Genomic DNA, 57,671 nt, shown 5'->3' on the forward strand with positions numbered 1-57,671 from the left:
CATCTGTTAGGTACGCTGAGACTATTTAAACTGCCACCTAGAAGAGAAGATAGGCGATACCCAAGAGCGATAAAGCCTAAGCCATCAAAGTACCCACATAAAAAAAGAAATGCCAGTCAGCTTAACTGACTGGCATTGGCCTAACGGCCCTTTGCAAGTTAAATAATAAAGGAATCTAAAGGGAGTTTAGAACTTGTACTCTGCACCTACGTAGTAGTACGCACCGTTAAAACCAAATGGTGCTGAACGACGTGAGTAAGTGAATACACCTGGGCTTGAAACAATTGTGTTGCCGCTAGCGTCAACAATCGTACCCGAGCGTGAATTACCAATGGTGTTCTTATCTGGGTAAACATCAAATAAGTTATTTGCACCAATGTTAAATGACAGGTTTTCGTTAAAGAAGTAGTTAACTTTAACATCAGTTAAGATTTCAGCACCGTATGTTTGACGACCACCATCTTCAACTGTGTATTCGCCGTAACGGTTTAGAGATAGGTTTACAGTCCAATCTTCTAAACGGTAAAGCGCACTTAAGTTAATGCGGTCTTCTGGTTGCCATTCTTCGATAATTGATGTTTCTTGGGCAGAAAACACATCTTCTACTGGAATAGTCTCAAGACCACTGCCTGATGGCGTGAATAAATCAACCACATCAGTTTTAGTGAAGTTAGCAGCAAAGGTGAAATCTAGCGTACCGCCAAGACCTTCTGTGTTCCATGTGGCAACTAAATCAACACCTTCTGTTTCTGTGTCTGCTCCGTTTAAGAAGAACTGACCCGCACCTGCGCCTGAGCTTTCAAGTGCAGCATCTAGCGTATCTGATAAACCTTTACCTAAACGGTTTGAAATAACGATACGGTCGTCGATATCAATCGAGTAGTAGTCAATGGTTAAATTGATATTGTCGGTAACGTTATACACAATACCTAAACTACGGTTTTGTGATTTTTCTTCTTTTAGCTTAGGAATACCAATTGATTGCGCTAAAGTACTGTCGTTTCTGAACGTACCTACTTGCTCAGCCACTAAGCTGCCATCATCACCTACAACAAACTGAGTACTTACGTTATTAAAGTAAAGTTGTTGCATAGAAGGTGCTCTAAAACCAGTGCTTAATGCACCACGTAAAGACACATCTTCAGTGACAGACCAGTTACCCGCTAACTTAAAGTTAACTGTGTCACCAAAACCTTTGTAGTTATCGTAACGTACCGCACCTGAAATAATTACATCATCGATAACATAGGTTTCTGCATCCATATAGAATGAGATTACATCGCGCGACTCATCAACTGATGATGCCGGATCTGAACCACCAAAACCTTGCGTGCCGCTTGCAGCGTCAACACTACCAACCCCGCCATTCAAGCCAGAATAGATGCTCATACCATCAACAGTGTCGTAATCACGGTATGCGTATTCGCTACCTTCAAGAATACGGAACTCATCGGTACGAAGCTCAGCACCTAGTGCTAATGAGAAGTTGTCGTAATCTTTAGTGTAATCAAGGTTTAAAGTTTGCAGTGATAATTCAAGACCATATGCATATGCTGAACGCGGAATAGTGGCACGAATTTCATCAGCCGTTAAACCTTGGTCATAGCGAAGGTAGTTAGCGTAAGAGCCATTGATAGTGTCACTGGTTGTGTAATCAATGCTGTTTTCACCGTAGGTGTACGATAAATCAATGCTTGAGTCATTATCGAACGATTTTTTATAACCAAAGTTATAAGACACATCATCAATGACAGTATTAATTTTTGGTAAGAAACCCATAGGAATGGTTGCATCACCATCTTGTAATACAGGGTTACCATTAGCATTAGCGTTGTGACGGAAAAACGCTGCTGATTCGTTTTCACGATTTGAATAAGTGATAAAGCCATATAGCTCACCACCAGCAAGCTCATAGCCAGTATTAACGGTTAGAGCAAATTGCTGTGAATCTGCATCACCAATTCTAAACGTATCACGAGGTGCTGTTAACTCACGTGGGTCGCCTGCTAATAGCGTACCATCATCAAGTTCAGTACAGCCGTAAAATTGACATGAACCATGAAGACCTGCACGGTTTGTCGGTGCACGGTCACGGTAGTTGATTGTGGTATTTAAATAACCTTCGTCACCTAAAGCAAAACCTTTGTTGAAATCAACAGTCACAGTTTCGCCATCGCCTTCTGAATACTCACCGTAATTAATTGCCGCTTTACCGCCCTCTTCAGCATCTTTTAATACGATATTAATAACACCTGCAATGGCATCTGAACCATATTGCGCAGCAGCACCATCACGTAATACTTCAATACGTTTGATTGCAGCAGCAGGAATAGCATTCATGTCGGTACCCGCCGTACCACGACCTACTGACGTATTAATATGAATAAGGCTCGCTTGGTGACGGCGTTTACCATTGATAAGAACTAAGGTTTGATCTGGCCCTAAGCCACGTAATGTTGCAGGGCGAAGTGCATCAGTACCATCACTGATAGACGAGCTTGAAAAGTTAAAAGACGGTGCAATGGCCTGAAGCATACGGCCTACTTCTGTTTGACCTGTATTCTCGAGTGCTTCGGCACTTAAAATATCAACCGGAACCGGTAAATCTTCAACCGAGCGTCCTGCTACACGGCTACCGACAACGGCAATTTTTTCGATGTTTTGTTCTGCTGATTGATCTTCTGCTAACGCTTGCGTATTGGCGGCAAGCAGTAATGGCACGACTGCAGCGCTGACCCCTGATACTTTGATCATGTTATTATCTATCCTATCTACTTGTTTGAGTTTTATACTCAGCAAGCCTTGTTGATCAACAACCGCATCGAGCTCAGTGCCTTCTAGCATCGCATTCAGTGCATCAAGTTTGGTGTAAAAACCAAATACAGATTGCGCTTGATATTGCTTTGCTAATTCGAAAGAAAAAATGACTGTTTGTTCGGTTTGCTTTGCAAATTCGATTAACGCCAAATCAGCTCGTTGCGCTTTGATGTCAAATTGCAGCATATGTTTTTCAGCCGCTATTGCTACTTGGCCTGCTGTGAGGCCATAAATAACAAAAGTGGCAGGTAACAACGGCAATTGCTTACTGCGCAATTTAAACAAACAAGTGAGGAAGAAAAATCCGCTATGTAAATTTAACTTTTTTTTAATTAATTTTTTGTGACGAGAAGGTGGCGCACAATTAACATCATTACATTGGCGTATTCTCATGGGCAGAACTAACCTTTTGCAGCGATAGTTAAGCTAACACGATGTTCACCTAAACGTTGATGTTCTACACCTAAGTTGGCCTGTAAAGAATCAAGCAAACCTTTAATGTCGCCAGTTTTAAATACACCAGCCACTTTTAATGAGGCAAGTTCTGGATCATTTAATTCAAAACGTGTGGCAGTATAACGACTTACTTCTTGCAGTGCTTCGCCTAAAGACTCGCCATTAAAAATCAGCATTTCTTGTTGCCATGCCAAATCACGTTGTACGTCATCAACCGATAACTGCTTAATTGGCTCAGTTTTACTTTGTTTTATCAGTGCTTTCTCACCAGATACAACAACATTAGCGCGAAGTGCTTTAATATCTGCACTGTTATCTGAGGCATCTTTTAAACGATTAAAGTCGCTAGCATCAACGTGAGTACTCGGATCAGCAATCATCACCTTGCCCTCAGTCACCACTAGCTCTAAGTCTGAAGCGGTATTTCGCTGAACATTAAACACTGTACCAAGTGCAGTAAATGATTTATCACCAGCAATAACCGTAAAAGGACGGCTCGGATCTTTGGCAACATTGAAGCGCCCTTCACCGCGGCTCAAAATCAACTGCCGGCGATCGCCTGAATAGGCAACTTCGAGTTTAGTATTGGTATTAAGCTGAACAATAGTGCTGTCTGGTAACACAAATTCAGCTTGCTCACCCACTTTGGTTCGGTAAATTTTGCTAAATTTGGCGTAATCGTTTTCTTCACTTTGCCAATAGCTTGAATAAATAAGCATGATAGAACCAAGCAGCATTGCCACTAAAAAGCTGGCAGCGGTTGCCATACCAAACACTGCTGGTTGTTTTTGCGGTGCTTTATAAGGAAACAAACTACTTAACTCATTAAGTACACTAATTTCATCCCATAAGGTCGCAAGTTCAAACAATGCCTCTTGATGAGCTGCACTTTGATGAGCCCACAAATGTAATTGGCTTACTTCATCTTTAGATAGGCCACGATCAATTGCACTGATCCATTGACTCGCCTGCTCTTGAATCATGTCTTTTGATGAAAATGGATGAACATTACTCATTTGTTCACCTCTTTTGCAGTGAACTCTGTGGTTGGGGTAAATGCCTGTGGTTGTACGTCGTGTGATTTCATTGCTCGGTGAACATGTAATAAGCCTTTGGCTATATGTTTTTCAACAGTACTTTCGCTAAGACTCATTTTAGCTGCAATTTCCTTTTGGCTTAAGCCATAGACTTTTTTTAAGATAAAACATTTTTTAACCTGAGGGCTTAATTCGTTAGTCACTCGGCAAAAAAACAAAAAACGCTCTTTAGAAGTCACTTCATCTTCAAGTGCCATTGAACGCATGTGATGCTCAACCTGCTGTTGTTCATCTAACGATTCTTTGTATTTATTGTCCCATTTAGCGATATGATTAAGCGCCAAATGCTTAGCCGTTTTCAGCATGTAACTGTGAGTATATTCGATATTTTGCTTAAGATCAGCTTCATAACTTTTTATAAACGTCTCTTGCACAATATCTTCTACATCATCAGGGCTGACGATACGTGATACAAAGCGCCTAAGCTTGCTCGATATCTCGGTAAAAGCGGTGATAACCCCAGTTTGATCTGTCATCCTTAACTCACCTTTATTATATTTTTATTGCTTTAGGGTACGAGATTTCAGTTTAATTACAAGCCATTTGTTAAGTTTTTGTACCTTAGGTAAACAAAGATTTCATAAACTCATAAAAAACCTCTGTTTTGCGCGTCACTAGGCTGTTTTGTGGTTTTAAAAACCACACTGGCGCGTCAGCATCTACGAGGCTATTAGGGAGTATTTCGATTAACCGCCCTTCGGCTAAGTCATCTTTAATTGCAATATAAGATTTAATCGCTATGCCATGGCCTGCAATCGCCGCCTGTGTCATGTTATCTGAGTTAGATACAGTAAAACGCGTTCTCGCATTATAATTAACTATTTGCCCGCCTTCGTTAAATTTAAGCTGTCGCTGCCATGGCAAACACACCCAGTAATGGTCTTTAAGATCAGCCACCGATTTAGGTTGCCCATATTTTTCAATATAACTCGGTGCTGCGCACAAAATACGAGAGTTACTAACAAGCTTACGAGAAAGCAGGTTTGAATCTGCCAACTGACCTACCCGAATAGCCACATCTTGGGCATCATCCACAATATTCACAAATTGATCTGTAATCATAAAATCGAGTTTTAAGTCGGGAAATTGCTGTTCAAAGTGGCCAAGATCAGGCATCACAAATTTCGAAAAGACCCAAGGCGGCATAGTGACTCGTAAAAGCCCTGACACTGCTGAACCCCTTGCGCCAATTTGATGCTCAGCATCATATAAAGCTTCTAAAATGGCACCAGCTCGTTGATAAAACAACTCCCCTGCAGGCGATAAGCGTATTCGCCGACTGTCACGAAACAACAATACAGTACTTAATGCTTTTTCTAACTTACTTAAGCGATGACTTACCGTCGCAGGTGAGAGGCCCTGAGCTTTAGCAGCGGCAACCACACCTTGGTTTTCAACTATGGCAATAAAGGTTTCTAAATCACATAAACTGTACATGGCTTTGATTCAACATTTTCGAATTTAGGTTTCAGTTTTGTATTGTATATATAAAAATTTAAAACTCTATACTTGCTACAAATTGTAAAAAATGATTGGAGTATGTATGTCTTTAAAAACCCAAATCGACGCATTTGAAGTGCAAAAGAAAGCCAATGTCCCAGCTGATATCTTAAATTTGATGGATGTCACGACTGAAAAACTGATTGCAGAACAGTTAAGTAAACATGCTTTAAACGTCGGTGATAAGTTTCCAGCATTTGAATTACCCGACAGCAAGGGCAAACAAATCAGCTCATTAGAATTGCTAGCGAAAGGCCCGCTTGTACTGAGTTTTTACCGTGGTGGTTGGTGCCCGTATTGTAATTTAGAGCTTCGCGCGCTTAACAATATGCAACAAGCATTTGCTGATCAAAATGCACAGTTAGTTGCTGTTTCGCCGCAGTTACCTGATGAATCACTGTCTACTCAACAGCAAAACGAGCTGGCTTATACGGTGCTTTCTGATGTGTCTAACTCTTTGGCTAAAAAGTGTGGCTTGGTATTCACCTTAGATGAACGCTTAATCCCTGTTTACCATCAACTTGGTTTAGATATTCCAAAAGCCAATGGTGACGAAAGCTACGAATTACCACTACCAGCAACCTATGTTATTGATAGCCAAGGAGTGATTCAATTTGCATTTGCTCAAGAAGATTACACACTTAGAGCAGAGCCTTTAGATGTTCTTAACGCTGTTAAGGCACTAAACCATGTTTAAAAAAGCATTTTTTAGTCTAGTTTTATTGGTAACCCTAACTTACTCAGGAGGCACAATGGCAGAGTCTCAACACCAAGCAAAACCAAAAGTAATTGTGTTTGATGTCAACGAAACCTTGCTTGATCTTGAACAAATGCAAAACTCAGTCGCTAAAGCGCTTGATGGCAATACCCAGCTATTACCGCTTTGGTTTTCGACCATGCTGCATCATTCCTTAGTGAGTACGGTGTCGAATGATTATCATGACTTTGGTGAAATTGGCGTTGCTGCACTGATGATGGTGGCAAGTAATAATCAAATTTCGTTAACTAAAGAGCAAGCAAAGCAAGCGATTGTGCCACCGCTTTTATCTTTACCTGCCCATACTGATGTTAAACCAGCGTTGGCGCAATTAAAGCAAGACTATAAACTGGTCAGCTTCACAAATTCGTCAAATAACGGTGTAAAAGCGCAGTTCCAACATGCTGGTTTAACAGATTACTTTACTCACCGTTACAGTGTTGAAGATATTAAAGTGTATAAACCCGATCTGCGCGCTTACAAGTGGTTGCTTGAACAATTAAATGTAGCGCCTCACGAAGCCTTGATGGTTGCGGCGCACGGCTGGGATGTTGCAGGCGCTAAACAAGCGGGTATGCAAACAGCGTTTATCGCAAGGCCCGGTAAAGCGCTTTACCCATTGGCAAAGCAACCAGACTACATTGTTAAAAACCTTGAAGAGTTAGCCTTATTACTGGCTCAAAAGTAAAAAACGATTTAAACCGTTATATCAACGCAAAGCGAAAATGTTTTGCGTTTTTTTGCGCCTAACAAAAAAGTAAACTACAGGGTGTACCTTTCTCTTTTTTGGGTATAAACTAAACGCTAAATGAATATGCATAGTGACGTCTTTCATGCTAATAGACTATTTTTTATGCATACCTACTTAACAATTGGACTGTGGAGTAAACATGCGTCTGCCTTTCGCACCTGCCAAATTATCATTATCTGCGTTGTTATTAGTTTCTGCTCCTTTGCTACTGCAAGGTTGTTCTGAAGCGCCACAGCAACAACAGGGTCAAATGCACCCCGCTGCTGTCGCGACTATGACAATGGAAACACACGATGCCCCTTTCACTATTGAGCTGCCAGCGACGTTGTCTGGTTCAAAAGAAGTTGAAGTTCGTGCCCGTGTTACCGGTATTCTTGAATCACGCAACTTTGAAGAAGGTCAGCGTGTAGAGCAAGGCCAATCACTGTTTACAATTGACCTTGAACCTTATCAACTTGCGGTTGATCGTGCGCAAGCAGCACTTGATGGTGCAAAAGCAGCGCTTGTTCAAGCCGATCGTGACGTTAAACGATTAGCTAAACTACGTGCCGAAAAGTCTGTTTCACAACGTGATTACGATAACGCAAGCTCAGCCAATGATATTGCTAAAACTGATTTAGCCGCTGCAAAAGTTGCCTTAAAAGAAGCGCAACTAAACCTTGAATATGCGCAAGTAAAAGCCCCTGTCGCAGGTGTAATGGGACGTGAGTTTGTTTCTGAAGGAACCTATGTTTCTGGACCAGATTTATTACTGACTCAAATGACTCAGTTCGACCCTATTCGTATTCGCTTTGGCTTATCTGAGCGTGAACAACTGCAAATGCGTCAAGATGTTAAAAATGGCTCACTGACTTTACCTGAGCAAGGCCACTGGAAAACACAAATTAAACTTCAAGACGGCTCTTTATACGGACAAACCGGTGAAGTTAACTTCTCTGATGTGCGTATTAATCCAAACACAGGTACCAGTGAGTTTCAGGCAATTATTCCTAACCCTGATTTTCAACTTCGCCCGGGCCAATTCGTGCGCGTTGAGTTAAGTGGTGCAGTACGCAAAAACGCTTTCATCGTTCCGCAACGTGCAGTACTTGATAACGGCACTGGTAAGTTTGTTTATGTAGTAAGTAAAAACGAGCAAGGTATGGATGTCGCTTTACCTGCCCCTGTTACTGTAGGTGAATGGATCAAAAAACCAGAAAACGAGCAATACCAAAACTTTTGGTTAATTCGCAGTGGTTTAAAAGAAGGCGACCAAGTTATTGTTGATGGCATGGCACGTATTTTCTTCCCGGGTATGCCAGTCAATGTTGGCCAACCTGCCGCTAACCCAAGCCACGCAGAATAAGCACAGGGAGTCTTATGTTTTCTCGTTACTTTATAGACAGACCCATTTTTGCGTTTGTTATATCTATTGTTATTGTGCTTGCCGGCCTTGCTGCGATGCGCAGCTTACCTGTGGCGCAATATCCTGAAATAGCACCACCGGTTGTACAAGTAACCGCAGCCTACCCAGGTGCATCTGCCGATGTACTTGAGCAAACGGTTGCCACACCGATTGAAAATGCCATTACCGGTGTTGAAGGCATGATGTATATGTCTTCAACGTCAACCAGTGCAGGTTCAACCACCATCGAAGTTACTTTTGAAATTGGCACTGATGTTGACCAAGCAGCTGTAAACGTAAACAACCGTGTTAAGCAGGTTGAAGCCCGTTTACCTGAAGAAACACGCCGCCAAGGTGTGGTAGTTCAAAAAGGTTCTTCTAGCTTTTTACAAGTTCATGCCTTCTACTCACCAGATGGAACACGTTCGAGTTTATGGACATCAAACTATGTCACTATGAACGTACTTGACCGTGTTAAACGCATTCCTGGCACTACCAGTGTACAAATTTTTGGTGCCAAAGATTACGCAATGCGCATTTGGTTGCGCCCTGATGTAATGAGCCAATTAGGTGTTACTGTTGAAGAAATTGCAGGGGCAATTCGCGTACAAAACTCACAATATGCGGCAGGTAAAATTGGTGCGACGCCTACTACACAATCTCCACAAGAGCTGGTTTATAGTGTCACTGCACAAGGGCGTTTGTCTGAGCCTGAGCAATTTGAAAATATCATTATTCGTTCAAACACAGACGGTAGTAGCTTACGCTTAAAAGACGTAGCCCGCGTTGAGCTCGGCTCAAAAGACTATAACTTCAAAGGAACGATTAACGGTAAAGAAGCGGTACTGTTAGGTATCTTCTTGCAACCAGGAGCAAATGCTCTTGATGTAGCTGAAGAAGTAAACAGTGTTATTGAAGAAATGAAAAGCCAGTTCCCGACCGGACTTGCACATTTAACGTCATACGATACAACCCGCTTTGTTGAAGTATCAATCCGTGAAGTTGTAAAAACACTACTTGAAGCCATGGTATTGGTATTCTTAGTGGTGTATTTATTCTTACAAAACTGGCGCGCAACGCTTATTCCAACCCTTGCAGTGCCTGTATCACTACTGGGCACATTTGCCGGCATGTATATGCTGGGTTACTCAATTAACTCTCTCACCTTATTCGGTATGGTGCTGTCGATTGGTATTGTTGTTGATGATGCCATCGTGGTACTTGAAAACGTTGAGCGTATCATGCACGAAGAAGGCCTAGGTGCCAGAGACGCCGCCGTTAAAGCGATGGGCGAAGTAAGCGGCCCGGTGGTGGCAATTGTTTTAGTACTTTGTTCAGTGTTTGTGCCAATTGCGTTTTTAGGTGGCTTAACTGGTGAGCTATTCCGCCAGTTCGCTATTACTATTTCAATTGCTGTAAGTTTATCCGGTGTCGTTGCATTAACCATGACGCCAGCGCTTTGTGTACTTATTTTAAAACAAGAACACAAGCAAACTGCCCGCTTCTTCTTATGGTTTAACGACATGTTTACCAAGATCACCAGCCGTTACGTAGGTGCTGTTGGATTTATGGTGCGCCGTGGTCTGTTAGGGCTGATCTTAATGACAGGTATGATTGCAGCAACGATTGGCCTTTGGCAAAACACCCCTGGTTCACTTGTGCCAGATGAAGACCAAGGTTATTACATCTCTGCAATCTTCTTACCTGACGGTTCGTCACTTGAACGCACAGAGCAAGTCACACAGCAAGTTGTTGAGGCCGTGCAATCAAACCCTGCGAACGAAAACGTAGTGGCGTTTACCGGTTTTGACTTTATTGGCGGTGGTTACAAAAACAGCGCTGCAACCTTATTCGTGACACAAAAGCATTGGGATGAGCGTGAAGTTGATACCAAGGCACTGGTGCAAGAGCTCTTCATGAAAACAGCAGGTATTAAAGAGGCGCTCGTTCTTGCCTTTAACCCTCCGGCTATTTTTGGTTTAGGTAACACAGGTGGCTTTGAGTTTTATATTCAAAACAAAGGTGATAGCGACCCAGACAAACTTCAACATGCAATGCAGTTGATGACAGCTGAAGCTCAAAAGAGCCCTATCATCAGTGGTCTGCAAACACTTTGGCGCCCTGATGCACCTCAGCTACGTGTTGATGTTGACCGTGAACAAGCACGTGCAATGGGTGTAGAGATTGATGATGCGTTCACTGCCCTTGCAGGTAACTTAGGTACTTATTACGTTAACGACTTCAATAAATTTGGTCGCGCATGGCAAGTACTAATGTCTGCAGAGGCTGAATTTAGAATGAAGCCTGATGACATTGGCCGTATCTATGTTAAAAACAATCAAGGTACTATGGTGCCGCTTTCAGCCTTTACCACTATCGAGTATAGCCGTGGCCCAGAAAACCTAAATCGTTATAACAACTTACCTGCTGTTAAACTGATGGGTAATGCAGCGCCGGGTTACAGCTCAGGTCAAGCTATTGCTGAAGTTGAACGTATTGCACAAGCAGTATTACCACCTAATATGACCTACGAGTGGACAGGCTCTGCATTCCAAGAGAAACGCAGTTCAGGCACCACTGGGATTGCCTTAGGCCTTGCTGTGATCATGGTATTTTTGATTCTAGCAGCGCTATATGAGCGTTGGTCACTACCACTGTCTGTGATGCTTGCCCTGCCATTTGGTACCTTTGGTGCGCTTATAGCGGTTTGGGTTGTTGGCATGACAAACGATGTGTACTTCCAAATTGGTCTGGTAACACTACTTGGTCTTGCCAGTAAGAACGCGATTCTTATTGTTGAATACGCCTTGATGAAACATCAACAAGGCTGGAGCGCAAGTACGGCTGCACTTGAGGCTGCACGTTTACGTTTTCGACCAATCATTATGACTTCGCTTGCATTCATTTTAGGCGTAGTACCTTTAGTACTTAGCTCTGGCGCAGGTGCAGGTGCCCGTCACAGTGTTGGTACCGGTGTAATGGGCGGTATGATGGCAGCGACATTCCTTGCTGTATTCTTTGTGCCGCTATTCTTCTATTGGTTAACGGCGCGTAAGTTAACTGAAAAACGTTCAAGACAAGAGCTTGCTGATGAAATAGCAGAACATCATCAACAAGAACATGTCAAAACCCAAGAGGGTAACCTGTAAAAAATGAAGGGCAAACAATGAGTTTGCCCTTTTTTTTGATTATTTGATTACTAGCAATTTACTGCTTCGAACGCTAGTATTAAGGAAAGATGTGTGGAGTACAGCATGAATAATCAAAAATTAGCCGAATTTGAACAGTATTTTCAAATCAACGAGAGCAACCGTGTCAATTTATATGCGGTTGAACCAAGTGCTGTGCCAAAAACCAATGCTGAACTCGAAGCGGATATCCCTGCCCTATTTAAACTTGCCAACGAAGTGAACGAACTTGAACAAACAAGCTTAAGACCACTGCGTAATCTGGGTGATGTTGCACAAGAACTCGCGGCCTTTTTACAGGCGCAGTCTCGTAAAATTGATTTAATCATGAGTCACATCTTAGCCTCAGAGCAGCCTGACGATAACGCAAACTATTGCGATAGTTATGGCGGTGGTGGTGTAAAACTTACCTCAGCTGATGTGTATGAATTAGGGCAAACATTTCGTACTAAGTTGTTCTTGCAGCACGAAGCATCTGCCATTTATTGCTATACCGAATTAGTGGCTATTGAAAAATGTGATGATGATAAATACCAATACACATTATTGTTTACTGCCATTCGCGATGCTGACCAAGATTTAGTCGTAAGAGCAGCCCTGCACGCACAAACACGCCAACTTAAAAAACGTCAGCAAGAAAACAATCAGCAAGACAGTTAAAAATCACGCTTTATCGCGCACAAAAAGCTGACATCTATGGCTAAAATGCTAAACTAGCCCCACCTTAGTTTGTTTAATACCTTCATGAAATTTAGACTTTTACCTGAATGGGCTGAGCAAGATGCCGTTATGCTCACTTGGCCTCATCAAGACACAGATTGGGCAGCAAATTTAACCGCTGTTGAGCCTGTGTATGTAGCACTTTGCCAAGCAATAAGCCAACAACAAGATGTTGTGATTGTGGCCCATGATAATGCTCTCAAAGCACATATTGCAGCTTTACTTGCAAATGCAGAGGTTGATGCTAATCGCATTCACTTTGTGGTGACACCGTGTAACGATACTTGGGCACGTGACCATGGCCCATTGACCTGTGCAAATATTGATGACGCAACTCAATTGAAAGTAATGGATTTTATTTTTAATGGTTGGGGCAATAAGTTTGCAAGTGATCTTGATAATCAAATTAATCAAGTACTTGTAAATCAAGTCGCGAGCCCTAAAAATGGTTATCAGCAAAGTGATCTGGTTCTTGAAGGCGGTGGCGTCGAGATCAATGAACACGGCGTGCTACTTACAACCAGCGAGTGCTTATTAAACCCAAATCGTAACCCAGAACTCACAAAGGCAGATATAGAACAAACGCTGGTTGAGCAACTGGGCGCTACGTCGTTTCTTTGGGTTGATCACGGTTACCTTGCAGGTGATGATACCGACAGCCATATTGATACGCTGGTACGTTTTGCCCCGAACAATACGCTTGTTTATGTTAAGTGCGACGATAAAGATGATGAGCACTTTGCAGCCCTTGATGCAATGGAAAAGCAACTGCAATCATTTAAAACAGCAGAGGGTGAAAACTACACGCTGATTGCCTTACCTTGGCCAAAAGCTGTGTTCGATGAAGATGGTGACAGATTACCTGCCACATACGCTAATTATTTAATTATCAATAAAACCGTTTTAGTGCCAATTTATGGTGACGAAAACGACCAACTGGCGCTTGGTCAGGTTGCCAAAGCATACCCAGATCACACTGTTGTGGGTATTAATTGTGTGCCAATTATTCACCAATTTGGCAGCTTACACTGTATTACAATGCAATTACCGCGCGGCTTTTTAGCAGGAACAAACAATGACTAAACCAACGCATTTAAAGGTTGCTCTTGTTCAGCAATCAAACACCGATAATGGCCAAGACAATATGGCAAAATCAATTGCTGGTATTCGGGATGCAGCAAGCCAAGGCGCTAAGCTTATTGTTCTTCAAGAGCTACACCGTAGCTTGTATTTTTGCCAAACCGAAGATGTAGACGTTTTTGATTTAGCAGAAACAATCCCGGGTCCAAGCACAGACACCTTAGGTGCACTTGCCAAAGAACTCAATGTGGTGATCGTGTCATCATTATTCGAAAAGCGCGCTACAGGGCTTTATCACAATACTGCTGTGGTACTTGAAACTGACGGCAGCATTGCCGGTAAATACCGTAAAATGCATATTCCTGATGACCCAGGTTTTTACGAGAAGTTTTATTTCACACCGGGTGATTTAGGTTTTGAGCCTATTCAAACCTCTGTTGGTAAACTAGGCGTATTAGTGTGTTGGGATCAGTGGTTCCCAGAGGCTGCACGCTTAATGGCAATGGCCGGTGCTGAAATTTTAATTTACCCAACAGCCATTGGCTGGGACCCGCGCGATGAAGAAGACGAGCAAACACGTCAAAAAGACGCCTGGGTTATTTCGCAACGCGCTCATGCAGTAGCCAACGGCGTACCGGTGATCAGCTGTAACCGTGTTGGTCACGAAAGTGATCCAAGCGGTCAAAGTGAAGGTATTCAGTTCTGGGGTAACTCGTTTATCGCGGGCCCTCAAGGTGAAATCTTAGCCGAAGCAAACAACAGCGATGAGCAATTATTAGTTGTTGAATTAGACCAAGCGCGTAGTGAAAACATACGTCGAATTTGGCCTTACCTTCGTGATCGTCGTATCGATCACTATCAGGACTTAACCAAGATTTATCGAGACTAAGCAGTAAAAACAGTTTAAAGGAGTAGTAAATGGCGTTTGCGCAATGGGCAGCATTGCCTTGGGTAAAATCTGAAAAAGATAAGATTCAATGGGGACAACTTACCGGTAGCGGGCTTAGCATCGCCATCGCAGAAGGTGTAAAGCAACACAACGATCTGGTTGTGATTGTCACCCCAGATACACCAAGCGCCCTACGCCTTGAAACTGAACTCGAATTTCTGTTGCCTGAAAACCCAGTCATGGTCTTCCCTGACTGGGAAACACTCCCTTATGATCATTTTTCGCCGCATCAAGATATTATTTCGGCGCGCTTAGCCACGTTAAATACCTTAAAAAAAGAACAACAAAGCGTATTAATCGTGCCAGTGTCGACCTTGATGCTACGTACTGCCCCTGCTTCGTTTATTTATGGTTCAACCCTTAACTTTAAAGTGGGCGATACCCTAGATACCCACACACTGCGTGAAAACTTAGAACAAGCGGGCTATTTACATGTACAACAAGTGATGGAGCACGGTGAATACGCGATTCGCGGCTCTATCGTTGACTTATACCCTATGGGTAGCCCACACCCATTCCGTTTAGACTTTTTTGATGATGAGCTCGACAGCATTCGCTTATTTGATGTTGAAAGCCAGCGCTCAGATGAAAAGGTCGACAAAATTGAGCTACTGCCAGCTCACGAGTTTCCAACTAACGACTCAGACATTGAGCGTTTTCGTATCAACTATCGTGAACAATTTGGCGCAAGCTCTGAACAAGACTCAATTTATATGCAGGTGACTAAAGGAACCTGGCCTGCCGGTATCGAATATTACATGCCACTGTTTTTTGATGAATTGGCAACCATCTTCGATTACCTACCAAGCAATACAACCTTTATGCATTTTGGCGATATTGAACATGCTGCTGATCAGTTTTGGCATGATGTGAATGTACGCTATGAAAACCGCCGTGTTGATCCGCTCAGGCCTTTACTTGAACCTGTAAAGCTGTATCAAAGCGTGAATGAGCTATTTGGTGAATTTGGTAAATATGCACGTATTCGTTTATCGCAAGCAAAATTAGGTACCAAAGCGGGTCACACCAACCTTGCTAGTAAAGAGCTGCCAAATGTTCGTATTGATCATAAGTTACATGAACCGTACCAAGGTTTAATTGACTATGTTGCCAGTGAGAAGAAACAAAAAGGCCGCGTGCTGCTCTCGGTTGAATCGGATGGCCGCCGCGAATCATTACTCACTTTATTAAAGCCAAGTGGTTTAAAGCTTAGAGAGTTTGAATCGTTTAGCGATTTTACCAATAGTTCAAGTGATGTTGGCCTAATTGTTTCGCCACTTGAGCAAAGTGTGGTGCTAGACGGTAAGCCGCGTTTAACTATTATCACAGAGCAAGAATTATTAGGCATTAAGGTCTCGCAGCGTCGACGCCGTAAACATAAATACGAAGCCAGCCAAGATGCGCTTATTCGTAACCTTGCTGAGCTACGTGAAGGCCAGCCGATTGTGCACCTTGATCATGGTGTAGGCCGCTATCAAGGCCTTGAAACCATTGATGCAGCCGGTGTGATCACTGAATTTGTTACGATCATCTACGCTAACGAGGCAAAACTATACGTGCCTGTTTCTGCGTTACATATGCTGAGCCGCTATTCAGGTGGCGAAGAAGCCTCTGCCCCGCTCCATAAATTAGGCTCTGATGCGTGGGAAAAAGCCAAGAAACGTGCCGCCGAAAAAGTTCGTGATGTGGCTGCTGAACTCTTAGATATTTACGCTAAACGCCAAGCAAAGCCTGGCAATAAATTTAAGCTTGATGGCAGTGCTTATCGTCAGTTTAGCGACAGCTTCCCATTTGAAGAAACTGACGATCAACGCAACGCCATTGAGTCTGTGCTCGGTGATATGCAAAGTAAGCAAGCGATGGACCGTTTAGTGTGTGGTGACGTTGGCTTTGGTAAAACCGAAGTGGCAATGCGCGCAGCCTTTGTTGCTGTTAACGATAACAAGCAAGTTGCGGTACTGGTACCAACCACACTGCTTGCACAGCAGCATTATGAAAACTTTAAAGACCGTTTTGCCGATTTACCAATTGAGGTGGGTGTTTTATCGCGCTTTAACTCAACCAAAGAGCAAAAAGACACCCTAGATAAAATGGCTGAGGGTAAATTAGATATCGTAATTGGTACTCACAAGCTTATTCAACAAGATATTCATTTTAAAGATTTAGGCTTATTGATTGTTGATGAAGAGCACCGTTTTGGGGTGCGTCAAAAAGAAAAAATAAAAGCATTACGTGCCGATGTCGATATTTTAACGCTCACAGCAACCCCTATCCCACGTACATTAAACATGGCAATGAGCGGTATGCGTGACCTGTCAATTATTGCTACACCGCCTGCAAAACGTTTAGCGGTTAAAACCTTTGTTAGACAAAGAGATGCTGAACTAATTCGCGAAGCAATTCTGCGTGAGATTAAACGCGGTGGTCAGGTGTACTTCTTACATAATAATGTTGAAACCATAGACCGAGTTGCTGAAGAAATCAGTGAGTGGGTACCTGAAGCCAGCGTAACAACCGCACATGGTCAAATGCGAGAGCGCGAGCTTGAGCAAATTATGAGTGATTTTTATCACCAAAAATATAACGTGATTGTGTGTACCACTATTATCGAAACCGGTATCGATGTGCCCACTGCCAACACCATTATTATGGATAGAGCAGATAAGCTGGGTCTGGCACAACTGCATCAGTTACGTGGTCGTGTTGGCCGTAGCCATCACCAAGCGTATGCCTACCTACTGACTGGTAACCCTAAATCACTTAGTAAAGATGCGGTTAAACGCCTTGAAGCGATAGAGTCACTGGAAGACCTTGGTGCAGGCTTTGCGCTCGCAACTCATGATTTAGAAATTCGTGGTGCCGGTGAGCTGCTTGGTGATGATCAATCAGGTCAAATGCAAACCATAGGTTTTAGTTTGTATATGGAAATGCTTGAGCAAGCGGTTAACTCCCTCAAAGAAGGTAAAGAGCCAACCCTTGAGAACTTGCTCGGTCAACAAACCGAAGTGGACTTAAAGCTGCCAGCGTTATTACCTGATGATTATATTCATGATGTAAACGTACGTTTAGGTATCTATAAACGCATTGCAAGCTGTGCTAACCTCAATGATATGGACGAGTTACAGGTAGAGCTGATTGACCGTTTTGGTCTACTGCCTGACGCCACGAAAAACTTATTCAGTTTGCAACAATTAAAACTGCAAGCAAGTAATATTGGTATTAAGAAGATTGAAGCAAACCCGAAAGGCGGTTATTTTGAGTTTAGCCAGCATACAAAGGTTAACCCTAGCTTCATTATAGGTTTGATACAAAGTGCACCGCAGGTGTATAAAATGGATGGCGCAAATAAACTGCGCTTTGCAATTAGCGAAGCCAACGCTCGCGAACGCTTAAAAATGGTCACTGCAATGATTGCAGATTTCGAAAAAAAGGTTAGCCATTAATGTTGTTTAGAAATAGTTTACTACTGCTTTGTTGCTTATTTACAAGCTCGTCATTTGCAGCACGTTGGTTCGAAATAGAAGTTCTTATTTATAAACAGCGCCCAGCCCCCTACTTACAGGAAGATTTCAGCCTAAAACACGATGAAATAAAGGCTAAGCGTAGCAAAGATCTATTATCTCCTGCATACACAGCACAAGCGAAACAGGCTTGTATTGAAGGCGATAGCCGCTTTCGCAGTGATTCTTTCACGGATTCTTTAGTCAATAGCAATCCTCACTCAAACGTGTGTGATGACAGTGTTGATTTTTTAGCTAGCTATAGTCAACTGCCTGTGACCCCCGTTGTTGAACCCCGTGAAGACACTGACGAAATTTATTTAATGGCGCCAGAGCAATTACAGTTTGTTGAACAAAAAAATCAGCTTGATAGAAAAGGCTTAACCCCAATTTTACACACGGGCTGGCGTTTTCCTGAAATGAGTGAAAAAAGAGCACCTAGCATCCGCCTCTTTGCCGGCGATCACTTAGCAAAACACGCAAGTCCAGTAGAAGAAAACAATGATTTTATTAGTTTAGTCGGCCCTACTGAGCGCTACATTCCCGATCAGGTGAAAAATGTGCCTGAATGGGAATTAGACGGTTTAATGAAGATTTATGTTCGTCACTACCTATTTATAAACGCAGATTTTGATATTAGTCAGCGCTTAGAAACAGGTGATTACGAAAAAGCTCGTTTTTCACAATTTAAACGTGTGATTAGTAACGAGATACATTATTTTGATCACCCACGTATGGGGATGATCGTACAAATAAGACGCTACAACCATTAATGGATACAATTATGAAAAAATATATGGCAATTGCAGCAGCGGCTGCGGCACTTACTTTAGCTGGTTGCTCAAAAGTAAATTTAGAGAACTACGAAAAAATTGAAATTGGTATGGATAAAACTGAGGTTGAAGCTATTTTAGGTTCAGCTGATAAGTGTGAAGAAAAGACACTACACACTAACTGTATCTGGGGTAACAAAGATAAAAACATCGAAATTACGCTAGTATCAGACAAAGTGTCGCTTTACAGCAAAACAGGTTTAGACGCTAAATAAACCGAAATGGGTGGCCAAGGCCACCCTTTCATCTTTCATCTTTCATCTTTCATCTTTCATCTTTCATCTTTCATCTTTCATCTTTCATCTTTCATCTTTCAGAATGTCAGTTTGTGAGTAAATACGCTCAATATTAACAATTTTGCTGCGATTTAACGTAATCTTGTAGCGCTGATACAAAGTTTCATCTTCGCTTTGTGTAAACACTAATACCACATTTAACTGATAACGCCTCTCTACGGCTTTCTTAGAGATTTTATTGCTATCTAGATGATAGAGCTTACCTTCACCCCGCTTTAAATAACGAGCAAACGGTGCCAAGCTAAATTGCATGGTTTGTTGCAAGGTATCGTAGCCAGGTAAAAACTCTTTAGCGTTAACTTGTGTTTCGCTTGCAAAATGCAGCCACTGAGCAGCCTGTTTATTTTGATGACGTCGCTTCGAAAAAATTCTTCTTACCGCTTTAGGCAGGCGTTTAAAACTGGTGTATTCAAGCCAAATGTATTGGCTGGCAATTTTGTCTTTAGTAATGCTATTTTTAAATTGAAAGCGCCATTTAGGTCGCCCTCGTACGATAGCTCGCCAGATCACCCGTGTTATGTCTTCTTTAAATATTTCACGAAGACCATAAATAACACCCAAGATCAAAATCAACGTCGCTGTTACTTCGGTAAAGTTTGAACGAGCATTTAACACAACCAACATCACAAAGGCCATGATCACAGCGGTCACCGTGCCCTTTACCATACGTTTTAAATAACTGTTTAAGTGACGCGTGCTACGTGTAAGCACCACTCCATGCTCAATCAAACGTTGTAATAGGCGCATTTTGTTGGTGATACGGTTGGCATCTTCAAGTGTTGATTGCGAGTTATATTCTTGCTCTTCACGGTAACTGTTTTCATTTTTGCAAAACTCTAATAGCTCACTGCGCTCTTTTGCAAAATCACTACTGCGCGGCCCTTCATCAAGTAGTTTTAAAAATGACTGCTCTACATGCCAGCTTAAGTAGTTATCAGCGTTTTTATAAAATGGCAGTAGCTTTTCGTCATCTGGGGTGTAGCGTCTTAGTTTTTTTAACAAACCTTTGGTTTGCTCGCACAACTCAATGGCTGCAGGGTAAAACTCTTCAGCTTCTTGGTGCTTTAGGGTGTCTTTAATATCGGCATTCAGCGCGAGTCGAACTTGATAACAATATAGGTTTAAGTTTTGCCGATAATCTTGCTGTTCACCTTTGTTTTTACTAACAAAGCGGCTTCTAACTAAAGGTAAGTGAATGTTGTTAGCGTTATACGCAAGGTGCGATTTAAAATTGTTGTTAAAGAAAGATTCTTCGCTAAGTGTTTGTGGATTAACACTCATTTCATTCGGAATGGAGAAATACAGGTCGAGTCGTTGCTCTGTGCGTGGTTTAAGCTCAGGCTCAATAATAAAAGATAAGTTTTCGTCTTGTTTAAGCAATATCACCTCGTTTGTTAAAAGTACCTCTATAGTTTACGCGTTGATAGGCTTTCAGACAATAAAAAAGGCCCAGTAAAAACTGGGCCTTAGTAATCATTTCAAACTAGATTAGAACTTGATGTTCATACCAGCGAAGAAACGACGACCTAGTACATCGTATGTGTACGGGTCAGTGTTTGAGTCATTGTTACCTGAGTAGTAAGGTGCTTGCTTATCGAATAAGTTGTTAACACCTGCAGAGAATGACACTGTGTCGTTCAGGATGTATGAACCGCTGATGTCGTGGTATACAACAGTACCAACGCTTGGTACTAGACACTCGCTGTCGTCAGCAAGACATGCGTAGCTGTCTAGGCCGTCGATCATACGTGCTTGGTATTGTGCATCCCAGTTGTCGCCAGACGCGTTAAGAGTGAAGTTAGACTTAACTTTTGCGTAGCTACCGATACCTGAAGTTACAAGACCTGTGTAATCGATTGTGCTTGTGCCTGAATCAACGATGTACTCATCAAGGATAGTTACATCAAGACCTGTGCGCCAGTTAAGACCTGCAGCTTCAAATGCATACTTGAAGTTTACGTCGTAACCTTTAGTAGATTCATTACCAATGTTTTGTAATTGGTTGTTGAAGCTAATGCGACCAGTGCTTTGGTTGAAGTTGATTGCAGAAGACTGACATAGTGCAGTATCTTGGTTCTTGTATGCGCCAGTAGAAGCATCAAGACAATTTTCAACGATGTACTGGTTGTTTACGCTTGAAATTGAGTTTTCAATTTCGATTTCGTAGTAGTCAACAGTCATTGAGAAACCGTCGAACCATTCTGGAGCGTATACGAAACCAGCAGTTACTGTATCAGCAAGCTCTGGCGTTAATTGGTCGTTACCACCAACAGTTACTTCAGCTTGGTCTTGTGCACCAGGGAAGTTAACTTGTTCGAATGAAGGTGATTTACCTTGGTAAAGCTCAGATACTGTAGGAGCACGGAATGCAGTTGAACGAACAGCACGTAGCATTAGTTCGTCGTTTACACGCCAAGTTAGACCTAGTTTCCAAGTCTCATCTGAACCAAATGTGCTGTAATCGAATGCACGAACAGCAGCGCTTAAGTCAACCATTTGAGCAAATGGTGCGTCAGCTAGAAGTGGAACAGCGAATTCAACGTAAGCTTCGTTTACGTCAAAACGACCACCAGTTGGTTCAACACGTGGGTCATTTGCAAGACCTTGTGAAGTTAGTGAATCTGGAACGTACCACGCTTTTTCTTCACGACGCTCGATACCAGCAGCGAAACCAACGTAACCAGCAGGAAGTTCCATTACTTCACCGTTAAGGCCAGCAGAAAGAACTAATAATTGGCTACCACCTGAGTTGTTTTCAGTGTAGTTGTACTGTGCAAGGTTGCTACCTGACCAATCAGCTTGGTTAAGTGGGTTGAAAGTACCCTCTTCGATTGCGTCTTGGATTGAACCCATGTTAAGTAGGTTAGTTGCGCGGTCAACTGAGTCGTTACGACCGAATACTACTGAAGTATCCCAGCCCCAACCGTTGTCGAATGCACCGTCAAGACCGATTACTGCACGTACAGTGTCAACAACTTGCTCATAACCACGAGGACCAACATCAGTCATACGACGACCGTAAGAGATGTCTTCACCGTCAGCTACACCGTGAGAAAGAAGTGAGTCACCCATTGCGTCTGCATCGTAAGTGAAGTCAAACCATACTGGCTGTGGAGCCATTTGTTGAGTTGACCAACGCTTAGAGTAAGTGAACTCAGAAACTAAACGCGTTTCATCAGTTACGTCAAAGTGGCCGATACCTGTTAGGTTTAAACGACGCATTGGCGTGTAAAGGTAGCTTGTTGCTGAGTAGTTGTAAGCATCACCAGCTGAAGTGAAGTCGTGCCACTCGCCGTCTGCTTGACCTTGTAAGCTTGCATTTTCAGCCCAAACGTGACCGAAAGGCGTGTAAGAAGAACCACCACAGTAGAAGCTACCGTTTTCGTAATCTTCTTCGATTGGACAATCAGAGAAATCACGGTCTGCTTGAGAAGCATCACCACGGTCTGTGTATTGTAAACCAATTACAACGTTACCACGGTCAAAGCTTGAACCCATTGTGATATCGAAAGACGTTTCGTCTGCATCGCCTTCACCAGTGATAGCACCGTTAAGGTTCATGTCTAGACCTTCGAAGTCGTCTTTTAAGATGATGTTAACAACACCAGCTACCGCGTCAGTACCGTATACAGCAGATGCGCCGTCTTTAAGTACTTCAACTTGCTTGATCATTGATACTGGGATTGTGTTTAAGTCAACAGTAGATGCTGCGCCAGTACCAGAGTTGATCATACGACGACCATTTACTAGTACTAGAGTACGTTGTGCGCCTAAACCACGTAGGTCAACACGTGCGTTACCGCCTGAACCGTTGTTAACAGCAGGGTTAGTCATCGCACCGCTTGCTGCAGTCATTTTTTGTAGAACGCCATCGATGCTTGATGCACCCATTGCTTTGATGTCATCTGCACCAATTAAAGTTACAGGACTAGACGTCTCCATATCGGTACGCTTAATGCGAGAACCTGTAACTTGAATTTTTTCAATAGACTCTGCTGCATCATCAGCAGCTAAAACTTGCATGCTTGAGAACATTGGGATTGCTGAAACAACAGCTAAACCAAGAATTGATTTTTTCATGTGAAAACCCTACTTGTTGGAAATTTACCTTTAGTTAGGTAGCGCTCGTTATTATTAGAATCACGAGTCAGCGGAGGGCAACTTAGGCTCAGTTAACTGAACGAAAACTGAATGACAGGTTAAAGAAAAAACAACCCCAAAATAGCGTATCCATTTTGGGTAATAAGGTTTCACGATGTATCAATGTTAACAGAAAAAAACACCTTTATATCAGTAAGGTAACATTATTAAGTAGCAAAAAAAACACGATTGAAATCAATTGCACGCACTTTGTAATCAAGTGTAACTAAAGCCCTATTAGTGCTACAAATGAAATTTTTACAAGTTGATCACACAACGTTATAAAAACCGTAAAAGCTTGGTAAGACTGCTAACCATAGTTATTCACTTAAATTAACTAAATAGACAAAGTTAGCCCGTTAAACAGTGTATTAGAGGAAGAATTTTTGTTTTTGTTCCGTCAATTTGTAATACCGTATAAAGATACGGCTAATAAAGAACATTAAAGTAGAAAAAGATGACGTAGGAATGACGACAATCACAGCTTTTGAATAATCAAAAACTGTGATCAACAATAATAAAGGAAGATGTTATCGAGTTTGCAGTGAATCGAAATAATAAAGCAAGGTTTGTGGTTGATTGTCGCCAGTAGTATAAGTGAGCATCATTTTCCAGGTCATTACAGGCTCAGAGCATGCGCCAACCATAGTATCAGCAACCCAAACTTGCCCTTTCTGTTTAAACTGCAGCGGAATAAAACCCATATACATAGTTACACCTTCAAGTTTTGCAGAGAGGTTTTTAGCATCTTTCGGCAGCTTTAGGTTGATTGCAAAAGGCAACTCAGGGCTGACAGCTGGGTTGCTCAGCCAAACTTCTGCATTATTAGGGTAATAACAATGACTATTGTTCTCACAACTTGTACTTGTGCTGCCCTCTTCTATACTTTGGCTATCACATGCAGCTAAAAATACACTGAAAAGGAAAACGGGTAAAAAACTAGTTCGCACTCTATTTGCCTGTATAAAATAAAAGCGGATACTAGTGAGCTACCCGCGAAAAGACAACCATGCTAGATGGAATAAGCTAATAAAAATACAATCTCTGACAAAAAATAACCAACAAAGCGCTAAAATTTGATTGATGTCATAATTTTATGCAATTGACCTATCTTTTTAAGGTCAAAAATTTTATCATTTCCATCGCAAAAATAAGGGTTTCTCGAGTTTGTTTTCTGAAGCTAGCACCGCTAAGTTGGCTTTAGGTAACACGCTTGTGAAGTAATAGTAGGCCCCACTTTGAATAAAAGTGGGTAATTCATTTCTAAAACGCATTTATTGCAGCGGAAGCCAGAAAATGAGCCAAACAGTAGCATCACAAACTGAGTACAATTATAAAGTTGTACGCCAATTCGCTATTATGACAGTGATTTGGGGCATCGTTGGCATGAGTGTTGGGGTTCTGATTGCTGCCCAATTAGCTTGGCCAGCACTTAACTTTGATACACCATGGTTAACTTACTCTCGACTACGTCCGTTACACACGAACGCAGTAATTTTCGCATTTGGTACAAGTGCACTTTTTGCGACGTCTTATTACGTCGTACAACGTACATGTCAAACGCGCCTTTTCTCAGATAAACTAGCAGCCTTCACCTTCTGGGGTTGGCAACTTGTTATCGTACTAGCAGCGATTACCTTACCTTTAGGTATCACAAGCTCAAAAGAATACGCAGAACTTGAATGGCCAATCGATATTCTTATCGCCGTTGTTTGGGTAACTTACGCAGTTGTATTCTTTGGTACGTTAATCAAGCGTAAAGTATCGCACATCTATGTTGCGAACTGGTTCTACGCTGGTTTCATCATTACTGTTGCCGTTTTACACATTGTAAACAGCATGGCAATTCCTGTTTCACTAACTAAATCGTACTCTATCTACGCAGGTGCTGTAGATGCAATGGTTCAGTGGTGGTACGGTCACAACGCTGTTGGTTTCTTATTAACTGCTGGTTTCTTAGGTATGATGTACTACTTCGTACCAAAACAAGCAGGTCGCCCTGTTTATTCTTACCGTTTATCGGTAGTTCACTTCTGGGCTCTTGTTTCTTTATACATCTGGGCAGGTCCTCACCACCTACACTACACTGCGCTTCCAGACTGGACGCAAAGCTTAGGTATGGTTATGTCAGTTATCCTATTCGTTCCATCTTGGGGTGGTATGATCAACGGTATCATGACGTTATCAGGTGCATGGCATAAACTACGTACTGACCCAGTACTTCGTTTCTTAGTTGTTTCTCTATCTTTCTACGGTATGTCTACGTTCGAAGGCCCAATGATGGCTATTAAGTCAGTTAACGCGCTTTCTCACTACACTGACTGGACTGTAGGTCACGTACACTCAGGTGCACTAGGTTGGGTTGCAATGATTTCTATCGGTGCTATCTATCACCTAATCCCTGCACTATTCTCACAAGGCCGTATGTACAGTGTTAAACTAGTTAACACGCACTTCTGGTTACACACTGTTGGTGTTGTTCTATACATCGTAGCAATGTGGATCTCAGGTGTAATGCAAGGTCTAATGTGGCGTGCAGTAAACTCAGACGGTACGTTAATGTACAGCTTTGTACAGTCATTAGAAGCTTCGTATCCGTTCTATATCATGCGTTTCCTAGGCGGTGTATTCATCGTAACAGGTATGCTAATTATGGCTTACAACGTTTATCGTACTATTGCAGCGAAGAAAGATTCGCTTCAATTAGACGCTGACGCACAATTGGCATAATGGAGTAGCACGATGAGCAATAATAATTCACAAAACAAACACGAAATAGTCGAAAAGAACGTTGGCCTAATGGCTATCTTGACTGTCTTTGCAATCAGCTTTGGTGCGTTAGTTGAGATTACTCCACTAATGTTCCAAGACGATACGACTAAACCTGTTGATGGCTTACGCCCTCTTACAGCGTTAGAAATGGAAGGTCGTGATATCTACGTGCGTGAAGGTTGTTACAACTGTCACTCACAAATGATTCGTCCTTTCCGTGACGAGGTTGAGCGTTACGGTCACTACTCTGTAGCTGGTGAGTCAGTATGGGATCACCCATTCCAATGGGGTTCTAAGCGTACTGGTCCTGACCTAGCTCGTGTTGGTGAGCGTTACTCAGACGATTGGCACCATGCTCACTTAATGGACCCACGTGCTGTGGTTCCTGAGTCAAACATGCCAGCGTTTCCTTGGTTAGACGAAAACAGAGTCGATACGACCCATACACTTAAAAAGCTTCAAGTATTCCGTGATAGCTTCGGAATCGACAAAGCAAGCGACCGTTACGACGGTAAAGGTTACGGAAGCGACGAAGAGCTAAAAGCTGACATTGCGAAAATCGAAGCCATGAACAATGGTGAAGGCGCAACTGAAATGCAAGCTCTAATCGCTTACTTACAACAGCTTGGCACACACTTGAAGTAATTATTATGGATTACGGAACATACAGAGGCATTTTGACTCTGGTAATTTTAGTACTGTTTATTGTGATTGTTGTATGGGCATACAGCAAGCGTAGCAAAAGCCGATTTGATAACGCTGCTAATGCCATATTTGAAGATGAAAAAAAACACAACAACACAATCTCTAACGAGGAAAAGGAGTCTGAGAAATGACTAGCTTTTGGAGTATATGGGTTATCGTATTAACCCTAGCGTGTCTTGCTATCATCTTCGGCCTACTTCTGTGGAACTTAAAAAACTACACAGGTGTTAAAGAAGGCGAAAGCTGTGGTCACGAGTTTGACGGCATTGAAGAACTAAACAACCCACTACCAAAATGGTGGACTTACATGTTCTTCGCGACATTCATTTGGTCTGTATACTACCTAGCTGCTTACCCAGGTTTAGGTAACTGGGAAGGTTTAGGTAAATGGACAAGTTCTAACCAAGGTATTACTTCTTTAGCTGAGTCTAAAGAAGCGACTGAACAAGCATTAGCTAACGGTGAGAACGTTCAATTAGACCAAGAATTTATCGCTGCTGATGAGCGTTTTGGCCCAATCTTTGAGTCATTCGCAAAACAAGATATTGAAACACTAGTTAAAGATGAAAAAGCGCTTGAGATTGGTCAACGTTTATTCTCACAAAACTGTGCACAATGTCATGGTTCAGATGCACGTGGTGGTCAAGGCTTCCCTAACCTAACGGATAACGATTGGTTATACGGCGGTACACCAGACAAGATCAAAGAAACACTTCTTTACGGTCGTGTTGCTGCGATGCCACCTTGGGGTGATGCACTTGGCGAGCAAGGCATTAAAGAAATGACTGCTCACGTACTTAGCCTTTCAGGCCGTACTGTTAACCAAAAAGACGCTGCTGCAGGTGCTGCTAAGTTTGCAATGTGTGCTGCGTGTCACGGTGCTGACGGTAAAGGTTCAGTTGCACACAATTTACCATTTGGTGCACCTAACCTAACAGATAACATCTGGTTATACGGTGGTTCTAAACGTGCTGTTGAAGAAACACTAATCAATGGCCGCGCCGGTGTAATGCCAGCATGGAAAGACATTTTAGGTGAAGATAAAGTTCACTTATTAACAGCGTACGTGTACAGCTTATCGCAAGATAAATAACCACGCGGTTAATAAAATGTATAAACAATTAATCTTTTAATTCAATAGATTAATTAAGATCAAAAAAGCCTCCATCTGGAGGCTTTTTTTTAGTCTTTTGCTTTTAAATCCGATAAAATGCGTACAACGTTTTTAAAGGTATAAGTACTATGAAACCCACTCCTTGGTATAAAAACTTTTGGCCATGGTTTTTAATCTCTTTTCCTCTTGCAGCCATCATCGGCTGTGCTGGTCTTATTTATATGGCGATTGGCAACGGCCCAGATATGGTTGTTGATGATTACTATAAAAAAGGCAAAGCAATTAACCTTGAACTCAGCAAATTTAATAAAGCAAAAGCACTTTATTTACATGGCGATTTAAATGTTGCAGGCGACAAAGTAACTTTCACTTTCACCAAGGGTGATGCAAGTAATGTTCATTCTTTAAAAATGTCATTTTATCATCGCACCATTAAAGCCAATGACTTTGATGTAAGCCTAATGAAAAACGCCCATGGCGATTTTACCGCCCTACTCGACACCCATGTTGACGGTGCATACACAGTGTTTATTGAACCAATCGATAACAGTTGGAAACTTAAAGAAGATGTAATTCTACCAACTGAAAAAACGATTTCGATTAGCCCTGAATATAAGTAGTAAACTCTAATGTCCGATAATTGCTTTCATTGTCTTGAAAGTGTGCCAAAAGGCTTTAATGCGACTGTCGAAATAGACGGTAAGGCACAACCTATGTGTTGTATTGGTTGCCAAACGGTTGCTGAGAATATCGTCGCCCAAGGCATGACCGATTACTATAAATTTAGAACTGTACGCTCTGGTAAAGTTGAACAACTTGTTCCAGAGCAACTCGAGTTGATTAAAAGTTACGATAACGAAGATATTCAAGACGAGTTTATTTCAGCCACTAATGATTTATCAGAAGTGCTATTAACGGTTGAAGGCATCACCTGTGCTGCCTGTGCTTGGTTAATCGAAAAACAACTACTTAACTTAAAAGCAATCAAACGTGTTGATGTAAATACTTCGACTAACCGTGCCATGATCCAATGGGATAAATCGGTTACACCGCTTAGCCAAATTATCACCTCATTACACGAAATCGGCTATAAAGCCTACCCGTTTCAGGCAGACCTTGAAGCGAGCCAAAAACAGCAAGCCGCAAAAGCCTACATTCGCCGTTTAGGGGTTGCCGGTCTGATGACCATGCAAGTAATGATGTTTGCTTTTGCTATGTATTTTGGCATGTTCTCTGGCATGGAAGAGAACTTCGAGCAGTATTTCCGCTGGATAAGCTTAGTGCTTGCTTCTCCAGTTATTCTTTACAGTGCCCTGCCATTCTTAACCAATGCCATTAATGGTTTAAAAGCCAAACAGCTGAATATGGACTTACCCGTCTCATTAGCTATTTTTGGTGCTTATGGGGCAAGCTGTTATGCCACATTAATGTCGGTTGGCGAAGTTTATTTTGAATCTATCTGTATGTTTACCTTCTTATTATTATTAGGTAAATATTTAGAATTTAGAGCCCGTTTAAAAGCCAGTGAATTTACCGCTAACTTGCAAAAGTTACTGCCACTTACAGCTCGTATTATTGATGAAAATAATCAAGAATCGATAATTGCCGCTAAAAAACTAAAACTGGGTGATGTTGTATTAATCAAAGCAGGCGAGACAATTCCTGCTGATGGTATTGTTACCAAAGGTCAAACAACCGTTGATGAAGCCATGATGACTGGCGAGCATCAACCCGTTAATAAGTTTGTCAGCCATCAAGTTTACGCAGGAACGATTAACCATGATGGTGTGATCAGTATTGAGATCAACAAAATCGGTCAAAATACCCTGCTTAATCAAATTATTAAGTTACAACACACAGCGTTAACCAAGCGCCCGCGATTAGTTGAGATAACAGATAAAGTAGCGCAGTGGTTTGTTGCCTGTTTATTAGTGTTTGCCTCAATAACAGCAATTGGTTGGTATCAAATAGACCCCGAGCATGCCTTTTGGGTTACTATTTCTGTACTTGTTGCAACCTGCCCTTGTGCGCTTAGTTTAGCAATTCCAACCGCTCTCACGTGCGCTGTAGCCAGCCTTACGAAGCGTGGAATTTTAATTAAACAAGCCCATGTGTTAGAAACGCTACCACAATTAACAGATATCGCTTTTGATAAAACAGGTACTTTAACGCAAGGTCGCTTTACCATTGAACGCGTTGAACTTGTTAACACCCAATACAGTGAAGCTGATGCATTACGCTTAGCAGCGCAACTTGAAAGTTTCTCTGAGCACCCTATTGCTAATGCATTCGCTGGTTTCAACGACACAGTGAACCCTATTGAAAATGTGACTATCGAACCGGGTAAAGGCATTACCGCTTTACTCAATGATCAGCACCTTGCGATAGGTAAAAGCGGTTGGTTTGATACCGAAAAAGCAGATGCTCAAGCAACCTTGTATATCGATAAACAAGTCGTTGCGCGCTTTTACCTAGCCGACAGCTTACGTAATAACGCAGAAAAATTGATTACTACACTGCACTTGCAACAAATTAAGTGCCATATGTTAACGGGCGATGCCTCTAACAGTGGTGAGCGAATTGCAAAACAGCTCAATTTAGATACCGTGCATGCTGCATGTAGCCCTCGTGATAAACAAACCCATGTTGAAGCACTTGCAAGTAAAGGTGCCATTGTTGCTATGGTGGGTGATGGCGTGAATGACAGCCCAGTATTTGCCAGTGCCCATTTATCTATTGCGATGGAAACCGGCGCTGATATTTCCAAAAATAGTGCCGATGTGGTATTACTCAATAGTGATCTAATGGCCATAGAGCATTTGCTTACTGTCTCGAAAAAGACGCGCCGTATTGTTAAGCAAAACTTGGCATTATCACTTATTTACAATGGTTCGATTTTACCATTGGCAGCCCTTGGGCTCGTTGCTCCTTGGATGGCTGTAATTGGTATGTCTGCAAGCTCCATTTTGGTTATTACCAACTCATTAAGGTTATTAAAACTATGAGTATCATCTACATGCTTATCCCAATTGCCATTTTATTTGTGCTAATTGCCATTGGGGTATTCTTTTGGGCTGTAAAAAGCGAACAATTTTCTGATTTAAACAAACAGGGCCACAGTATCCTGTTCGAAGACGATAAAGAGCAGCACAACAAAAGTAATGATTGATCCGCTGTTTATTAGTGCATTTATAATGGGCTTGTTAGGCAGTGGTCATTGCCTTGCTATGTGTGGTGGCATTGCCAGTAGTTTACAACTTGCCGCCAACAAAAACCGTGCAGTGAGCTTTTCGGTTGCTTATAACCTAGGCCGCGCACTAAGTTATATGCTTGCCGGTGCTCTTGTAGCAGGAATTAGTAGTCGCTTTGCAGCGCAAAATACTTCTATATCGATAGCGTTGTCGTTTTTGAGTGGTATTTTTATGCTCCTTGTTGGGGTTTACATTATGCGTTTAGCGGCAACTCTTCAGTGGCTAGAAAAACTTGGCAAAACCCTAGTATGGCAGCATTTAGCTAAACTTAATCGTTATTTATTACCGGTCGATACTACCCCTAAAGCCCTACTCTATGGCGCTTTATGGGGCTGGTTGCCCTGTGGATTAGTTTATTCAGCACTAACCTGGGCACTGACTAGCCCATCAGCATCACATGGTGCAGGTGTGATGTTATTTTTCGCGTTAGGCACCTTTCCTGCCATGATAAGCGTAGGACTCGTCAGCCAGAAAATAAACACTATTTTCAACCATGTTTGGACTAGGGTTATTCTAGGAAGCGTAATAATATGGTACGGTATATACTTATTAATTATAGCAACCGATAAGCTAATTCATTAATCTTACGGGTTGTTAACTTATTTGAATGGATTTGATGTATGGACTTCTCACAAAACAAGTCAAAAGGCTTATGCACAATTAGCTGTAATAATTGCAGTATCAGCCAGCTATGTTTGCCATTTTCATTAAACGGTCAAGAAATGGATCGTCTCGATGAAATCATCGAACGTAAGAAACCACTGCATAAAGGTGATTATTTATTTGAGTCTGGCGAAAGCTTAAATGCCATTTATGCGGTACGCTCTGGCTCGTTTAAGTCTTATACTTTGTCAGAACAAGGTGATGAACAAATTACTGGTTTTCATCTAGCTGGTGATTTGGTTGGTTTCGATGCTATTAACAAAATGGCTCATCAAAGCTTCTCACAAGCCCTTGAAACTTCAATGGTATGTGAAATTCCATTCGATACTCTAGACGAATTAGCGGGTAAACTACCTAAGCTACGCCAACAAATTATGCGTTTAATGAGTAATGAAATTAACTATGACCAAGAAATGTTATTGTTACTCAATAAGAAGTCAGCAGAAGAGCGTCTAGCCAGTTTTATTTATAATCTTGCAGAGCGTTTTGGTGAACGTGGTTTCTCACGTAAAGAATTCCGTTTAACCATGACACGTGGTGAAATCGGTAATTATTTAGGCCTTACTGTTGAAACAATTAGCCGCCTTTTAAGCCGCTTCCAAAAAGCTGGTTTTATTAAGGTTGAAGGTAAATTTATCACCATTTTGGACCAGCAAGCGCTTGCAGCAACAGCAGCGATTAAATGTAAATAGAGTTTGATTTAACGCAACTTTATATGGTTTGCCCCTTTAACTGTTCTAAATTTAGGTTACACTCAAAGTACTACTTTTTGCGGAACAGTTAAGGAGCAGCACATGGACGCAATTAAACGAATTTTAGCAGTTATAGACCCAACCAAAGAGCAGCAGCATAGTTTAAGCCGCTCAATTGATCTAGCCAAAAAATCTGGCGCGACCATTACCGCTTTCCTCAGTATCTACGACTTCTCTTATGAAATGACCACAATGCTTTCTGCTGATGAGCGTGAAGCAATGCGCGAAGCCGTAATAAAAGACCGCCAAGAATGGTTAAATGAACAAATTGCCCTTTACCCAGAGCTTACCATTGATAGCTGTGTGGTTTGGCATAACCGCCCTTACGAAGCCATAATCAATACCGTGATCAACGATGGTTTTGACCTTGTTGTCAAAGGCACTCATCAACACGATACACTTAAGTCTGTTATTTTCACGCCAACTGACTGGCACCTCATTCGTAAGTGCCCTGCTCCAGTTTTACTTGTTAAAGAGAAAGAGTGGCCGGCAAAAGGCAATATTTTAGCTGCTGTGAACGCAGTGAGTGAGAATGAACAACACCTTGAACTTAATAAGCGTATTATCAATGACGCTCGTTTCATTTGTGACTTGGCCAACGCAACGCTTAACTTAGTTAATGCCTACCCAGCAACTCCAGTTAATATCGCTATTGAAATCCCTGAATTCAACCCAGGTGTTTATAACGAATCAGTTAAAAAACATCACTTTGAATCAACGCTTTCATTAGCTGAAGGGTTTGATATTGATAAAGCTCATTGCCACATTGAAGAAGGCTTACCAGAAGATGTTATTCCTGATGTGGCTTCACGCCTCAACAGCGAATTAGTAGTGATAGGTACAGTTGGACGTACTGGCTTAAGTGCAGCGCTTGTCGGTAACACAGCAGAGCATGTTATTGATAGCCTTGACTGCGATGTTTTAGCACTAAAACCAGACGGCTATGTGAGCCCACTTGCTAAATAACCTTTTAAATATGCATTAAAAAAGCCCCAGTTTGGGGCTTTTTTCTTTTTATATATTTGTTACATCAATAAATAATGATTCATCAATGTTTGTTGATGAGACCACCGCCTCGCTAAAGTCATAGCTTTCACGATTGCCTTCTCTATCAAGTGGTAAATTTTCAAAATCAAATAAGTTTCTGTCTGCAAGCTGGCTTGGGCTAACATTTTGTAAAGACTTAAAGATACTCTCAACACGACCTGGAGTTTTCTTATCCCACTCTGTAAGCATCGCTTTGATTGATTGACGCTGCAGGTTTTCTTGTGAGCCACATAAATTACAAGGAATAATTGGGAAGTCTTTGTGCTCAGCGTATTTAATTAAGTCTTTTTCACGGCAATATGACAACGGACGGATTACCACGTTACGTTCATCATCAGAGCGCAATTTTGGTGGCATCGCTTTTAGTCGTGAACCATGGAACATATTTAAGAACATTGTCTCAACGATATCATCCATGTGATGACCAAGTGCTAGTTTGGTTGCACCAATTTTTTCTGCAAATGAATAAAGTGTGCCGCGACGAAGTCGTGAACAAAGACCACAGGTTGTTTTGCCCTCTGGTACTTTTTCTTTTACTACTGAGTAAGTATCTTTATCAACGATGTAATACGGAATATTTAGCGTTTCAAAGTAATCAGGCAAAATGTGCTCAGGAAAACCAGGTTGCTTCTGATCAAGGTTTACTGCAATTACTTCAAATTTAATCGGCGCTGCTTTTTGTAAATTAAGCAAAATATCTAGCATTGCAAAAGAATCTTTACCACCACTGATACATGCCATAACAACATCACCGTCTTCAATCATATTGTAATCAGTAATTGCGTTACCAACATGCCTTCTTAGACGCTTTTGAAGTTTATTAAATTCAAGAGTTTCTTTTCTAGTATCAGTTTGATTCATTTGCTCTGCTCATACAGGCTTTTGTAAGCCATGTTTCATAGTAAAAAGTTCGGCGTGGATTATACGGACTTTTTGAGCCAGTTGAAATGATTAGCATGGGATAATTAAAGCGCTTCACTCGTAGAGATACCACGTAAAGCACAGCGCTTTGGGAATAGACTCAAAAGTTTATGAATTTATAGGCTGAATGCTCTAATTTTCTGACCTCTGTAAACTAACTGCTGATTTATTTTACTGTGCATTTGTAACGAGAAGCTGTACAAGCAAGGTCAGGCCAATCATCTCTGCCCCAACAGTATTTATCATTTCTAAGAGGTTTTAGATGCCAAACTACTGGCTTGCCCTTTTTATCTAAGCGAGTTTCATTTTCAAGCTGCACACGGATTAAATTTTTCTCTGCTGAGAGAATATTATAAACGAAGGTTTTTCTCGCTTCAGACGCGGAAATATAGCCCTGCTCATCATAAGAGATTTCTAATGTTTTATTTTTAAACGTTATGGTATGAAAATTAGCTTCACAAACTCGGCTATTTGTAGACTGCCATGAGCCTTGCAACTTAGTTTGCATTTCTTGGTTGATAGGTGAATGACTGCTACAAGCTGAACATAGCAGTAAAATAACAAAAATAGGCGCTGAAGTTTTCATTAAGATGCTTTTAAGTCCCTGAAAAAGTAAGGTTTAGCATATCGAGAATCGTAAAAATGTCCAGCTATACGCTTAATAAAAAACAAAGGGCACATGAGCCCTGTGCCCTTTGTTAACGTTAAGCGCTTTTAGTTTTAGCTTTTTTATTCTTTGCCATTCGTTTAGCACGTTTTATTGCCGACTTTTTCGACGCATTTTTCTGCGCTATTTTTAACACTTTGGCCTCTTTTAATTGCTTTTTAGCTGCTTTCAAGCGCTTTTTAGCATTTTCGGCTAGGTTCTCTGCTTCACTGGCACACTCTACAGCTGCTTGTGCTTTTAGTGCTGCATCTTTTGCGATTTCAGAGGTTCTAGCCACTTCTTTTTTACTCTTTTCGAGAATTTTTTCGAGCTTAGCAAGACGCTTCTCAAATACTGACTGTGAATTTTGCATAGTATTTTCCTTTACTTACGTGCAGACATGCGGGTAGGTTCGGTGACAATAAGCGGGTCGAGACGATTCACAATTTCGTGATCTTTTTCTGGATAATCCAAACAGCTTAAGAAATGACGCATACAGTTGATACGCCCGCGCTTTTTATCATCAGAGCGAATTTGTGTCCAAGGTGCATCCTTAGTATGGGTATGAAACATCATGGCATCTTTGGCATCACTGTAATCATGCCATTTAGCCAGTGATGCCATATCAACTGGGCTTAGCTTCCATTGTTTGAGCGGGTCATTTTGGCGCGATTTAAAGCGTCTAAATTGCTCTTCTCTGCTGACCGAAAACCAATATTTAAATAGCTTAATACCGCTATTCACCAACATACGTTCAAGTTGAGGTGTTTGACGCATAAACTCTAAATATTCGTGATCATCACAAAACCCCATTACCTTCTCAACACCGGCTCGGTTATACCAAGAACGGTCAAATAATATAATTTCACCCTTTGTAGGTAGGTGGTTAATGTAACGCTGAAAGTACCATTGATCACGCTCTCTTGCAGATGGTTTTTCTAAAGCCACTACGTGCGCCCCACGAGGGTTTAAATGCTCCATAAAGCGCTTAATAGTGCCACCTTTACCCGCCGCATCTCGACCTTCAAATAAAATCACAATTTGCTGGTTGGTCTCTTTTACCCAGCCTTGCATTTTTAAAAGCTCGATTTGCAGTTCGTGTTTATGGCGCTCGTATTCAACTACGTCCATTTTGCGTTTATATGGGTATTTACCGTCAGCATTCCTCTTTAAGCTTGGGTTTTTAACATTTAGATCAAAAACCACATCCTGCTTCGCATTGGCTTCGGCTAATTTCAGTTGTTTAACTGATACAGGTTCGACATTGACTGTCTGCATAACGACTCCTTTTAAACTATAACTACCTATATTGAGATCTTTATAGTTTTACTTTAAGCCAGTTATTGCTAAGTAACTTGATCTAAATCTATATTTTCAATTCTTGAAAAATCATTTAAAAATAGAAGGTTAGCACTTAATAATTAAGTGAAAATAAGGATGCTAAAATAAAATTAAACCTTTTATCTATAGCAAGAAACAATCAGTAAAGACTCATATCTTCATACTGTTTTCAGATCTAAAAACACGCTAATTCTTAAATGCACAGCAATACAAATAGTTAGAAAAGATATGAATTAAAGGGAATAATGTAGATAAAATAAACAGTCAAAGTAACTGCTCTGCTTACGATGAATTTCAGATTTTGATGCTAAACCAAAATACCGAGGCAACTCTTTAAAAAAAGAGACATAAGAACTATCTGCTTCACAACGAAAAAAGGACCTAATAAGGTCCCTTTTGTCGATGTTTAAACGCTTTTACCAATATATGGTCGCTATTTAACAATCCACGGTGTGGCACTGATAAGCTCAGCATGACTGCTAAGCACTGTGTTATCGTCTTGCCAGTCGTCTGTTACTTTTATTGAACAACGCTGCTCTTTACAGCTAACGTCATTTGCCGAAATAGCATCTTGGCCGTTAAATTTAAGTACAACACCTTGTTGTTCAGGCAGTAAAAACCACATTAATTTGCTAACAAAAAAGCCTGACAAATCAGATAAAAGCTCGTCAAATTCTTCATTTAACGTATATAAGTTCGCTTTACTGAGTTCAAAATCAGCCAGATCCGTTGCTTCAATTTGTAACTTTAACTGGCATTCATGTTTTGGATTTTCTGGTTGAACAACTATTACGGCTTTATCAGTATCTAGTTGCTTATCGAATGGTAAAAGTAGTTGAGCCTTATCTGTATAAGTTAGGTCAAACTCTTGTTTTTCTGTAATTATTTTACCTGATTTAATTGTGCATACTTCGTTGCTAGCAATATCAGACAAATAAAAGTTAACTTGAGCGTATTGAAACTCGCCTTTATTAACAACTTTCAAACGATCGTAAAAGCCATCATAGGCAACAACAAATTCTGTTGCAGCGGCCTTTGAAGCAACTGCACCTAGCGCAACCGCGATGGTTGCTGCTTTTAACCATGGAAGGAGTTTATTCATCAAAGTAAGCTCTGTTTTGATTTATCATTTTATTCAATTCTTCAATGTACGCTTCACGTCGTTCAGAGTAAGACAGTAAACCTTGTGTTAGCTTAGTTGCATCAATTGGCTTTTGCTGGCGACGTAAATCAGCACGAATTGATCTTAAATCTTTATACGCCGCATGGGTATTAATATTTTTAAAATAAGAGTTTACAGCAGCACGTACCGATTGAAATGCAGCCACTTCGTGAGCTGCTTCGTTGGCACGGCGACGAGGAACCATGCCACAGCCTTTTTTATAACACCACTGGCCGAAAAAGTTTAAGCCAATACGTGCAAAGCGTGACGTACCCCATGCTGACTCATTAGCTGCTTGCATAAGCGCAAGCTCTTTAGGAATAATATCAACACGACGAAGTGCCTGGGTAAGCGATAAAGTATCTATGGTGGTAGGCAACTTGTAGCTATTCAGTATTTTTTTAATATCTGATTGCTGTTTGCTACTTAGTGGCTCATTGTACTCCAGCATCATGCGCGCGATTTCTAAAGTCGCACGCTGCTGTAGAATCTTTTTATTTTCGGCCTCAACATGAGGGCGAATAAAATCAAAAAATGCATGTTTCTTTTCTTTCACATCAGTAAAAGCTGCAAAATCTGGCAGTTTCACATTATGTAATGGCTTTTCTTTTTTGATTACGCGCTGGGTCCCTTTTGGCGTTGTCTGCGATTGTTCAGACCCACTTTCTACTACTTCTTTATCTACAAATGGCGATAACAACGCCCATGCAAAAAAAGCAGCAAGTAAAGCTCGAAAAACGTAATTAAGCATGTATTCTCTCATATAAACTACTACTCATGTGCGGTAACGTCACGCACACACAAAGGCGAAGTATACCAAAACCGTCTATTTTTGGCGAATTTGCCCTAAGGAAATTACCTAAACCTTTACCAAAATAGCGTGATTTAGCGCCAATTTACTCGCAATTTTCAAGCGCTTGCGTATACTGAAAAGCAAGCAAACGAGAAAAAGGTAGGTTATTTTTATGTGCCAATCTTGGCAAGCTCGCATTATTGATCAGCAAAAATATCGTCCAAACGATAACCGCTCAGCTTGGCAAGTTGACCGCTCTCGAATCATCCACGCCGCAGCCTTTAGGAGGTTGCAGGCTAAAACCCAAATTATGGGTATTGGCTTAAATGATTTTTATAGAACCCGTCTGACCCATTCTTTAGAAGTTGCTCAAATTGGCAGTGGTTTATTACGTCATCTAAAAAAGCAGCACCCTGAATTTACGAATTTTCCGAGCGGTAGCCTACTCGAGACCCTATGTCTTGCTCATGATATTGGCCACCCTCCTTTTGGTCATGGTGGTGAAATAGCATTAAATTACATGATGCGCGAGCATGGTGGCTTTGAAGGTAACGCCCAAACATTAAGAATTGTGTCTAAGCTTGAGCCCTATTCTAATGGCTATGGCATGAACTTAACCAGACGCACCTTATTAGGCTTTATTAAATATCCAGCCTTTATTGATGATTTGTGGCACAGCATTCCACCTTTGAGTGAGCAACGTAGTTTTATTAAAGCTGACCATTGGCGACCAGCCAAAGGCTTATATAAAGACGATAAAGATGTTTTCGATTGGATCATTGAGCCACTGTCGAATAACGATAAAGCGCTGCTGAGTAGTCATTATAAGGTTGATGAGTTTAGAGCTAAAACCCATTACAAATCGATAGACTCAGCAATTATGGAATTAGCCGACGATATTGCTTATGCCGTTCACGATTTAGAAGATGCCATAGCTACAGAGGTTTTAACGCTGGCTGATTGGCAAAACCACGCCCTTGTACAATTACAAGAGCTCGATTCAGCGTGGCTAACTACCCATTTAAGCTCGATAACCGCCAGACTCTTTTCTCATCACGAGTATGAGCGTAAAGACGCTATTGGTGAGTTGGTTAACACCTTTATTATTAACGCTCAGTTAGTTGTACAAAACGCAGATTTCGAATCAGAAATACTGCAATACACAGTAAGCCTACCGGATGAATTTGCCGAAATTCTTAACGTGCTAAAACATTTTGTTTTTAAACGTTTAATTCGCGAGCCAAAGATGCAGCAAGTTGAATTTAAAGGGCAAAACCTGCTGATTGAGCTATTTAGTGCTTTTGCCAGCGACCCAATGCGCTTATTACCGGAAACAACCCAAGAAATGTGGCTAAATGCGCATCAGCAAGGTGATAATGCAATGCGCATAATATGTGACTACTTATCTGGGATGAGTGATGAATATGCTTATAAAACCTATCAGCGCTTGTTTTTGCCATCTGCTTAAGTAATTTTTGAACAGTAGTTAAAATTGTTCTAAAATCAAACAGGTTATAGTAATAACAATCTCACCCCTTGAATGCATTTTATTTAACATGGATTGAAATAATGCTCAAAAAATACCTGCTTATTATTGCTGCTGTAGCAAGCTCATTTGCTTGCTATGGTGCAGAATCACTTCCTGATCCGCTTCTTGAAGAACGCGGCATAATCATAAAAGATGCCACTCATTTCGATTGGGTACGGCTGAATTCGGGCGAATGGCTCAAAGGCGAGCTGGTCTCCATGTACGATAAAGAAATCGAGTTCGACAGTGATGTGCTCGACACCTTGATTATTGATCGCGAAGATGTCTACATGATTATCTCAGATCGTCACCATACCGTTCGCTTTAACGATGGTAATGAGCTAAGCGGCACATTAAATATCTCTGGTGGTTATGTAAAAGTTGGCGAACAAGAAGCTAAATACCGTTATCGCGATTTGGTCTCTATTGCTCCTTCAGTTGAAAGCGAACTCAGTGCATGGACAGTGAAAATATCTCTAGGTGCCGATATATCAAAAGGTAATACTGACCAAACAGAGTATTCGGCTCGTGCAGATATCAAGCGCCGTACGGCGTCTAGCCGTTTCCTCGCTGAGTTTTTAGGTTATCGCACCACCAGCGATGAGCAAGTCACTAAAAACAACATTCGCGCTAACGGTACCTTCGACTGGTTTCAGACCCAAAAAATGTATTACCGCCCTATCTTCTTTGAGTACTACCGTGATCCGTTTCAAAATATCGCTAACAAGTACACAGTGGGTGCCGGTGTTGGTTACTATGTAATGGATACCGATAAAACAGAATGGGATTTTTCAACAGGCCCTGCTTATCAAAAAACTGAGTTTGATACTGTCGCTACGGGTGAAGAAAAATCAAATTCATCTTGGTCATATTTTGTCGGCACTAATTACGAGCTAGAGGTCACCAAGAAAATTGATTTTACCTTTAATTATCGCTACCTAACTGCAAACAGTGATGCAGGTGGTGACTCTCAATATGCGATGGCTGCGTTTGAGTTTGAGATCACTGATGATATTGATTTTGATATGTCATTAGTATGGGACTATTTAGCTGACCCGATTGCCGATGAAAACGGTGTAGTACCAGAAAAAGAAGATTACAAAATGATTTTCGCGCTGGGTATCGATTTATAAACATCTCAATCAATCGATATAAAAACGCCGAGCTTAGCTCGGCGTTTTCATTTTAGTTAATAAATATCTTATAGCGATTTAACACCCATGTTATATAGGGTAAAGCCATAAATATCAGCGTATTGATCAATGATCTTACTTGTTGGTGTTCCTGCACCATGACCTGCATTTGTTTCAATGCGAATAAGATACGGATTTTGTTTCGCACCTTTTTCTTGTAGCTCGGCTGCAAACTTAAATGAATGCGCAGGCACAACACGGTCATCATGATCCCCTGTTGTTACTAAGGTTGCTGGGTAGCTAACACCCTCTTTTACATTGTGAACTGGTGAATAGCCTTTTAAGTACTCGAACATTTCTTTACTTTGTTCACTCGTACCGTAGTCATACGCCCAACCAGCACCCGCTGTAAAAGTGTGGTAACGCAGCATATCTAAAACACCTACAGCAGGAAGCGCAACTTTAAATAGCTCAGGGCGCTGTGTCATAACCGCACCTACTAATAAGCCACCATTTGAGCCACCACGTACCGCTAGGTAATCAGGTGAGCTGTATTGTTTTTCGTTTAAGTACTCAGCCGCAGCAATAAAGTCATCAAATACATTTTGTTTCTTAAGCTGTGTACCATTTACATGCCATTCTTTACCGTATTCGCCACCACCACGAATATTAGCAACAGCATATACACCACCGTGCTCAAGCCATGCCGCAATTGTAGGGCTGTAGCTTGGTGTTAGGCTCACGTTAAAGCCACCATAACCATATAAAATAGTCGGATTTTTACCGTTAAGTTCGGTGCCCTTTTTGTACGAAATTATCATCGGAACTTTGGTGCCATCTTTTGATGTATAGAACACTTGTTCAGAGATATATTCTTCGCTATTAAATTTAGCGCCCGACTTGCGGTACACATCAGACTTACCTGATTCAACATCAAACGAATAGGTATTGCCTGGTGTAGTGTAATTAGTAAATGAGTAATACAGCGTTTGTGCATCGTGCTTACCGCTAAAGCCATATGCAGTACCCACACCTGGCAGGCTGATATCACGCACCAATTTGCCTGATTTATCGTATTGTTTTACTTGTGAAATCGCATCAACCATATACTTAGCAAAGAAGTAGTCACCACCTTTTGAAAGGCTAAGCACATTGTCAGTTTCTGGGATTAAATCTTGCCAATTTTCAGGGCTTGGATCAGCTGCATCAACAGTTACAACACGTTTATTTGGCGCGTTTAAGTTAGTCACTAAATACAGTTTCGAGCCGTCATTATCAATAATTGAGGTATCTGAGTCAGTGTTATCTAAAATAGTCACTAGCTCGCTGTCAGGCTTAGTTAAATCTTTGATAAACAGTTTATTACCTGAAGTTGAAGTACTTGCAGCAATTATTAAATAACGATTATCACGGGTTACATCAGCACCAATATAACGATGTTTCTGAGCCTCTGTGCCACCATAAACTAATTGGTCATCTGCTTGTGCCGTGCCTAACTTATGGTAGTAAACTTTATGTTGATCTGTTTTTGCAGACAGCTCACTACCCTTTGGCTTATCGTAGCTCGAATAATAGAATCCTTCGTTGCCAAGCCAAGAAATACCGCTGAATTTTACATCGACTAATGCTTCTTCAATTGGTTGTTTAGTCGCTGTATCAATAATGATAATTTTACGCCAGTCACTGCCGCCTTCAGAGATTTGATAGGCCGCTAGCGTGCCGTCCTCTGTGAATGTTAAGCCCGACATTGAGGTTGTGCCGTCGCTACTGAAAGTATTTGGATCTAAGAACACCTCAGCTTCTGAGTCACCTTTTTTACGATAAACTACATACTGATTTTGCAGACCATCGTTTTTATAAAAGTAGGTGTAGTCACCCTCTTTAAATGGCGCTGTGACTTTTTCGTAGTTCATCAACTTTTCAAGCGTAGTTTTTAGCTCATCGCGATACGGAATATTTTTTAGATAAGAAAAGGTAACGTCATTTTCGGCTTTAACCCACTGGGCTGTTTCGTCGCTCATATCGTCTTCTAACCAACGATACGGATCGGCTACTTTCTCACCGAAGTATTCATCAACAACATTGCCTTTTTTAGTTTCTGGATAATTCACAGCAGCTTTAACCTCTGCAGTTTTTACTGTTTGTTCTGTTTTTGTTGGGGTAGATTCACCGCAGCCCGCCAATGCAACAACAATTGCACATGCTAGTGTTTTCTTGATCATAATAAATTTACTTTTAGTTATTGTTAATAAAATGAAAGTAAAATTAAAGCACTAGAATGTCTAGTAATTTGCGGTTAAACACAGGAAGTGCTGTAAACCAATGTAAAAACAAAAAAGCCACGTAGTAACGTGGCTCTTCAAAGCATGTATTTGCTCAGCGATTATACTTTTGTTAACCAGCCATGAGTATCTGCTGATTTGCCCCATTGAATATCGTTCAATGCTTGGCGTAATTTAGCAACTTTCTCACCTGGTTCACCCGACCCCACTTTAAACTCTTGGTCGTTATGAATAAGTGTGCCAACCGAGGTCAGTACCGCAGCGGTACCTGATAACGCAGCTTCAGTACCTGGTTTAGCGGCTCTTTCTAGTAACTCAGACACAGTAAAGTTACGCTCAGATACTGTCATACCTAAATCTTTCGCAATCGTTAAAATACTATTACGCGTCACACCGTGTAGGAATGTGCTATCAAGTGCTTTTGTGATGATTTCATCACCATCAATTAGAATGAAGTTTGCAGCACCCGTTTCTTGTACATCACCACCAGGGCAGAATAAAATTTGGTCTGCTTGATGCTCTGAGCGAGCTTCTAAGATTGGACCTAATGCACTTGCATAGTTACCACCACTTTTAACCATACCCATGTGTGGTGCACAGCGCATGCCGTCTTCTTCAAGTAATACACGTAATGCTGTAGCACCGCCTGAGAAATAATCACCTACTGGCGAAAGCAATACGTAAAGCAAGGAACTCATTGACGGCGCAGCCGCTTTACCAATTGCCGCTTCTGTACCAATGTGAGTTGGGCGAATATACATTGAACCCGGCGGTGTTGGTGTTTCGTCTGCGTACTCTTTTACAATGTCTTTGATCATTTGCTCAAGCATGCTTTCGTCAAAGTCAGGTAAGTTTAGTAACTTAGAGCTTTGTTTCATACGAGCAATGTTAGCATCCATACGAAAGATATAGACCGAGCCATCTTCGTGACGAAATGCTTTTAATCCTTCAAAACAGGTGCTTGAGTAATGTAATACGTGAGCACCCGCATGTAATTCGATTTTATCAGATGGGACCAGCGCGCTTTCACTCCATGAGTTATCAGCAAAACGTGCTTGGATCATTTGTGGCATAAATACAGTACCAAATGCGGCCATTGTTGTTCTCTCTTGTTTGGACTACTTTTACCCCATTGTATGCTAATCCATCCCCGTTTAACCATAGCAAACTAGTGCCTTTTATCGATTAAAGTGATAATAATCCGACCATTTGGTACAAAAAATGCGCAACCCAAGTTGCGCATTGTTTACTGAGAATCATTCGCTAACAAATGATAATAAATTATCTATAGTTCATTTTTGCTGTGAGTCGATTAAAAAAGCCCGGAAAAAAACGCTTAATAGTCGGTGCTAAACCACTTATTCCTTCACCAATAACGACCTCATCTTTCTCGGCTTCAATGGCTTTGATCATTTTTGCAGCCGCTTTTGCCACATCCATGCCGTTTTCGATTGATTGTTCTGGTTTATTTTGCGGCTTACCTTGGCCATCTAACGAATTATGCGCAATCGCTGTTTTAATTGAACCCGGGCAAATAGTCAGGCAATTCACATTTTTATCGGCTAATTCTGCTCTTAAGCAATCCATAAAGCCAACAACCGCATATTTAGAGCCCGAATAACCAGTTCTGAACTTTGAACCGACTTTACCCGCCACACTGCTAATTGAGACCACCATGCCCATACCTTGGTTAACCATCTGGGGTACGACCGCCTTGGTTAAGGCAATTAAACCAAAGTAGTTTACTTCCATCAGTTGGCGATACACAGTGAATTCATTTTCTAAAAATAAACTGCGCTGCGACACTCCACCGTTATTGATAAGCACATCAATGCGGCCAATTCGCTCAATCACTGCGGGCATATCTTCAAGTAAGGCTTCAGGTTTCGCCAAATCAAGAGCGACCACGTGATGATTGCCACCGAGCCGTTTATTCAGCTTATTGAGCTTATCTTCATTGCGGGCAGACAGTATTAGCGTTGCCCCTTTAGCTGCTAGTTGCTCACAAAGTGCCTCACCAATCCCAGAAGATGCCCCTGTAACCCAAACTGTTTTGCCATTTAATTGCATGTGTGTTCCTTATTATTGTTGTTATGCTTTGTTAGGCCCTGCATGTTGTTCAATATGATCAGCAATATCTTTATAAAAACCAAGCATAATCAAGAACTCTGCTAATACAAATAACGGCCCTATGACCAAACCAATTAAATCATCAACAAAGGCTGGCTTTTTACCTTCAAAATAGTGACCAATAAACTGAAACACCCAACCAACAACGAAACTGCCAATGCTCACAGCTAGCCATAACTCTGTTGAAAGCGACACCACAGGCTCAGCAGCAATGCTTAACAAACTTAAGCAAACAGCCATAATTAACCCCATAGATAAGCTAAGCATTAAGTAATAAAGACAGGTGAGTACAATCACCATGGTTGCTAAAGAGATGACAGCAGGCTCTGAGATAAGCGTGACGCGTTGTAATAAACAAGTAATTGCAAACACAATTAATGGAATGCCAATAAAGTGAGTGTAAATATTGCGTTTAGAACGGTGATAGAGGGCGTAATTTGTCAGTTGTTGTTTTAATGTTTTCATTGTTTTTCCTGCCAAAACTGTGTTCAAAATTCAGATTAGCAGAAAATTCACCAACAAGAATGTCAACTAGCCGACATTTTAAGTTGCTAGCTTAAACTCACACATTAAACCAGCGCATCAATATCTTTGCCTTTTTCAGCTTCTGGTCGCATATCCATGCGTTCGCGACCTTTTTGATACTCTTCATCGAGCATCGCTTGCAGCTCATTCATTTTTTCTTGCAGTGCTTTAGTATCGGCACCTTGTTGTTGCATTTGTTCAGCAAGCTTCTCTATTTGCGCTTTTATTTCATCAATTTTCTCTTTATCAACCCCGAGTCGCTGATAAACCAAAGCTTCTTGTGCCTGCGCTAAAAAAGAGCTGGGCTCAGGCTGCTTTTGTAAAAGTTGTTGTGCTGAAGATGTAGGCGTATGTATGGCTTTCACACCCTCAGTGCGAGCCGTTTGCGACAGCTTAGCTGTAGCCGAAGGGTTATATTGATTATGAAATGTAATTGCCACAAGTTGTCTTCCATTTAAGCTTGATTACAACCTTGTAGCAATTTTAGTTCCAAGCTAGCATTGAGATTGCAATTTATCGATATCAATAATCTCAATCGTTTGATATTTAAGATTAATAATTGAATCAGCTTGCAGAGATTGTAAAATTTGGTTAATGGTTTGCCGTGTTAAATAGGTCATATCGGCAAGTTGTTGCTGGGTAAGCGGCAAACAACTTTGGAGTGACGACTGATAAAGCATGCACAACCGCTTACTCACCTTTTGCTTTGCTGTAAGGAGTGCGTGATCTTCTAATGAGTCAAACAGGTTTCGCACTTTGTTGGTAAGCAGCAGACCAAAATCATGCCAATAAGCAGGATGCTCTTGTAATAACTGAGTTAATGCCCGCTCAGGTACGTGTAAAAGTCGTACCGCAGTTTGAGCATACACATCGTGGGTGCGCTTACCACCATCAAACAGAGCAACTTCACCAAACCACATAGCACTGGTTACAAAACTGAGCACGGCTTCTTTGCCTTGGCTATTAACCCCAGAAACTCTAAGCACGCCATTAATAACACAATACAGACCGGTATTTTCATCACCACGCAAAAACAATGCATCACCCGCATTTAAGGTGATTAATTTAGCATTTTTTACTAGCTTGTCCCTAAATAATTGTGTGCGATTTTTAAACCATTTGTCTTGGTTAATTACCGAAAGGTCTTGTTCATTCAAGTGTTTATCCTTTACATTGTTGTAGTGTGCATATATCCAAGCCACCTCAAAATGCAGAATTCAGCGTTTCACAGGTTATTTGGATATCTAAATAATAAAAGGATACGGGATGTTAAACAAACTACTTTCGACCAGCCTACTTCTCAGTGCTATTTCTACACCTGCATTTGCTAGTGATATTAATACTGAACTTAAATCTGCCAATAAAAGCGTCAGCGAAAAAGTCATTAAATGGCGCCGTCATTTACACCAATACCCAGAGCTTAGTAACCGTGAGTTTGAAACAGCCAAATACGTGGCTAAGCATTTACGTTCGTTAGGCCTTGAGGTTCAAACAGGTGTGGCTCATACCGGTGTGGTTGCCAAACTTAAAGGGGGCAAAAAAGGTCCGCTCATTGCGCTACGTGCAGATATGGATGCACTACCTGTAAAAGAGCAAGTAGACTTACCTTTCGCGTCAACTCAAACAACAGAGTACAAAGGCAATACCGTTGGCGTAATGCATGCCTGTGGTCATGATAACCATGTGGCTATTTTAATGGCAGCCGCTGAGTCTTTAGTAAAAATTAAAGACCAACTAGCGGGTGATATTCTGTTTGTCTTCCAACCTGCTGAAGAAGGTGCTCCTGATGGCGAAGAAGGTGGTGCTGAGCTGATGCTTAAAGAAGGCTTATTTAAAGAAAAGCCAGAAGCCGTATTTGGTTTACACGTAACCAGCTCACTTAATACCGGACAAATTGGTTTTCGTGAAGGGCCGCTAATGGCCAGCGCCGACAAATTTACAATCACAGTAAAAGGTCGCCAAACTCACGGCTCACGTCCTTGGAATGGGGTTGACCCAATTGTGGCGTCATCACAAATTATTATGGCAACACAAACCATTGCCTCACGCCAAGTTGATGTAACCAAAGCGCCTTCTGTGGTTTCATTTGGTGCCATTAACGGCGGTGTGCGTAACAACATCATCCCTGATGAAGTTGAAATGGTTGGCACAATCCGTACCTTTGACCAAGAAATGCGTGCTGACATTAAAAAACGTTTAGCTAAAACCGCTGAGATGGTAGCTGAATCAGGTGGCGCAGAAGCCCATGTTCACATTGATCATGGTTACCCAGTAACAGTGAACGATGTTGAATTAACCAAGAAAATGACACCAACTCTTGCTGGTGTGGTTGGCAAAGAAAACCTGATCACAACGCCACTTATCACAGGTGCCGAAGACTTTAGTTACTACGCCTTAGAAACACCAGGCATGTTCTTTTTCTTAGGTGTTACACCAAAAGGTCAAGATGCAGTTACAGCACCTAGTAACCATTCACCACACTTTTTTGCAGACGAAAAAGCTTTACAGCTTGGCGTAAATGCAATGACGCAATTAGTGGTTGATTACCTAAAATAATAAAAATTTTCTTACCGGCGGGTGACATCACTACCCGCCCTATTTTCTTAGCTGTTCAGCATCAATAAAGTTCATTTTGCTAGGGTTAGATTACTATAAACAGGTAAGGAAACCCCATGACATCAGAATACTTTCATTTTTTAAGCATTATCGGTGTAGCGTTTTTTGCTATTTCTGGCACCTTGCTGGGCCATGAAAAAAGTGTCGGTGGTTTTGGTGTGGTGGTTGTTGCCACAGTCACAGCTCTGGGTGGTGGCACACTTCGAGACATATTGCTCAACAAACCAGTATTTTGGATAGCTCAGCCCGATTATTTGTACGCAACTTACATAGCCATATTCGCGTCTATTTTATCTATTCGTCACTTACCCGATTTAAGTAACACCACCATGCTATTAATGGATGCCGTAGGGATGGCTATTTTCAACATTATTGGTATCGAAAAGGCACTGATCGGCGGCGCAGATATGGTTGTAGCCATCACCATGGGTATGACCACAGGTATTTTTGGTGGCCTGATGCGTGATGTGATCTGCCGAGAAGTGCCTTTAGTAATGGGCGAAGAACTTTATTCAACCGCTTGCTTATCTGGCGGGTTAACTTACGCGGCTTTATTCACCCTTGAGGTGAGTTATATTTGGTGCATTCTTGGCGCATTTGCTGTGACGGTATGTTTAAGATTAGGCGCCATACACTTTGGCTGGCAACCTAACCTGTTTCGTAAAAGCAGCTTTAAACGCTCTTAGCAAGTCATATAAATACAGCCATCGAGTGGCATGTCCGCTGGATACTGGGTTTGTATAAAACCCAGTTTTTCATAGGCTGTTTTAGCAAGGGTATTGTGGCTATACACAAACAACGACAAACTATCGCAGTTCAATTGCTGTTTGCCCTGCTCTCCTAGTAAATTAATCAACACTTTTGCAAGACCTTTACCACGTTCACTTGGCGCGATAACTAGCCGCCCTAAATGGCAACGACCTTCACGTAAATAGAATTGACCAAACCCTAACATTTGGCCTTCGTCATTAATCAACGCGAAGGAATTCAGCGCATCTAGGTTTAAATCATTTTTAAAGCTTTGCGTATCAAATGGGTAATTAAAAAATGGCCCAGACCAAATACGCAGTTCAGCCTCTGAGTTAAACCAACCCATTAACTCGTTGAGTTGGTCACTCGTTACTTTAACTAGCCTCATGTTTTAACCTATCGTATAAACCTGATGCACGAGTAACAGATTTATTCATCGCCATAAGCAATACATTTTTATCGGCCACCAGCTCAAATGTGGTTTTCGCGCGGGTGATCCCCGTGTAAACCAATTGTCTGTTAATGCCCTGATTAGCCTGTTTTATTGGCGGTAAAATCATTGCTGTGTAAGCAAATTCAGAGCCTTGCGACTTATGAATTGTCATAGCATACACTTTATCGTGAGCAGGTAAACGTGCGGGCGAAAAGGCACGAATATTTTCTTGTTCATCAACAAACATGGCTTTTAACTGACCTTGCTCATCGTGCATTAAAATACCTATGTCGCCATTAAACAGTTTTAGCTGGTAGTCGTTTTGGCTGATCATAATTGGCATACCCACGTAATGCCTTTGATATGGCGAGATTAAACCTTGTTGAGCCAGTGCTTTTTCAATACGCTGATTAAGGCTATTTACACCGTAATCACCCTCTCTGACGGCAGCTAGCAACTGATAATGCGCAAATGCTTTATGCACACTGGCAACACTTGCCCCTTGCTGGATAAGCTGCAAATAATCGTGATATTGCAACGCCGCTTGTTGCACAAATTGCTCAATCGGTTTACTAATTACGCTGTAATTAAGTTTAAGGTCTTTAAAGCCACCTTGATTAATCGTTTGCTCAACGTAGCCCAGTAAGCCACTGTTATTGGTATTTACAGCTTGTGCTAGTTGACCAATGCCGCTGCTGCCATCAAAACGATAACTTTGCTGTAAAAACGCAATACAATCGTTAAGTACAAAATGACTGCTCGCCGCGGGTATTTCGCTCTGATTATTAAAACAAACGCGATTAAGCTGCGCTGCTCTTTCACTACTGTAATCAGGCATTTTGCCAAGCTCTAACCCTTGGCATAGGTCGCTAAGAATACTGCCCGTATCAACCGAGGCTAATTGGTCTTTATCACCCAGTAAAATAAGCCTTGCATGGCTTGGTAATGCCTCGATTAGTTTTGCCATAAGCGATAAATCTACCATCGATGCCTCATCAATGATCAGTACATCTAAATGCAGCGGATTACGCTTGTTATGGCGAAACTTATTGGTATGCGGAATAACGCCCAGTAAACGGTGAATCGTTTGCGCGCTTTCAGGAATAAGTGGCGCGATATAACCAGGGATCATACTAAGCTTTTGCTTTGCCCCTAAAATCGACTCGGTTAAACGCGCTGCCGCTTTACCTGTCGGTGCAACCAGCTTTATTGTTAGCGGTGCACTGGCATACAAAGATTGTAATATTGCTAGTAGCTTAGTTACTGTGGTGGTTTTACCGGTACCCGGGCCGCCAGTGATCACACTAAAGCCTTTTGTTGCGGCAATCGCACAGGCTACTTTTTGCCAGTTTAATGTTTTAATAGGATCGCTGGGGTTTGTTGTATGTTCACTATTAGGAAAATACACCTCAAGTAATGCCGTTAATTCGGCTTCATCAAGGGTGAGTTCTTTCGTTGCTAAATGATGTAAACGCGAAGCCAGTGTGGTTTCGTACTCTGCCAATCGGGCAAAGTAAAGTTTATTGGCAAACAATAGCAGTGGTTTGTCGTCCCCGACACACTCAGCATTCATTAGTTTATTAACAGCCTCATTCAGGCCAAATTCCATATCAAACGGGGTTAAAACCTCAGGGGCTGCAATGCTGGCATCAGCTAGGCTTTGCTCTCTTATTTCAAACGGGTTTTGCCAGTTTATATTCACCAGCTCTAAACAGCTGTGCTGACTTTGCTGCGCAGCCGCAAGTAATAAAATCAGGTAAAAAACCTCATTGTGCGCTGCATCGTTATTCTCTATCAACGATTGTGAACCGGCTACTGTTTCTGTACCTGTCAATAGCTCTGCGAGTTTCACATCAACTAAGCGAATACGTTTTGCCTCAAGTAAATAACTCAGTAATGGCTGCGTTTTAATCTCTTTGGCAGGCAACACTGAGTTACTCTCAGCATGTTGTGCTGGCTGCTGTGGTTGCTTATTAATTGGCTCGTTTTGCTCATGGTCATCAAAGCCGAATGTCATTTGACTCATAGCATGGCTCCTTGTGCGAATAAGCTATCAAGCTCAGTTATTTGCTGTTTAGTAAGCTGATTAAAGTACACCCCTTGCCCTTCGCTCATACCACGTAAGAAGGTGTAGTAAACACCGCCTAAATGCGTGTCGCTATCGTAATCATGAATACGTTGTTTTAATAAACGGTGCAATGCCACGGTATATATCAAATACTGCAAATGATACTGGTGACTGGTCATGGCTTGTTCTAGTTGCTCATGTTGGTAATCAGCCGCACTGTTACCTAAAAAGTTCGATTTATAATCAAGAATATAATACTTACCCTGCCAGCAAAATATTAAATCTATAAAGCCTTTTAGTAAGCCTTGTACCTCACTAAAATCAAGCTGCCCGGGTAAATTAAAGTGCTTTACCAACACTTGATTAAGCTTATCGCTTGAGAGTGACAACAGCGGTAAGTTAAATTCCATTTCGACCAAACAGGTATCAGGCTCAAGTACTGATAAACTAAGCCCTTTATCGTTTAATGGGCAATTCAGTGCAGCAAGGATCCACTGCTCGGTCATTTCCTGCCAACTATCGTCAATATGGTATTTTTCGAATAACGTTTTGATCACTTTATCTAGTGCGTGGTCGTCTTGCTCACTCGCTGGACGCTTTAACGCATAAGGGTCGGTAAAGTCTAATTGCTCAAATATTTCATGCAAACAACTACCTGGCTTTGCCCCTTTAGGGAAGCTGTACGGTGTTAAAGCATTGGCATTTTGGGCTAAAAACTCATCCTTTTCGTGATCTTCATCACTGCGACCAAGCTCAATATGATCAGTATGCTTTTTCAGCGTTAAGCTACTAAAGCTGGTTGAGCGCCAATCACGCTGAATGTCTGCTTTAACAGTATTAACTTGATAGGCTTGCTCACTGTCAGCGCCAGCAAATGTTAACTTTTCAAGCTCATCCGCTTCGCTAAACGCCTCATAGTACATGTGTGCAGAGCCTTCACAAAATGTTTGTAACAATGCGCGCCATTCATCGCCCGATTTAATCTCTAACCCTGCAAATAATACGTGGCCAATGCTGGTACTTTGAATACCAGGGCGAGCGCTACGACCTTGGGCAATGTTATACATACCCACAGAACAAAAATGCACGGCACGTGTCAATGCCACATAAAGTAAACGTAAATCTTCAGCTAAGCGCTCTTGCTCTGCTTTTTGCATTGCGTCGTCACTTTTAGCAAGGTCATAAATAAGCTTACCGTCTTTATGGTAAAGGGCTTCTTTGCTTTCACGGTAGCCACAGGCAAACGGCATGAATACAATCGGGTACTCTAAGCCTTTTGAGGCGTGCATAGTGACAATTTTCACCAAGTTAGCATCGCTTTCTAGGCGTACTTGCACCGCTTCACCATCTTGTTGACTGACTTTTTGTGCAAACCAACGCAGTAATCTGTGGGTGCCCTCAAGCTCAATTTGCTTTTGCTGCAAGATTTCCCCTAAATGACGGAAATCGGTGAGCCAGCGTTCAACGTTGTAGCCTAAGCCTTGCCAACGCGCTGCGAGCTGATTATGGCTTAATAAACGCTCGAGCATCGCCATAGCGCCTTGTTTATGCCAAATGTGGGCAAGTTGAGCAAAAAAGTTTAGATGTTCTTGCCATGCACTTTCATTTTCGTGAAGCTCATAAATACGGTTGTAGCTTAAACAAAACAATGGCCCAGCAAGCACACCACGCAGTAATGATTCATCATACTGTCCATGCAATGCCGTTAAAAAGTTCAGTAAATGATGACTAAGCTCTTGGTTAAACACACTGTCACGGGACAAATACACGCTGGCAATGGCGGCTTCTGCTAGTGCGTTTTTCATCAACTGTGCTTCGTTGCGGTCACGCACTAACACACAGATATCAGCGGCGGTGAGAGGCTTTCCTGCAATGGTTGCAGCGCCTGCATTAGCTTGCTTGAGTAGCTCAGTAATTTTTTTCGTATACTGCAAAGCCAGTGCCTGTTGAGCCACCCCTTTGCTGGTTGGCTTGTTGTTGGCTTCGGCGTACTCATCAACAAAAACCGAAAATTCAAACGCACTGGGCATTTCACCGTTTATTAAAAACGCTTTGTCTTGCTGTTTTCCTTTGGCATTGACCTTTTGAAATGGAATCGCATCGTTGTAAATAAAGCTATTAGCATTTTTAGCAAATAAGCGGTTTACGCTATCAACAACCCCTTCACTTGAGCGGTAGTTGGTATCTAGGGTGTATTGCTTGTCATCTGAAACGGCTTGTTTTGCGCCAATATAAGTAAAAATATCTGCACCACGGAAGCCATAAATAGCCTGTTTTGGATCACCTATCATGGCAAGCGTGGTGTTTTTAATGCCATAAATGCGGCTAAAAATGCCATATTGAACTGGGTCGGTATCTTGGAATTCGTCAATCATGGCAACCGGAAACAAAGCGGCAATTTTTTCACTTAATGCTTGGCCTTGCTCACTTAAAAGCGCCTGATGCAAGTTACTCAGTAAATCATCTGGAGTAATAACGCCTTGCTCTTGCTTGCGTTTAGCTAATGCATTTGCCACCCATTTAGCTGCGTATTGAACTATCGCAATATTCAATCCGTTATTGATAAGGCTACTGAGTTTAGCCATTTCATCAAACTGAGCCAGCATTTCGTGACTGAGTAAGCTACCGTTTTTCTTATAATTTGCAGGGTCGCTTAAATTCTCTGTGCTCCACACTTCAAACGAGTATTTATTGGTACCAAATACAAAAAACAACTCGTCATTGCTTAAGTATTCTTCAAGCGCTGCAAGGCTGTTTTTTCGCCCTGGGGTTTTTGAACCACTTAAATCTGATGCTTTTACAGCATTAATAAACTCACTCTCACGGCACGCCGTTTTAAATGCCGGTACTTTTGCCACAAAGTTGTCGCGCGCTTGCCATATATCGTCAAGGTCGTACTCAGGGGTAATTGTTGCCCCTTGTTTATTGAGTAAACTCACTACCTGTGAATACAGTGACGCCGGCACTGGGAAAATATCGGTAATTGCTTGCGTTCGCTCTTTTGATTGTGGGTAAACAAAGGCACGCCAAAAGTCATTAAGGGTTTCTTGAATAAGCTCACGCTCATCTAAAATAAACTCTAAGTTAAACGCCACCCCTGACTCAAAAGCATGTTGTTTCAGCATTCGCTGACAAAAGCCATGAATGGTGAATATAGCGGCTTCATCCATCGACTTTGCTGCAGCGTCTAGCAAATCAAATGCGGCGTGTTTGTCAGTTACCTCGTTAATTACTTGTTCAATCAGCTCATCATCTGGCTTTTTACCAAGCAGTGCATCTCTGGTATTGATTATACGCGCCCGTACACGGTCTTTAATTTCTTGAGTTGCAGCCTCAGTAAAGGTCACCACCAGTATTTGCTCAACACTCAGCGGCGTATTTAATTGTTGATCTTCCCCGGTCGCTTTTTGTAAGCCCAACAAATACCGTAAATACAAACCTGTGATTGTATAGGTTTTACCTGTACCGGCACTGGCTTCAATAAGGCTTTGCCCACACAGCGCCATACTCATTGGATTAAGCGTTTGCATGATCTGCCTCCTGTGCTAATTCAACAATTGGCGATAACAGCAGCTCGCTCCATTTTATAAACTCTTCTTCACAGTCTTTAAGGCTTTTTATGGTTAAGCGAATGTATGGGTTTTCACCTTCACCCATGCCTATGTATTGCGGCGTGAATTTATTGTTTGCTTTGACCATGTCTTTATCTGTTTTTATGTACTCGTAACCACTGACCGGAAAAAACGCCACTGGGCGAGTTAAAAGCGTTTCATAAAGCAAAAACCAATCATTTAAATAGCTGCGGGCATCGTCTTCTGACAAGGGGGAAAAACTAATTTGCTTGTCTAAACCAAGAATAAGGGTTTCAACAGGTTGGCCCATTATTTGCGCCGCTAAATGATGCACAAAGCCGCGAATAACATCTTTTGCTTTAATACTGGCGGTGCGATAGAACACCTGTTTTTGACCATAAATATGATTTAACCAACCTTCTAAAGTGGTGTTGGCTATTTTAATATTTACTTCAACGGGTAATGCTTCATCACCTTGAATATGCGCTTTTACTTGCCCAGCAAGCGCATCAACTCGGTGCTGCATACTTTCAAATACAAGTTCGCCAACATGGGCTTGGGGTAATTCACCGCGCTGCATTATTTGCGCTTTGTTAAGCGGTAGCTCTTGAATGCTAGCTTCGAGAATTTCGTCAAGGTAAAAGTAGCGGCGTAATGCATCTAAACTAAATGGCTCTTCATCTTTAGCGATATCGTTAAATTGCGGTAAGCGTAAACCCAAACTTTGCTGATAAAAGCTCTCGTGCGGCTGGCAAATACTGCGAATAAACTGAGTTAACTCAACACTGTTTTCTGGCTGAACACTTAGCGCTTGCTGTGGCTCAGGATTAACAGCTTGAGTTGGCATCCACACAGGGTTATAGCTGTGTAATTGTGTGGCTAACGGTTTGTTTGCTTTTTGCTCGTCATCAGCTTGGCTTTTTTTACCTTCTTTGTTAGTGGTCAGATAATAAGCTGGGTTAAATGGCTGTAAGTGCTGATAATTAATCAGCGCCTCTGGTAGCTTTAAGTGAGTGTCTTGATCAGCAAACTCAAAGCTACGGGCTATGTATTCCAAAAGCTCACTCACTAAAGTCGAGGGCATTCTTGGTTGGTTATCAAAGCAAGAACGGCCAATATAACTGATGTATAAATTCTCACGGGCACTTAAAATCGCTTCTAAAAACAGGTAACGGTCGTCGAGCTTACGAGAGCGGTCGCCTTTTTGGCGTTTTGAGAAAGGCACTAAGTCAAAACCAATTGGCTGAACGGTACGCGGGTAATCTGCATCATTTAAACCTAGCATGCACACCACTTTAAATGGCACCGCACGCATTGGCATCAACGTACAAAAGTTAACTTGCCCCACTAAAAAGCGCTGTCCTACGCCTTTTTCTTGAATACCTTGTTTTACAAGGTAACTAACAATGCGCTGCGAAACAGCTTGTTGGTAATCGCCATTGTCATAATGCTTAATCAGTGTATCGAGCACTTTTTGCAGCACTAATAAATCCCAGCTTTGTTCGCCTTCATCACTGTACACATCGTTTAATAATTCTTTTAGAATTTCTGCTTTTTCGTTAAGTGGTGCATCAGCTTGCAGCTTGGCTTTATAACGGGCCAGTACATCAATAAATTCAATTAGTTTATTTAAGGTATTTAATGCCATGCCCTCAACTTCATCGGCACTGTAAACCCCCGAAAACGGCAATTGTTCATCACGTTGCGCAACGCCAAGTAACAAGCGGTTTAGGCCATGTTGCCAAGTGTTTAAATCTATTGCGGGTAAGCCAAAACTGTCTTTGTGGGCGGCATCTAAGCCCCATTTAACGCCAACGCGTTCAAGCCAAAAACCAATTTGCTCATATTCATGGGCTTCGAGGTTAAACTTCTCGGCAATTTGTGTGACTTGCAGTAAATCAAGAATGTCAAACACACCAAAGCGTGAGTATGGTAAGTCAGCTAAACTAGCAAACGAACTAAGCACAGGTTTTTCTTGCTCTATGGCTAAATCGGCTAA

46 protein-coding genes and 1 pseudogene (1 of these 47 running past the window's edge) are annotated in these 57,671 nt (G+C 41.7%); 24 read left to right on the forward strand and 23 right to left on the reverse strand.

The features are described 5' to 3' along the window. Positions 1-186: 186 nt before the first annotated feature. The 4 genes from WA256_RS12260 to WA256_RS12275 form a co-directional block, all read right to left on the reverse strand. On the reverse strand, positions 187-3,210 hold the full coding sequence (locus WA256_RS12260; RefSeq protein ID WP_335991815.1) for a TonB-dependent receptor plug domain-containing protein: 3,024 nt from the start codon (positions 3,208-3,210) through the stop codon (positions 187-189). 8 nt (positions 3,211-3,218) lie between these two features. After that, positions 3,219-4,289: a FecR family protein gene (locus WA256_RS12265; protein ID WP_335991818.1), complete on the reverse strand. Its 1,071-nt coding sequence runs from the start codon at positions 4,287-4,289 to the stop codon at positions 3,219-3,221. Continuing rightward, positions 4,286-4,846: an RNA polymerase sigma factor gene (locus WA256_RS12270; protein WP_055021034.1), complete on the reverse strand. Its 561-nt coding sequence runs from the start codon at positions 4,844-4,846 to the stop codon at positions 4,286-4,288. Before WA256_RS12270 ends, WA256_RS12265 begins: the two co-directional genes overlap by 4 nt. Before the next feature lie 85 nt (positions 4,847-4,931). Then, positions 4,932-5,807 carry a LysR family transcriptional regulator gene (locus WA256_RS12275; protein WP_138519618.1) on the reverse strand — a complete coding sequence of 292 codons (876 nt, stop codon included), beginning with the start codon at positions 5,805-5,807 and terminating at the stop codon, positions 4,932-4,934. A 106-nt stretch (positions 5,808-5,913) separates the two neighbouring features. On the opposite strand from WA256_RS12275, the gene WA256_RS12280 reads away from it, so the two are divergent. From WA256_RS12280 to WA256_RS12325, 10 genes are all read left to right on the forward strand, one after another. Continuing rightward, entirely contained in the window at positions 5,914-6,567 is a 654-nt protein-coding gene (locus WA256_RS12280; RefSeq protein ID WP_335991825.1) for a peroxiredoxin-like family protein, read from the forward strand. Positions 6,568-6,622: 55 nt separating this feature from the next. Further along, complete coding sequence (locus tag WA256_RS12285; protein ID WP_335991828.1) at positions 6,623-7,315, forward strand: haloacid dehalogenase type II; 693 nt, start codon at positions 6,623-6,625, stop codon at positions 7,313-7,315. Between the two features lie 202 nt (positions 7,316-7,517). Then, positions 7,518-8,723, forward strand: coding sequence for an efflux RND transporter periplasmic adaptor subunit (locus WA256_RS12290; protein WP_054561341.1), 1,206 nt, complete (start codon positions 7,518-7,520; stop codon positions 8,721-8,723). A gap of 14 nt (positions 8,724-8,737) precedes the next feature. Beyond that, on the forward strand, positions 8,738-11,911 hold the full coding sequence (locus tag WA256_RS12295; protein WP_335991832.1) for an efflux RND transporter permease subunit: 3,174 nt from the start codon (positions 8,738-8,740) through the stop codon (positions 11,909-11,911). A 105-nt stretch (positions 11,912-12,016) separates the two neighbouring features. Continuing rightward, complete coding sequence (locus WA256_RS12300; protein WP_058584935.1) at positions 12,017-12,610, forward strand: PilZ domain-containing protein; 594 nt, start codon at positions 12,017-12,019, stop codon at positions 12,608-12,610. A gap of 84 nt (positions 12,611-12,694) precedes the next feature. Continuing rightward, positions 12,695-13,753, forward strand: coding sequence for an agmatine deiminase family protein (locus WA256_RS12305; protein ID WP_269407755.1), 1,059 nt, complete (start codon positions 12,695-12,697; stop codon positions 13,751-13,753). Beyond that, positions 13,746-14,639, forward strand: coding sequence for a carbon-nitrogen hydrolase (locus tag WA256_RS12310; protein ID WP_062565231.1), 894 nt, complete (start codon positions 13,746-13,748; stop codon positions 14,637-14,639). The genes WA256_RS12305 and WA256_RS12310 overlap by 8 nt, the downstream gene beginning before the upstream one ends. Positions 14,640-14,668: 29 nt before the next feature. Next, positions 14,669-18,142 (forward strand): transcription-repair coupling factor, encoded by a 3,474-nt coding sequence (gene mfd / locus WA256_RS12315; protein ID WP_335991837.1) that lies wholly within the window; start codon positions 14,669-14,671, stop codon positions 18,140-18,142. Continuing rightward, the gene (locus WA256_RS12320) at positions 18,142-18,972 is read left to right on the forward strand and encodes a peptidoglycan binding protein CsiV (RefSeq protein WP_335991840.1); all 831 of its coding nucleotides are present in this window, start codon (positions 18,142-18,144) and stop codon (positions 18,970-18,972) included. The genes mfd and WA256_RS12320 overlap by 1 nt, the downstream gene beginning before the upstream one ends. An 11-nt stretch (positions 18,973-18,983) precedes the next feature. Continuing rightward, a complete protein-coding gene (locus WA256_RS12325; RefSeq protein WP_055198739.1) occupies positions 18,984-19,247 on the forward strand; it encodes a hypothetical protein in 264 nt (87 codons plus the stop codon). Between the two features lie 84 nt (positions 19,248-19,331). Here the strand turns inward: WA256_RS12325 and WA256_RS12330 are convergent, their stop codons facing one another. The 3 genes from WA256_RS12330 to WA256_RS12340 all read right to left on the reverse strand — a co-directional run bounded on the left by WA256_RS12330 (position 19,332) and on the right by WA256_RS12340 (position 24,418). Continuing rightward, a complete protein-coding gene (locus WA256_RS12330; RefSeq protein ID WP_138519623.1) occupies positions 19,332-20,708 on the reverse strand; it encodes a hypothetical protein in 1,377 nt (458 codons plus the stop codon). A gap of 108 nt (positions 20,709-20,816) precedes the next feature. Further along, positions 20,817-23,408 (reverse strand): TonB-dependent receptor plug domain-containing protein, encoded by a 2,592-nt coding sequence (locus WA256_RS12335; protein WP_055021040.1) that lies wholly within the window; start codon positions 23,406-23,408, stop codon positions 20,817-20,819. A gap of 590 nt (positions 23,409-23,998) precedes the next feature. Beyond that, on the reverse strand, positions 23,999-24,418 hold the full coding sequence (locus WA256_RS12340) for a hypothetical protein (protein WP_063529357.1): 420 nt from the start codon (positions 24,416-24,418) through the stop codon (positions 23,999-24,001). A 346-nt stretch (positions 24,419-24,764) separates the two neighbouring features. On the opposite strand from WA256_RS12340, the gene ccoN reads away from it, so the two are divergent. The 10 genes from ccoN (at position 24,765) to uspE (ending at position 33,691) form a co-directional block, all read left to right on the forward strand. Continuing rightward, on the forward strand, positions 24,765-26,198 hold the full coding sequence (ccoN, locus tag WA256_RS12345; protein WP_036967883.1) for a cytochrome-c oxidase, cbb3-type subunit I: 1,434 nt from the start codon (positions 24,765-24,767) through the stop codon (positions 26,196-26,198). Between the two features lie 12 nt (positions 26,199-26,210). Next, positions 26,211-26,885 carry a cytochrome-c oxidase, cbb3-type subunit II gene (gene ccoO, locus WA256_RS12350; RefSeq protein ID WP_054561332.1) on the forward strand — a complete coding sequence of 225 codons (675 nt, stop codon included), beginning with the start codon at positions 26,211-26,213 and terminating at the stop codon, positions 26,883-26,885. A 5-nt stretch (positions 26,886-26,890) separates the two neighbouring features. Next, the gene (locus tag WA256_RS12355; RefSeq protein WP_054561331.1) at positions 26,891-27,076 is read left to right on the forward strand and encodes a cbb3-type cytochrome oxidase subunit 3; all 186 of its coding nucleotides are present in this window, start codon (positions 26,891-26,893) and stop codon (positions 27,074-27,076) included. Next, the gene (ccoP, locus tag WA256_RS12360) at positions 27,073-28,038 is read left to right on the forward strand and encodes a cytochrome-c oxidase, cbb3-type subunit III (RefSeq protein WP_054561330.1); all 966 of its coding nucleotides are present in this window, start codon (positions 27,073-27,075) and stop codon (positions 28,036-28,038) included. The genes WA256_RS12355 and ccoP overlap by 4 nt, the downstream gene beginning before the upstream one ends. A 149-nt stretch (positions 28,039-28,187) precedes the next feature. Beyond that, positions 28,188-28,679, forward strand: a complete 492-nt coding sequence (locus tag WA256_RS12365) for a FixH family protein (protein WP_062565225.1) — start codon at positions 28,188-28,190, stop codon at positions 28,677-28,679. 9 nt (positions 28,680-28,688) lie between these two features. Beyond that, positions 28,689-31,064, forward strand: coding sequence for a heavy metal translocating P-type ATPase (locus WA256_RS12370; RefSeq protein ID WP_335991852.1), 2,376 nt, complete (start codon positions 28,689-28,691; stop codon positions 31,062-31,064). Continuing rightward, entirely contained in the window at positions 31,061-31,228 is a 168-nt protein-coding gene (ccoS, locus tag WA256_RS12375) for a cbb3-type cytochrome oxidase assembly protein CcoS (protein WP_054553052.1), read from the forward strand. The genes WA256_RS12370 and ccoS overlap by 4 nt, the downstream gene beginning before the upstream one ends. Continuing rightward, complete coding sequence (locus WA256_RS12380) at positions 31,221-31,892, forward strand: sulfite exporter TauE/SafE family protein (protein ID WP_054561327.1); 672 nt, start codon at positions 31,221-31,223, stop codon at positions 31,890-31,892. The genes ccoS and WA256_RS12380 overlap by 8 nt, the downstream gene beginning before the upstream one ends. A 38-nt stretch (positions 31,893-31,930) precedes the next feature. Then, positions 31,931-32,665 carry an FNR family transcription factor gene (locus WA256_RS12385; protein WP_054553050.1) on the forward strand — a complete coding sequence of 245 codons (735 nt, stop codon included), beginning with the start codon at positions 31,931-31,933 and terminating at the stop codon, positions 32,663-32,665. A 102-nt stretch (positions 32,666-32,767) separates the two neighbouring features. Next, a complete protein-coding gene (gene uspE / locus WA256_RS12390; RefSeq protein ID WP_054561326.1) occupies positions 32,768-33,691 on the forward strand; it encodes a universal stress protein UspE in 924 nt (307 codons plus the stop codon). A gap of 48 nt (positions 33,692-33,739) precedes the next feature. Here uspE and ttcA read toward each other — a convergent pair whose 3' ends face one another. The 6 genes from ttcA to WA256_RS12420 form a co-directional block, all read right to left on the reverse strand. Beyond that, entirely contained in the window at positions 33,740-34,633 is an 894-nt protein-coding gene (gene ttcA / locus WA256_RS12395; RefSeq protein WP_054561325.1) for a tRNA 2-thiocytidine(32) synthetase TtcA, read from the reverse strand. 226 nt (positions 34,634-34,859) lie between these two features. Continuing rightward, entirely contained in the window at positions 34,860-35,279 is a 420-nt protein-coding gene (locus tag WA256_RS12400) for a hypothetical protein (RefSeq protein ID WP_138519626.1), read from the reverse strand. A gap of 118 nt (positions 35,280-35,397) precedes the next feature. Then, entirely contained in the window at positions 35,398-35,712 is a 315-nt protein-coding gene (locus WA256_RS12405) for a hypothetical protein (protein WP_130166468.1), read from the reverse strand. Between the two features lie 11 nt (positions 35,713-35,723). Next, complete coding sequence (gene ppk2, locus WA256_RS12410) at positions 35,724-36,617, reverse strand: polyphosphate kinase 2 (RefSeq protein WP_335991865.1); 894 nt, start codon at positions 36,615-36,617, stop codon at positions 35,724-35,726. 496 nt (positions 36,618-37,113) lie between these two features. Next, positions 37,114-37,782 (reverse strand): DUF2987 domain-containing protein, encoded by a 669-nt coding sequence (locus WA256_RS12415; protein ID WP_054561320.1) that lies wholly within the window; start codon positions 37,780-37,782, stop codon positions 37,114-37,116. Beyond that, positions 37,775-38,593, reverse strand: a complete 819-nt coding sequence (locus tag WA256_RS12420; RefSeq protein ID WP_058584850.1) for a glucosaminidase domain-containing protein — start codon at positions 38,591-38,593, stop codon at positions 37,775-37,777. Before WA256_RS12420 ends, WA256_RS12415 begins: the two co-directional genes overlap by 8 nt. Before the next feature lie 214 nt (positions 38,594-38,807). On the opposite strand from WA256_RS12420, the gene WA256_RS12425 reads away from it, so the two are divergent. Both WA256_RS12425 and WA256_RS12430 read left to right on the forward strand, forming a co-directional pair. Continuing rightward, a complete protein-coding gene (locus WA256_RS12425; protein ID WP_055021046.1) occupies positions 38,808-40,103 on the forward strand; it encodes an anti-phage deoxyguanosine triphosphatase in 1,296 nt (431 codons plus the stop codon). Positions 40,104-40,204: 101 nt separating this feature from the next. Next, positions 40,205-41,296 (forward strand): DUF481 domain-containing protein, encoded by a 1,092-nt coding sequence (locus tag WA256_RS12430; protein WP_130166470.1) that lies wholly within the window; start codon positions 40,205-40,207, stop codon positions 41,294-41,296. A gap of 68 nt (positions 41,297-41,364) precedes the next feature. On the opposite strand, the gene WA256_RS12435 is transcribed toward WA256_RS12430, so the two are convergent. From WA256_RS12435 to WA256_RS12460, 6 genes and pseudogenes are all read right to left on the reverse strand, one after another. After that, entirely contained in the window at positions 41,365-43,518 is a 2,154-nt protein-coding gene (locus WA256_RS12435) for a prolyl oligopeptidase family serine peptidase (RefSeq protein WP_130166471.1), read from the reverse strand. A 161-nt stretch (positions 43,519-43,679) separates the two neighbouring features. After that, positions 43,680-44,681 (reverse strand): annotated as a pseudogene (locus WA256_RS12440) (branched-chain amino acid aminotransferase); the annotation flags it as partial. A gap of 178 nt (positions 44,682-44,859) precedes the next feature. Next, positions 44,860-45,648, reverse strand: coding sequence for an SDR family oxidoreductase (locus WA256_RS12445; RefSeq protein WP_063704783.1), 789 nt, complete (start codon positions 45,646-45,648; stop codon positions 44,860-44,862). 21 nt (positions 45,649-45,669) lie between these two features. Next, the gene (locus WA256_RS12450) at positions 45,670-46,173 is read right to left on the reverse strand and encodes an Mpo1 family 2-hydroxy fatty acid dioxygenase (protein ID WP_130166472.1); all 504 of its coding nucleotides are present in this window, start codon (positions 46,171-46,173) and stop codon (positions 45,670-45,672) included. 104 nt (positions 46,174-46,277) lie between these two features. Next, positions 46,278-46,673 carry a hypothetical protein gene (locus WA256_RS12455; RefSeq protein ID WP_335991877.1) on the reverse strand — a complete coding sequence of 132 codons (396 nt, stop codon included), beginning with the start codon at positions 46,671-46,673 and terminating at the stop codon, positions 46,278-46,280. Between the two features lie 54 nt (positions 46,674-46,727). Further along, on the reverse strand, positions 46,728-47,390 hold the full coding sequence (locus tag WA256_RS12460; protein WP_130166474.1) for a Crp/Fnr family transcriptional regulator: 663 nt from the start codon (positions 47,388-47,390) through the stop codon (positions 46,728-46,730). A 109-nt stretch (positions 47,391-47,499) separates the two neighbouring features. Between WA256_RS12460 and WA256_RS12465 the strand changes: the two genes are divergently transcribed. Next, positions 47,500-48,789 (forward strand): amidohydrolase, encoded by a 1,290-nt coding sequence (locus WA256_RS12465; protein WP_055198688.1) that lies wholly within the window; start codon positions 47,500-47,502, stop codon positions 48,787-48,789. Between the two features lie 116 nt (positions 48,790-48,905). Beyond that, entirely contained in the window at positions 48,906-49,535 is a 630-nt protein-coding gene (locus WA256_RS12470) for a trimeric intracellular cation channel family protein (protein WP_062565213.1), read from the forward strand. On the opposite strand, the gene WA256_RS12475 is transcribed toward WA256_RS12470, so the two are convergent. The 4 genes in view from WA256_RS12475 to recC are tightly spaced (each overlapping or abutting the next) and all read right to left on the reverse strand, a layout consistent with a single transcriptional unit that may run on beyond the window. Next, entirely contained in the window at positions 49,532-49,987 is a 456-nt protein-coding gene (locus WA256_RS12475; protein ID WP_130166475.1) for a GNAT family N-acetyltransferase, read from the reverse strand. The two genes, WA256_RS12470 and WA256_RS12475, sit on opposite strands and share 4 nt — an antisense overlap. Then, entirely contained in the window at positions 49,974-52,058 is a 2,085-nt protein-coding gene (gene recD / locus WA256_RS12480; protein ID WP_240701466.1) for an exodeoxyribonuclease V subunit alpha, read from the reverse strand. The genes WA256_RS12475 and recD overlap by 14 nt, the downstream gene beginning before the upstream one ends. After that, on the reverse strand, positions 52,055-55,630 hold the full coding sequence (gene recB / locus WA256_RS12485) for an exodeoxyribonuclease V subunit beta (protein WP_335991889.1): 3,576 nt from the start codon (positions 55,628-55,630) through the stop codon (positions 52,055-52,057). Before recB ends, recD begins: the two co-directional genes overlap by 4 nt. Continuing rightward, positions 55,617-57,671: the 3' portion of an exodeoxyribonuclease V subunit gamma gene (gene recC, locus WA256_RS12490; protein WP_335991892.1), read on the reverse strand. Its footprint extends 1,290 nt past the window's final position; the window shows 2,055 of its 3,345 coding nt (coding positions 1,291-3,345); its start codon lies off the right edge, out of view — the gene reads right to left on this strand; its stop codon occupies positions 55,617-55,619. Before recC ends, recB begins: the two co-directional genes overlap by 14 nt.

This window comes from Pseudoalteromonas sp. CH_XMU1449-3 (assembly GCF_037027245.1).
GTDB lineage: Bacteria > Pseudomonadota > Gammaproteobacteria > Enterobacterales > Alteromonadaceae > Pseudoalteromonas > Pseudoalteromonas shioyasakiensis.

Excerpts from the sequence above, each read along its gene's own strand:
- WA256_RS12260 (WP_335991815.1), bottom strand. The coding sequence starts at position 3,210 with ATGAGAATACGCCAATGTAATGATGTTAATTGTGCGCCACCTTCTCGT.
- WA256_RS12265 (WP_335991818.1), bottom strand. The coding sequence starts at position 4,289 with ATGAGTAATGTTCATCCATTTTCATCAAAAGACATGATTCAAGAGCAG.
- WA256_RS12270 (WP_055021034.1), bottom strand. The coding sequence starts at position 4,846 with ATGACAGATCAAACTGGGGTTATCACCGCTTTTACCGAGATATCGAGC.
- WA256_RS12275 (WP_138519618.1), bottom strand. The coding sequence starts at position 5,807 with ATGTACAGTTTATGTGATTTAGAAACCTTTATTGCCATAGTTGAAAAC.
- WA256_RS12280 (WP_335991825.1), top strand. The coding sequence starts at position 5,914 with ATGTCTTTAAAAACCCAAATCGACGCATTTGAAGTGCAAAAGAAAGCC.
- WA256_RS12285 (WP_335991828.1), top strand. The coding sequence starts at position 6,623 with ATGGCAGAGTCTCAACACCAAGCAAAACCAAAAGTAATTGTGTTTGAT.
- WA256_RS12290 (WP_054561341.1), top strand. The coding sequence starts at position 7,518 with ATGCGTCTGCCTTTCGCACCTGCCAAATTATCATTATCTGCGTTGTTA.
- WA256_RS12295 (WP_335991832.1), top strand. The coding sequence starts at position 8,738 with ATGTTTTCTCGTTACTTTATAGACAGACCCATTTTTGCGTTTGTTATA.
- WA256_RS12300 (WP_058584935.1), top strand. The coding sequence starts at position 12,017 with ATGAATAATCAAAAATTAGCCGAATTTGAACAGTATTTTCAAATCAAC.
- WA256_RS12305 (WP_269407755.1), top strand. The coding sequence starts at position 12,695 with ATGAAATTTAGACTTTTACCTGAATGGGCTGAGCAAGATGCCGTTATG.
- WA256_RS12310 (WP_062565231.1), top strand. The coding sequence starts at position 13,746 with ATGACTAAACCAACGCATTTAAAGGTTGCTCTTGTTCAGCAATCAAAC.
- mfd (WP_335991837.1), top strand. The coding sequence starts at position 14,669 with ATGGCGTTTGCGCAATGGGCAGCATTGCCTTGGGTAAAATCTGAAAAA.
- WA256_RS12320 (WP_335991840.1), top strand. The coding sequence starts at position 18,142 with ATGTTGTTTAGAAATAGTTTACTACTGCTTTGTTGCTTATTTACAAGC.
- WA256_RS12325 (WP_055198739.1), top strand. The coding sequence starts at position 18,984 with ATGAAAAAATATATGGCAATTGCAGCAGCGGCTGCGGCACTTACTTTA.
- WA256_RS12335 (WP_055021040.1), bottom strand. The coding sequence starts at position 23,408 with ATGAAAAAATCAATTCTTGGTTTAGCTGTTGTTTCAGCAATCCCAATG.
- ccoN (WP_036967883.1), top strand. The coding sequence starts at position 24,765 with ATGAGCCAAACAGTAGCATCACAAACTGAGTACAATTATAAAGTTGTA.
- ccoO (WP_054561332.1), top strand. The coding sequence starts at position 26,211 with ATGAGCAATAATAATTCACAAAACAAACACGAAATAGTCGAAAAGAAC.
- WA256_RS12355 (WP_054561331.1), top strand. The coding sequence starts at position 26,891 with ATGGATTACGGAACATACAGAGGCATTTTGACTCTGGTAATTTTAGTA.
- ccoP (WP_054561330.1), top strand. The coding sequence starts at position 27,073 with ATGACTAGCTTTTGGAGTATATGGGTTATCGTATTAACCCTAGCGTGT.
- WA256_RS12365 (WP_062565225.1), top strand. The coding sequence starts at position 28,188 with ATGAAACCCACTCCTTGGTATAAAAACTTTTGGCCATGGTTTTTAATC.
- WA256_RS12370 (WP_335991852.1), top strand. The coding sequence starts at position 28,689 with ATGTCCGATAATTGCTTTCATTGTCTTGAAAGTGTGCCAAAAGGCTTT.
- ccoS (WP_054553052.1), top strand. The coding sequence starts at position 31,061 with ATGAGTATCATCTACATGCTTATCCCAATTGCCATTTTATTTGTGCTA.
- WA256_RS12380 (WP_054561327.1), top strand. The coding sequence starts at position 31,221 with ATGATTGATCCGCTGTTTATTAGTGCATTTATAATGGGCTTGTTAGGC.
- WA256_RS12385 (WP_054553050.1), top strand. The coding sequence starts at position 31,931 with ATGGACTTCTCACAAAACAAGTCAAAAGGCTTATGCACAATTAGCTGT.
- uspE (WP_054561326.1), top strand. The coding sequence starts at position 32,768 with ATGGACGCAATTAAACGAATTTTAGCAGTTATAGACCCAACCAAAGAG.
- ttcA (WP_054561325.1), bottom strand. The coding sequence starts at position 34,633 with ATGAATCAAACTGATACTAGAAAAGAAACTCTTGAATTTAATAAACTT.
- WA256_RS12400 (WP_138519626.1), bottom strand. The coding sequence starts at position 35,279 with ATGAAAACTTCAGCGCCTATTTTTGTTATTTTACTGCTATGTTCAGCT.
- WA256_RS12405 (WP_130166468.1), bottom strand. The coding sequence starts at position 35,712 with ATGCAAAATTCACAGTCAGTATTTGAGAAGCGTCTTGCTAAGCTCGAA.
- ppk2 (WP_335991865.1), bottom strand. The coding sequence starts at position 36,617 with ATGCAGACAGTCAATGTCGAACCTGTATCAGTTAAACAACTGAAATTA.
- WA256_RS12415 (WP_054561320.1), bottom strand. The coding sequence starts at position 37,782 with ATGAATAAACTCCTTCCATGGTTAAAAGCAGCAACCATCGCGGTTGCG.
- WA256_RS12420 (WP_058584850.1), bottom strand. The coding sequence starts at position 38,593 with ATGCTTAATTACGTTTTTCGAGCTTTACTTGCTGCTTTTTTTGCATGG.
- WA256_RS12425 (WP_055021046.1), top strand. The coding sequence starts at position 38,808 with ATGTGCCAATCTTGGCAAGCTCGCATTATTGATCAGCAAAAATATCGT.
- WA256_RS12430 (WP_130166470.1), top strand. The coding sequence starts at position 40,205 with ATGCTCAAAAAATACCTGCTTATTATTGCTGCTGTAGCAAGCTCATTT.
- WA256_RS12435 (WP_130166471.1), bottom strand. The coding sequence starts at position 43,518 with ATGATCAAGAAAACACTAGCATGTGCAATTGTTGTTGCATTGGCGGGC.
- WA256_RS12445 (WP_063704783.1), bottom strand. The coding sequence starts at position 45,648 with ATGCAATTAAATGGCAAAACAGTTTGGGTTACAGGGGCATCTTCTGGG.
- WA256_RS12450 (WP_130166472.1), bottom strand. The coding sequence starts at position 46,173 with ATGAAAACATTAAAACAACAACTGACAAATTACGCCCTCTATCACCGT.
- WA256_RS12465 (WP_055198688.1), top strand. The coding sequence starts at position 47,500 with ATGTTAAACAAACTACTTTCGACCAGCCTACTTCTCAGTGCTATTTCT.
- WA256_RS12470 (WP_062565213.1), top strand. The coding sequence starts at position 48,906 with ATGACATCAGAATACTTTCATTTTTTAAGCATTATCGGTGTAGCGTTT.
- WA256_RS12475 (WP_130166475.1), bottom strand. The coding sequence starts at position 49,987 with ATGAGGCTAGTTAAAGTAACGAGTGACCAACTCAACGAGTTAATGGGT.
- recD (WP_240701466.1), bottom strand. The coding sequence starts at position 52,058 with ATGAGTCAAATGACATTCGGCTTTGATGACCATGAGCAAAACGAGCCA.
- recB (WP_335991889.1), bottom strand. The coding sequence starts at position 55,630 with ATGCAAACGCTTAATCCAATGAGTATGGCGCTGTGTGGGCAAAGCCTT.